Below are 57,671 nucleotides of genomic sequence, written 5' to 3'. Positions count from 1 at the left end.
TGCGGTGCGGATTACCTCCCGCTACCCGTCAGTGCACGGCGCGCCGGTGCACATTGGTAACCCGGAAGCCATTGGAATTACAGATCTTTCACAGCCTGACTTCGGTGAGCCGGTAGAGATTCCCGAAGGCCACATCCCAGTGTTCTGGGCGTGTGGAGTTACCCCACAGGCAGTGGTGATGAATTCACGCCCGCACCTGGCTATCACGCATGAGCCAGGAAAGATGCTGGTAACTGACGCCCGGGACTTGGAATACCAAGTGCCTTAGTTTTAGAGCACGAAGCGAATTGAGTTATACGCCTTGAGGAGGCTGTCACGGGAAACCGTGGCAGCCTCTTCGCGTCGTCCGGCAGCAATGAGCGTGGCCAGGCGAACGTTGTTCTCAATGTGCTCGTTATGAATATTCGGAAGATGCGGCAGCGCAAGCAAGAAGGTCAGGCGCATGCGCGCGAGAAGGCTGGACATCTGTTCATCGAGAGTCTCTGAGCCCAGCGACGCCACCAGCGCGCGGTGGAAGCGCTGATTGATGCTGGATACAGCTTGGTCATCGCGGCTTTCGGAAAATCGACGCGCGGAAGCGGCCAGCTCAATGAGACGGTCGGCGGCGGGGAAATCACCCCACAGCACACCGGCGTGCTCGAGCGCCATGCGCGCGAGGTACAGGTCTTTGACATAGTCCGTGTCCGGGGTGGCGATGAAAACCCCGCGGTTGGGGATGCGCTCCACCAGGCGCTCAGACGTTAGTTCAGTAAATGCTTCCCGCAGGGTATTGCGGGAGCATTCAAAGCGTTCCGCGGCCTTGACTTCACTAAGTTGCTGACCGGGCTGGAACTCACCAGCGGAGATTGCATCCCTGATAGCGGATGCCACGGACTGAGAAAGCATAGGTGCGATTCTAACGCAGCTTCCTTCAGTGTTTCGGCACTACTCGATGGTTGCAATCACCGTGGAGGTTTCAAGGCGGTCGCCTTCTTTGGCCAGCAACGTGATGGTGCCGGTGCGAGGTGCCTTGACGGCGGATTCCATCTTCATTGCTTCTACGGTTGCAATCGCCTCGCCTTCAGCAACGGATTCGCCGTCGGAGACTTTCCAGGCTACGAGGTTGGCCTCGAAAGGTGAGGTGACAGCGCCGTCATCGGAGCTTGCTGCATCGGAATCCTTCGCGGCGGACGTTGGTGCCGCGGAACCGGAGGACGCAGTGGAGTTGAAGAATTCCACCGGCACGCCAACGTTGATGAGCTTGCCGCCGATTTCTACAGCAACGTTGTGGCGCTGGGCGTAGATTGCCTCAACCTTGTCCACCTGATTGGAAGCAGATGGGCGGTAGTTGTGGTCCACCCAGTCGGTGAATACGCCGAGTTTTTCACCGGTCAGGGCGGTTTCTTCCATCATGTCGCGGTGGAATGGCAGCACGGTGCGCACGCCGGCGATGTTGAATTCGCGCAAGGCATACTTCGCACGCGACAGGGCTACGTCGCGGGTTGGGCCCCACACAATGAGTTTGGCGATAAGCGAGTCATAGTATGGCGGGATGATCGAACCAGAATGCACCGCAGTATCCACGCGAATGCCCGGGCCGGTTGGTGGCTCGAAGCTGACGATGGTTCCTGGGCACGGCGCAAAACCATTGAGGATGTCTTCGGCGTTGATACGGAACTCGAAGGCGTGACCGTTGGAGGTTGGGTCTTCGCTAAAGGACATGGGCTCGCCTGCAGCGATACGAATCTGTTCCGCGATGATGTCCACGCCAGTGACAGCTTCGGTCACAGGGTGCTCAACCTGCACGCGGGTGTTGACTTCCAGGAAGGAAATGGTGCCGTCTTCGGACACGATAAACTCGACGGTGCCGGCGCCGGTGTAGTTGACCTTGGAGCAAATAGCGCGAGCACCTTCGATGATGCCGTTGCGCTGCTTTTCAGTCAGGTCTGGTGCGGGCGCTTCCTCGATAAGTTTTTGGAAGCGGCGCTGGGTGGAGCAGTCGCGGGTGCCGAGGACTGCGACGTTGCCGTGGGTATCGGCAAGCACTTGCGCCTCAACATGGCGTGGATGGGTCAGGAACTTTTCCACGTAGCATTCGGCGCGGCCAAAAGCTTCCATGGCTTCACGGCCAGCGGAGTTGAAGGCCTCTTCAATGTCGTCGAGGTTATCAACCACTTTGAGGCCGCGGCCGCCGCCGCCATAAGCAGCCTTAATCGCGATAGGCAGACCGTGTTCTTCGGCGAACTCGCGGGCTTCTTGCCAATCATCGATGGGGTCAGAGGTGCCCGGTGCCAGTGGCGCGCCGACTTCTTCGGCCACGCGGCGCGCAGCAATCTTATCGCCGAGCAGCTCAATTGCCTCAGGCTGCGGACCAACCCAGATCATGCCGGCGTCACTGACCGCGCGGGCGAAATCGGCGTTTTCAGAAAGGAAGCCGTAACCAGGGTGCACGGCATCCGCGCCGGCGCGCGCCGCGATGTCCAGCAGCGCAGGAACGTTCATGTAAGTATCGGAGGCCGAGTTGCCGGTGAGCGCATACGCTTCATCGGCGACCTGGGTGTGCAGCGCGCCAGCGTCTGCTTCGGAGTAAATAGCAACGGACTTGATGCCAAGATCACGCGCTACGCGGGCAATACGGACGGCGATTTCACCGCGGTTAGCAATGAGGATGGTCTTAATGGTCATGAGTGTTTCCCTTAACTTCAAAGCACACGGTAGCTCCTGGTGGGAGCTGGGCTGCGATATCAATATCTTCTTCTAATACGGTGGCCACCACTGGGTAGCCGCCGGTGACGGCGTGGTCGCGCAGAAAGAGCACGGGTTTGCCATTGGGCGGAATCTGAACGGAACCGGCAACCATGCCCTCTGATGGCAATTCGCCGTCGACGACGCGTTCCACGGTGGTGTCGGATTCAAGGCGCAGTCCGACGCGGTTGGAATGTGCGCTCACCGTCCACTCAGTGTCCAGGAAGCTGTGCACACTTTCGCCAAACCAGTCATCGCGCGGGCCAAGCACGCAGCGCAGAGTGGCAACGGTACGGCCATCTTCGGTCTGGCTGACGCGCAGCGGGTTGCTCAGTTGGCCGTCGGTCATTCCGGAGGAGCGCGGTAGCACGCCGAGGATGTCGCCGACGGCAACCGGTGCAGGACCCAGACCGGAAAGCACATCCGTGGAAGAAGAGCCGAGCTCAGAATCCGCGATGAGTCCGCCGCGGATAGCAACGTAGTTGCGCATGCCGTATTCGGCAGCCTCGATGCGCACGGTTTGGCCAGCGGTTACCAGCACTGGGCGCGCTAGTTGTACAGGCATGGTGTCAAGGCTTACCCGGGCAGCGGCACCGGTGACGCACACAACCGTGTCACTAAGTGCGCGCAACTCCATGCCACCGATGTTTTCCAACACGGTTGCCTGGCGCGGATTGCCCACCGCGATGTTGGCGGTCGCTGCCGATGCCCTATCGGCCGCACCCGACGGTGTCACACCCAAGTCGCCGAAACCTGGGCGGCCTAGGTCCTGGAACAAGGTGAGCAAGCCTGCGTCGAGAACTTCCATGCGCGGCAGGCGCGCCGGGGAGCGCTTGGCGGTGGAATCAGCGTCATAGATTTCCGGCAGCTCATTGACTGCGCGATAGCGCACGCGGTCACCTGGTTGAACTAGCGCGGGTGGCTCGGCTGCCGAATCCCACATCGGGGTGTTGGTGGTGCCCAGAAGCTGCCAGCCACCAGGTGACTGCCGTGGGTAGACCGCGGAGAAGTCACCCGCGATGGCCACGGCTCCTGCTGGGACTGCGGTGCGCGGGTTGGCGCGCCGGGGGATTGAGCGCGCATCGGCAGGATCTGCTGGTGCGCAGTAGCTAAAGCCAGGGGCGAAACCGCCGAATGCGGCGGTCCACTCCGTGGAGGTATGCCACTCGATGAGGGCTTCGCGGGAGATTCCTAGGTGTTCAGCGACTTCATCGATGTCTTCGCCGTCATAGAGCACGTCGATTTCTACGGTGCGTGCTTCCGTGGCCTTGGCCGCACCCGGGGTGAAGTCTTGTAGGAACTGCGCAGCATGACGTGCGGAATCTGGGGTTTCGAAGGTGAGCAGCACCGTGGTGGCTGCAGCGATGCAGTCCACCTGGTTCTTCAACGGCTGCGCGGTCAGGGCGGCGTGGTAGTCCATGACCTGGGTGAGCCCATCAAGATCGATGAGCAGCGCGCGGGTTCCAACGGGATGGATCTGCATTAGGCGAAGCTCCGGATCTCGATGTTGCGACGGCCCAGCTCAGCGACAACCTCGCGCAGCAGGTTGACGGACCCTGGGGAGTCACCGTGCGTGCACACCGATTGGGCATCGACTTTCAGGACGCTGCCGTCAGCAGCGGTGACTGAGCCGGACTCGGCGACCTCCAAAACACGCGCGACAACATCTGCCGGATCGTGCAAAACTGCATGCGCTTCACGGCGGCTCACCAACGTGCCGTCCGGGTTGTAATTGCGGTCCGCGAAAGCTTCGCGGATGACTGTCAGACCAGCTTTTTCTGCGACATCGACAGCCACGCCACCTGGCAGCAGCATCACTGGCAAGTCCCCGAAGGCTTTGATGCCAGCGATGACCGCCTCGGCCTGCGCGGTGTGGTGCACGATGGTGTTGTACATCGCGCCGTGCGGTTTGACGTAGGAAATCTTGGTGCCATTTGCACGCGCGAGGGCGTCTAGGGCACCGATTTGGTAGGTGACTTCATCGGCAAGCTCTGCCGGATCATAATCAATGAAGCGACGACCGAAAGCTGCTGGATCGTTGTATCCAGGGTGCGCGCCCACGGTCACACCAGCAGCAGCCGCAGCCTTGAGTGTGCCCGCGATTGAGTGCGGGTCACCCGCGTGAAAGCCAGTGGCCACGTTGGCGGAGGAGACCATCTCCAACATCGCTTTATCATCGGCAACAGGGTTGCCCGCGGTGGTTTCGCCTAAGTCAGCGTTCAGATCAATGTACACCGAAGCCATACAGCACCATCCCTAATGTTGTTGAACAATATATGGAAACAGTGTAGCGCTAGTCACTATGATTTGTGAAGTCCATTACTTTAGATCTTCGAAGTGTCGGGGAGTTTTGCCGTTCTTAGCCCCATCCGAGGCGGTGGAGATCTTCTTCTTCGATGCCGAAGTAGTGGCCGAGTTCGTGGAAGACGGTGACTTCTACTTCGTGGGCAAGCTGTTCTTCGGTGGAGCACATGTTTTGTAGGGCGCCGCGGTAGATGAAGATGGCGTCGGGTAAAAAGCCCGTGTGGTGGTGGGTGCGTTCGGTGAGCGAGACGCCCTCGTAGAGACCTAAGATTCCGGGGCTGTCTTCATTGAAATCGCGCACCAAAATCACCAGGTTGCGCATATTTGCCACAAACTGGTCCGGGATTTTGTCCAAGGCGTCATTGACCATCTCATCGAAGCGTTCTTCAGAAACGTGGACCATGAGATTTCGCCAATGACTTTTTGCCCTAGAGGGCGGGCTCGGAGGCTGGTTCTTCGGCAGTGGCTGCGTCGCCAGAGTCGTTGTTCTCGGAACCGCGAAGTGGGTTGCGCTCTGGCTGCTCGGTTGGGGCAGCGCCGTCAATGGTCAGGCCCTCGCGGCCGTCTTTGGCGGTGCCGGTAATGACGGAGAAGGAAGAATCTTCTTCAGAAGGGTGAATCAGCGAGCAGTTCACTGAACGCGTGCCACCGTTCCAGGATGTTTCAGGAATGGTGCCCCAGTAAGGCTGCAGCGTGGACTGATAGAGGTTTTCTTCCTCGCCCATGTACGCAATTGCATCATCGGCGCAGCGCGAAGCCAGGAACTCATTTTGATCATCAATCGATGGAGTTCCATCGGAGAACTCTTCAGCCAGGTTCACCACGGAGATGGTTTCCATCTGGTGGGGGTCAGCACAGTTGACGGTGCGCAGCACCTGGTCATCGCCGATTTCGCGGCACTCGCCCGGAGAGGCGATATTTGCCTGGTCAACTTCGGAAACACGGCCCTCGGTTTGCTGTGGAATACCCTCTTCATCGGTAGTCTGCAGGCCGCACAACATGGTGCGGTCGCCGTTCGCCCAAGCATCGGCAGGCGGCAAAATCGGCGCGATAGAGTACTTGCCGGCCGGGTCGTACTGGCCGTCCAAGTAATTAAAGGTGGAACCCTGGCACAGCTCCTCGCGCAGCTGCGCCTGGCGTTCCATGCTTGGAATCTCCGCCTCGGGGCCAAACTCGCTGGTGGGGTAGATAGCTAGATTTTCCACCGTGGCAACCTCGAAGCGGTGCTGGTCAGCGCAGTCGGTGACGCTGAAGTTAGCAAAGGTGCCGTCACTAGCAACATCCCAGGTGACGCAATCACCGGCAACGGCTTCCGTAAACGGCGTTTCGGAATCACCAGAAGAAGGCGCGGAAGTAGTGGTATTGATGACATCGGAGTCGGCAGCGATCTGCGCAGCGTTGCCGCTGACATAGTCATACGTGCCCATAAATGCCGCAGCACAAGCAGCAGCGACAAGTGCAATGCGTGAGGCGGCCGCGGATCTCCAAGCCTTCGAGGTGCTTGCATTAGTCATAAGAAACCTTAGTTTAGCCGACCAGCCGAATCAGACTAGAATTCCAGCGCTCGACCAATTCGTGTGGATAGTCGGTACCGGTCAGTGCGATAAACAGATGAACACCACTCTACGGGCTTATCCCCTGAGCTGGAATACCGGATGATGTGCAGTAATGGTGCGCCCACCTGGACACCGAGAAGCGATGCAATTTCCTCGTCTGCCGCAACCGCCGTAACGGTCTGATCTGCTGCCGAAATTGGCAAGTTGAAATCACTTTCCAAAATGGAATAGACCGAGTTATAAACGTCATTTTCCAGCAGCGTGGGCGCAAGCGTGGAGTTGTACCAGCCGTCATCAATGGAATAAGGCTCGCCATCGCCCAAACGCAGACGGCGCAAGTGAATGTGCGGGACAGACTCATCCGTATTGAAAAATTTGTAGACATCCTCAGCCGCCGTGACGCGGCCAGCCAACAAAATACGAGAGCTGGCAGAAACGTCCTGCGCGCCCATCTCATCCGAAAAAGACGCCAAATGCAACCGGGACACCAGTGGATTCGGGGCAACGAAGGTGCCCTTGCCGCGGACTCGACGCAGGCGTCCGGCAGTCACAAGATCACCAATAGCGCGACGAACCGTAATTCGAGAGACCCCATAAACTTCTTCCAACAGGCGCTCGCCGGGGAGAAGATCACCCGGCTTTAATGTGGTGCGGCACAGCTCAGCCAGGATTTCACGCAGCTGGGCATGCTTTGGGGTTGGCCCATCAACAATTTCCCGTTGAGGAAGAATCGGTGCTCTGGACATGTATCCATCCTAGGCTTCTGGTTATGACCACTGCAACCAGTTGGGGTAACTGTTGAAGTTTAAGGTCGTGGGCTGGTGGATGTGACTGTGTACCTGATGTGTGTGCGGTAGGATTAGCGCCGTGATTGATCTTAAATTCCTCCGTGAAAACCCAGACGTCGTCCGAACCTCCCAGGTCACCCGTGGTGAGGATCCTCAGCTGGTAGATCAGCTGCTGGAAGCTGATACCGCACGTCGATCTGCAATCTTGGCTGCTGATGAACTGCGTGCAGAACAAAAGGCATTTGGTAAGAAGATCGGACAGGCTGCTCCGGAGGATCGCCCAGCATTGCTGGAAGGCTCAAATGAGCTTAAGGATAAGGTCAAGCAGGCTGAAGAAGCACAGCGCACAGCTGAAGAGCAGGTCTCAACCCTGCAGTACAAGCTGTCCAACGTGGTGGAAGGCGCCCCAGCAGGCGGCGAAGATGACTTCATTGTCTTGGAGCACTACGGCGAGAAGCCCGAGTTTGATTTTGAACCAAAGGACCACCTAGAACTCGGTGAATCCCTGGGACTTATTGATACCAAGCGTGGCGCGAAGATTGGTGGCGCACGTTTTTACTACCTCACTGGTGATGGTGCATTCTTGCAGCTGAGCATGATGGTGCTGGCTGCGCAGAAGGCACGTGCCGCAGGCTTTAGCCTCATGGTTCCACCAGTACTGGTGCGCCCTGAGATTATGGCTGGCACCGGCTTCTTGGGTGACCACGCTGATGAAATTTACTACCTTGAGCGTGATGACCTGTATCTGGTTGGTACCTCTGAGGTGGCCCTAGCTGGTTATCACAAGGATGAAATCATCGATCTGTCCAAGGGGCCAATCCAGTACGCCGGTTGGTCGTCTTGCTTCCGCCGCGAAGCCGGTTCCCACGGCAAGGACACCCGCGGTATTTTGCGCGTGCACCAGTTCGACAAGGTAGAGATGTTTACCTACTGCAAGCCAGAAGATGCAGAAAAGCAGCACCTGCAGCTGTTGTCCATGGAGCGCGAGATGCTCGACGCCATGAACCTGCACTATCGCGTCATTGATGTCGCTGGTGGCGACCTGGGTGCATCGGCAGCCCGCAAGTTTGATACTGAAGCATGGGTTCCAACTCAGGGCACCTACCGCGAGCTGACCTCGACGTCGAACTGCACCACCTTCCAGGCACGCCGTCTGCAGACCCGTTACCGTGATGAAAACGGTAAGACTCAGACCGCCGCGACCTTAAACGGAACCCTGGCGACTACCCGTTGGCTGGTTGCCATCCTGGAGAACAACCAGCAGGCTGATGGCTCCGTTGTTATCCCAGAGGCACTACGCCCAATGATGGGCAAAGACGTGCTTGAGCCGATCAAGTAGATTTAGATATTTAGTGCTGGGCAGATCAGAAAGTTAAACAGGCAATCTCATGGTTGATACGAACTCCGCGCTGGAACTGCGCGAGCGAATTTTCTGGGTGCCCACCGATTTAGAGCAACTCCCAGCTCACAAAGAGTGGAGCCAACGCCTCTACGCCAACATCATCACCCTGGCGCGTCGCATCATGCAGGCGCAGGGACTACGAATCACCGTACTAGGCGCGGAGAACATCCCAGCCGATGGTGGTGCAGTATTGGCAATGAACCACACCGGGTATTATGACTTCATTTTAGGCGGCGTACCTGCCTATTTACGAGGCAAGCGCATGGTGCGGTTTATGGCGAAGAAAGAAATCTTCGTCAACTCTTTCATCGCCTGGCTGGGCAAGCAGATGCGTCACATTCCGGTAGACCGCTCAGCTGGAGGGGCCTCCATCAACGTCGCAGTAGAAAGCTTGCGCGAAGGAAACCTGGTGGGCATTTTTCCGGAAGCCACCATTTCGCGTTCTTATGAAATCAAGGACATGAAAAGCGGTGCTGCTCGCATTGCGAACGCGGCTGAAGTCCCGCTGATTCCAATGGTGTGCTGGGGTTCGCAGCGAATTTGGCCAAAGGGCGGCAAGAAAGACTTGGGCCGTTCTAAGACTCCCATCATCATGGTGGTGGGGGAGGAAATCCCCACCACGGGTGATGCAGAAAAGGATATTGACGCACTGTGCTTCGCCATGAAGTCCATGATGGAGCAGGTACGCGACCTTTATGATGACCGCTTTGGCCCCTTTGAAGATGGACTTCCATGGCGTCCAGCTTCGATGAATGGCACAGCCCCTTCCTTGGAAGAAGCTAACCGGATGGATACGGCTGACCGCGCCGCACGTGCCGCCCGTAAAGTCAAGGAAGCTGAGCAAGAGGCTGCAAAGTCTGAGCGTAAGGAAGAAAAGAAGCTGGCGAAGCGCGCACAAAAGCAGCTGAAGAAGATGTCCAAGTGGGCGCGAAAGGACCAGAAATAACAGTGGAGGCACCGAAGTTTATTGCCTCAGATATTGATGGAACATTCCTCAATCCTGAGCACCGAGTTGTTTCCCGCAACCGCGACGTAGTCACCCGTGCCGTTCACGCTGGCGCGCAGTTTGCGCTGGCCACGGGACGCCCACATCGTTGGATTCAACCGATCCTAGAACAGATTCCGCTTCGTCCACTGTGCGTGACGTCTAATGGTGCGGTGGTCTATGACTCCGAACAGGACCGTATTTTGCGGGCCGTGGAAATGGACTCCGAAGCCATGGGCGACATTGTCACCACGGTTCAAGAAATTATGACGCGCCACGGTGACGTTTCTTTCGCGGTAGAACGTGCTGGTGTCTCTGCGAATGACCCGTTGGATACTTTGTATGTAGTGGATGAAATCTATGCAGAACAAGCACCTTTCGAAGGATTCGGAGTTGCGCCCGTGCACGGTGTGGTTGGCCAGCCAGCAGTAAAGCTGATCATCCGTAATCCTGACATGCAGTCGCAGGAACTCTTCGACCTTATTAATCCACACGTTGATCCGGATATCGCGCACGTGACCTTCTCTATTCCGGATGGAATGCTAGAAGTAGCCGCACCTGGAATCACCAAGGAAATCGGGGTGGAATTCCTTGCCAGCCACTACGGCATTGCGCAAAAGGACGTTATTGCCTTCGGAGATATGCCCAATGACATTGAGATGCTGCAATGGGCAGGACTTGGCGTGGCCATGGCGAATGCGGACCAGGCTGTGAAAGATGCTGCCGATATAGTGACGGTTTCTAATGCTGAAGCAGGTGTAGCGCACATCCTTGAACGGTGGTTCTGATGGGAAAGCAAAGCTTCGTCGCAGCTATTGACCAAGGCACTACCTCAACCCGGTGCATTATTGTTGACCACGATGGCAAGATTTGTGCCTCCGCGCAGTTTGAACACAAACAAATCATGCCGCGCCAAGGCTGGGTGGAGCATGATGCAACGGAGATTTGGTACAACGCTCGCCGCGCTGTCTCCGCCGCGATGGTGGATGTGGATGGGGCACCTGAAGACTTCGTTGCGCTAGGAATTACCAACCAGCGGGAAACCGCTGTCGTGTGGGACAAGAAGACCGGCAAACCAATCTATAACGCGATTGTGTGGCAGGATACCCGCACCTCACACGCTATTAATCCGGATGATAAATGGCTTGACCGCACGGGGGTCCTCGCTAACTCTTATCCTGCCGGCCCGAAGATTGCGTGGATCCTCGACAACGTTGAGGGCGCTCGCGAACGTGCCAACAATGGTGAGCTTCTCGCCGGCACTATTGATACCTGGCTGCTGTGGAACCTCACTGGTGGTGCACGTGGCGATCAGGGTAAAGACGCCGTGCATCTAACCGATGTCACCAATGCCTCACGCACCTTATTGATGGACATCCGCACCTTGCAGTGGGACGAAGAACTCTGTGAAGAAGTCGGCGTACCAATGTCTGTCCTTCCGGAGATTCGTCCCAGCGTTGGTGAGTTCGGGCAAGTCCGCACCCACGGCACGCTGGCCAAAGTTCCGATCACTGGCGTGCTCGGTGACCAACAAGCCGCGCTGTTTGGCCAGGCCGCTTTTAAAGAAGGCGAAGCCAAGAATACCTACGGCACGGGTTTGTTTATGCTGCTTAACACCGGTGATAAACCACGCTGGTCGGAGAACGGACTGCTGACCACCGTGGCTTTTCAGTGTGAAGGCAAAGATCCTGTCTACGCTTTGGAAGGCTCGGTTGCCGTTGGTGGCTCACTGATTCAGTGGCTGCGTGACCAACTGGGAATCATTCCAAACGCCACCTCAAGTGAGTCAATCGCGGCAAAAGACAACGGTGGCGTCTACATCGTGCCCGCGTTCTCAGGTCTTTTTGCTCCGCGCTGGCGCCCCGATGCTCGTGGCGTGATTGTTGGTCTGACTCGCTTTGTTGACCGCACGCACATTGTTCGTGCTGCGCTGGAAGCAACGTGTTTTCAAACCCGTGAAGTTGTTGAAGCGATGGAGGCTGACTCCGGCATTGAACTCACCGCTCTGCACGTCGATGGCGGCATGGTTGCGAATGAACTTCTCATGCAGCTTCAAGCCGACTTTTTGGACACTGAAGTCATCCGCCCCCGCGAAATTGAAACCACCGCGCTCGGCGCTGCCTTCGCCGCCGGCTTGGGCCAAGAATTCTGGGCCGACCTCGAAGCACTCGAAGGCCTAGTCGCTACCGATAAATCCTGGTCCCCAAACATGGATGCGGTAGAACGCGACCGTCTCTTCGCCGAGTGGAACAAAGCAGTCGAGCGAACCCTGGACTGGGAAGACTAGGCTCTCTCCAGCGGCGAGAACTTCAAATAGAGAATTAAGGCCAGCGGCCCTATCAACGGTAGACACAGCACCACGAAGAACCACAGGATAGAGGTTATTGGCCGCATCTTGGCTTTGAAGATGAGCCATACACTCAGCACGAGCAATAAGAGCGCGGTCAACGCAACCGTGGACGTGAACGCATCGTAGAACGTAATCACGGGAATGCCCCCGATTCTCTGTACTGTTCTGCGGCAACGTTTGCCTTTTTGGTCCCTGTCACCATGGTAATCAGCAGGATAGCCAAGACCGGCAGACTGACGAACGCGATGAGTGATTCATCGATGATCATGAACAGGATTCCGCCGATAGTAAATGAGGCGCCAGCGAACATTAGGTAACCAGCGGCAGCTTTGTGGCCGTGGACCCAGGTGTCTTCATCGGCCATGAGCTTGAGCGTGCGCAGTCCAATCCAGGAGTTCATCGGCAGTTTTGCTTGCCTTGCTCTTAATCCAACATATAGAGTGCCAACGCCCACGATGAGGTAAGTCGCTGACATGATTGTCGCGTACACGGACATCTGTATTCCCTCCGGTTGAAATCCCCCTTGGCGAACTTAACTCTAACATGTTTGAGACTAATTAAATACGGTGAGATCGAAATCAGTCATGACGGGTTCGATGAGTTTGCCGCCGACCTTGGTGGCGTTGTACTCGCTGGTATAGCTATTAACTGCGACGGCGTAGATGTTCTTCTGGCTGGAGTCATTCGGGTCAAAAGCCCAGATGACTCCGCCGGAATCGCCGTGGTCAGTGATATTGGCGAAGGTGACGGTGTATTCGTTCGTAATTTCTTCGTAGGAGCCGCACGACAATCCGGTGCGAAATCCGAGGCGGCACATGTATGGCTGATTCGCGCTGAGCCAGCTGGCATCGGCATAACCGCGAATCTCAACCGGCTCATCGGACATACTCACGCGGGGGTTAGTGACAACGTTGTCGAAATAGCGGGACTCAATCTGAATCAGGCCGTAGTCGGGGCCGGATGAAATCTTTGCGTCGTCAAAATCGCTGTGGACGAATTCTCCCACATAAACAGGGTCCCTTCCGGAAGTATGCACGTAGACGGCGTCGCCAACTTCGCCGCAGTGCCCAGCCGTGAGGTTATAAATCTGGGTGTTTGTTCCCACGAACCAACCGAAGGAACAACTACCCCATGAACCTGATCCTGAACCATCCTCATGCCAGGTTCGGTACCGCGCACCAGGTTCGAGCATTCCGCTGGTTTCCAGATCACGGAACTTGCTGCTGTTTTGATAGATTCTTCGCTCTCCAACAGCGGCGGCATCTTTGCCCTCGATATCGAATTGCTCACCCGATACCGGTGGATCATCTGGTGATGTCGATGGATTAGTACCGTCAGTGGGCAGCGGTGCCGAGTCTTCGGCGCCTGCAGAACCAGAGCCAGCAGAACCGGATCCATGGGAGCCTGAACCTTGAGAGCCGGCACCACTCGCGGAAGTTTCCGGAGCAGCAATATTAAATGTGCACGCAGTTAAAACCCCCAGTGTGCACAGTGCGAGTGCGGTTTTCAGCGCACGCATTGTATTTTCCTTTCGCAAAATGCGGCGGAAGTAGCGCTGGATTCAATGCCCCGAGTCCAGTACTTAGAGATTTATCCCCGATAAATCTTTCCCCCAATGAATTTCAACATATTCAGGATAACTGAGGCACCGGACATCAGGTTCGGGAGCATACAAAAGCGGTGTCTAGCTCGGTAAAGAGCTAGACACCGCTGAAGGGGGAGATGAGTCTTTTAAGTGCCGTTAGCCGGCGTGGTGGCACTTAAAGACTAGTTGGTGTGAACATCCACGGTTGCAGTGTTCGGATCGTAGGTGATGTAGCCGCCCTGGAAGTCAACGCGGACAGAGTTGCCACCGGTTGCTTCATTAATGGCGTTGTTCGCCTGATCCACCGCGTACTGGTCAGAGGTTGGCAGACCCAGCTCGGTTGCGTTGTCGCCCTGCGCCCATGCACGTGCGAACTCGCCAATCAGAGCGTGAGTACCAGTGTCTTCAGAGGAAAGGACAACGCCGTTGTTGAATAGTTGGTAGACCATCTGTGCGTTTTCCGAGTTTGGACCGCCCACTGGTTGACCAAGAACTGGGCCGAAGGCATTGATCAGTGCGTTGAAGGTTGTGCTGGTTTCTTCATCGCCAGCGATGGAAAGAACCTGGGAAATGATGCCCGGCAAGGCATCGGTGGTAACACCTGGTGCTACCTCAGTGCCCTCTTCGGGCACAGTCACTGCGCCAGCCGCAATGGCTAGACCAGCAACAGCTGCAGCCACAGTAGCCAGGGACTGAATCTCTTCAGTGCTCATGTTGGAAGAACCCTGCTCGGTGGTTTCACCTTCAGCAGGTGCTTCGGAACTGTTGGAAGATCCTTCAGCCAATGAAGATAGCGCTGGGAGCAGCGAACCAACGCCGTCACCTTCGCCGCCGCCATTGCCGCCAGTATCGCCTTCGGTTGGTGGCTGGGTGCCAACACCGCTTGCAATCAGCGAGTCATATTTGGTCTTCGTAGCGTTGCGGATTTCATCCCAACGGGCAATCACGTAACCACCAGGGCACTGCGTATTGTGCAGGTCGCCGTGGCCGTGGAAAGTTGGGACAGTTGCGGTAGCACCAGCTGGGAATTTGGAGCCGCCGAAGCCACCGGAGGTCAGGTTCACAGTGCCGGATGGATCGAAGCCCGCGTTAGCAGCCTTCCATGCAGCGATGCTGGTAACTGAGTTGAGCATTTCAGTCGATGGCTGAGCATTTGAGTAGTTACCCATCATCGAAATGCCCCAAGTGTTGCTGTTGAAGCCACCCACGTGAGCGCCCATGACGCCACGCTCGAGTCCGCCGTAGCGGCCTTCGTAGATGGTGCCGTACTTATCAACCAACACGTTGTAGCCCATGTCGCACCAGCCCAGGTTCTGCGCGTGGAACTGGTAGATGCCACGTACCTGAGCAGCAGCTTCAGCCCGGGAGTAGTTGTTGCTACCCGCGGTGTGGTGCAGGGTCAGTGCCTTGGTTGGCTCGGTGTACGTCGGGTTGGAACAACGAATGCCCTCATTAGCACCCCAGTTGGCGCGAGAGACTACCGAAGGCAAGCCTTCGGTGTCAGCCATGTTGGCGATGCCACCTTCTTGTGCCTGGCCATCAATAAATACTGCCTCAAGGTCAGATGCGGAGACAGCGCCGCTATCTGCTGGGAGTTCATCGGTTTCTGCAACAGGTGCAATGTCACCGATATCGGTTGGCATTGGTGCAGTAGCTGGAGAGAAACCATTGGTGACAGCACCGGCGAGCTCACTAGCCTGCTGGACCAGGTCTTCCGCTGGGTTGTCCTCCTCTGTGGCAGGAGCCTCTTCTGCCTGCGCATCTTGCTCAGAAGGAGCGGTGACCTCAGCGTCGTAGTTCTCCACAGAATCGCCTGCATCGGCAGCATCGGCAGCATCGGCAGGATCGCCCGCGCCGGCAGCTGAATCAGCTTCAGCTGGAGCCTCTTCGGCGGGAGCTTCTGGGGCATTCGTAGCTTCATCGCCAAGCTCTTCTGCAACTTCTTCCTCAGACGGAATGCCCAAGTCAACGTTTCCTACAGAAACCTGAACGGCGTTGGTGTTGCCCACGAAGATGAGGTCGGTACCGTTGGTGCCTTCAGTAACAACATCCAACGGCTCAATATCGAACCACTCACCCCAAGAGCCATCCTCCTGCTCCGCGCGAACGAAAGCAGCGACGTCCTTCTGTCCCTGCCAAGTCAGCGCGAACATGGAGAAAGGGTCATCCTGACGGAATTCTTTGACCGCACGTGGGCCGGCGCCTTCGCCCTGGGAGGCGATAGCTGGATCATCAACCACGACGGTGTCACCGTCGCCGAAGTTAGCAGAAGACGAGGTCGCGTCAATGGGACCGGAGCCTGCGTCTTGGGTATTTAGAATCTGGTTGCCTCCGAAACCGGCAGCCGCAGCTACTGCAATGGCCGCGAGCGTCGCGGTCACCGGGGTAGCCCACGTTGACTTCGTGGGAACGAGTCGGCGTCGTTGTTGCACTGGAATCTCCCTATCAGTTACTTCGCCCTCAACAAGTGATGTCTTGCCAGGGTTTCGAGGATGCGGTTGCCGGCGCTTCCTCGATGGCCGTATGGATGCGGCCAAAGTGATGCTAGTAAACAGCTGGAGCCAATGATACAGGTGTGAATAGAGTGAAGCATGTTGAAAATGGCGGCGTGTCGAAGCTTCCTTCTCGCTCATTGCGTGCCATCGCAGCAAAAGAAAGTGAATCTAATAGGCTGTCACCTATGACCAACCTTGATAAGACTTATGATCTCATCGTCGTCGGCTCGGGCTTTTTCGGCCTTACCGTGGCAGAACGCGCCGCTACACAGTTGGGTAAGCGCGTTTTGGTAATTGAGCGACGCAACCACTTGGGCGGCAACGCATACTCTGAACCAGAACCAGAAACCGGTATTGAGGTTCACAAGTACGGTGCACACCTTTTCCACACTTCCAATAAGCGCGTGTGGGACTACGTCACCCAGTTCACCGAATTTACGGACTACCAGCACCGCGTCTTCGCCATGCACGATGGCACCGCGTATCAGTTCCCAATGGGCCTGGGTCTGATCAACCAGTTCTTTGGCAAGTACTACTCCCCAGATGAAGCACGTGAGCTCATCAAGGAACAGTCCGCAGAAATGAACGCGGAAGATGCTCAGAACCTGGAAGAAAAAGCCATCTCTTTGATTGGCCGTCCGTTGTATGAGGCCTTCATCCGTGACTACACGGCAAAGCAGTGGCAGACTGATCCGAAGAACTTGCCCGCGGGCAATATCACCCGTCTGCCAGTGCGTTATACCTTTAATAACCGCTACTTCAACGACACCTATGAAGGTCTGCCGGTCAACGGCTACACCGCGTGGTTGGAGAACATGTGCACGTCGGAGCTTATCGATGTCGTACTCGACACCGATTGGTTTGAGGTTCGTGAGCAGGTGCGCGCCGCGTCCCCTGAGGCACCAGTTGTTTACACCGGTCCACTGGACCGCTACTTCGACTTCTCTGAAGGTGACCTTGGCTGGCGCACCTTGGACTTCGACATGGAAGTTCTCAACACCCGCGACTTCCAGGGCACCTCTGTGATGAACTACAACGATGCAGATGTTCCTTACACCCGCATCCACGAGTTCCGTCACTTCCACCCTGAGCGTGACAAGCAGTATCCATCTGACAAGACCGTCATCATGAAGGAATACTCCCGCGCAGCTGAGAAGGGCGATGAGCCTTATTACCCGATCAACACCCCAGAAGACCGTGAGATGTTGACCAGGTACCGTGAGCTCGCCGCCAAGGAAGCCCGAGAGAACAATGTTTTGTTCGGCGGCCGCCTGGGTACCTACCAGTACCTCGACATGCACATGGCCATCGGTTCAGCCCTGTTTATGTTTGATAACAAGCTTGAGCCTTTCTTCACCGGAGGCAAGGAACTTGAGCAAGAACGTGGTCACTAAAGGTCTGTAGCTATCAATTACAGGCACAGCCGCCTGCCATTACTTCCGTATTAACCTCGGGAAATGGCAGGCGGCTTCGCTATTGAATTAAGCGTCGATGCTTGCGGCGATACCGACATATGGCCAGCGCACGGCGCAGTAGGTGCGAACAACCACTGAGGATAAACGCCCAGCCGAGGGGATATAAGAGCCCAAGGAAAAAGATTGCGCCTTCATCAGGCAAGGACATCATGTACCGAACTACGAATACGCCTATGGCGACGTAGACAATATCAATCCAAAAAGTGCCGACCTTTGTGTAAGCGAGTGGGACAGCAAGCGGCAAAGAGCAGATGCTGACAAGGGCGAACATCAACGCCATCGCGATGATCCCAGAATCATGAATGAATAAAGAAGCAAGGGCGATGAGCGCTCCGATTGCTGCAACGGTCAGCTCTGGAATTGGAAACGCTAGGGCTTTTTGCTCGTGCATCTTTTGATCTTCAAAGCTCATTGGCCCACATCCCATGTTTCGAGTGTTTCGAGTGATGTAAAGCGAGACTAGCGCACTTATCCAATGCGCATGGGGGATTGATTAAGAGGGAAATGTCGCTTTGCGTTCGATGCGGGTGTCGAATTAGGTTTTACCAATGGTTAAGAGTTTTGGTTCGGGGGTGGGCAATATCGAGTGAAGCTCATAAATTATGCACAAACTTCTCTGTTAGTCAAAAGCGTTTTGGAACTATCTATTTTGAAACTTTTACCAGGCATTTTGCTTGAGTTTACCGGCCGAATCTTGAGGGTTCTAAGTGGCGTAGAAGTAATGGGTTTGCGCCAACTATTTGACAGCTCCCACGGGTTTGGTTAAAGTTAACGCTAGGTTAACAAAAGGTTGAATCTAGAAAAGCTAGATTGCCAGTCACCCAATATCAGAAAGTGAGTGGGGGGAAAGAAATGTTTATTGTTAATAATGAGTCCCGATTCGAAACTCTTCGTCAAGATCTGCACGAGGCGTACGGGCACGCTCATGACGCAAAGGTCATCGATGCAAAGCTCGATGAGATCATTGAGAAGCACAAAAGCAAGGCCATTCTGGACGACTACATCGCTGTTCTGGTTGAGCGCGAAGCAACCGAGCTCTTCGGCGCACACCGTGTTCACGTCCGCTTCGCAGCGGGCCTCAACACTGACCTTGTTACCGCAGCAATCGCATTGACCAAGAGGCATGCTGGAGACGCGCTCGTTGTTAATGGCACGGTCTCCCACCCAGAAAATGAGACCGAAAGCCACATGGCTTATGTCCTGGGTGAACGTGGGCTGGACGCACGTGGCCGCCACGTCGAAGACGTCCGCACCGTTTCCATGCCGGACTACATCGTCTACCTGGGTGCAGATGCCCCACGTGATGAAGCTGGCAAGGACATCAAGATTTGGCCAATCGCACACGCTGAATCCATGGAACAGACCCGTGAACTCGCGGATGACCTTGAAGCACGCGTGCTTTACATGCTCAACAAGCTGGGCATCACGCCACAGACTGAGCAGGTAAAACTCACCGCATAAAGCGGCTGAGCGAAACAAGGCAAGAACAAGCACTGCTTAAACAAAGCGACGCCGGTGATGACAATGTCACCGGCGCCGCTTTTTGCATGGTTGGGTACATGGACTCAACTCCGACCGATTTTCACCAGCCTGATGCGCGTTGAGCAAGGTAAACCACAGTGGTAACCAGTACTGTGAATGTTTGAAGACTGTAGTGAAATGGGAGAATTGAAACCATCGTGACAGCAAACAACACTGTTTCTGACAATGCCGCTGATACCAACGCTGCTTCGAGCACCGTTGAAGCAGTACAGCGCATTCTATTGCCAAAGCGTGGCGAGCCCTTTGATGTCCGCATGCTGTACATCATCGAAGCGGAACAAAACCGCGAGCGCCTGCGCTGGTCCGACCGCACTTCGCTGACGGTTCCCGCTGGTGAAGAAGTCTCTTTCCAGACTTACTTCAACGCATTCCCAGCGTCCTACTGGCGCCGCTGGTCCCAGCTTGACTCGATCATCTTGGCCCTCGACATCGAAGGCGAAGCAAATATTTCCATCTACCGCTCCAAGCAGGACGGCCAGCGCATTTCCGTGGCCAACCACCTGGTAGACACTGGACACCACGAATTCGAGTTGCCGCTGAAGAACTTTGAGGACGGCGGCTGGCTGTGGTTCGACGTTACCGCGGAATCTGAAGCGACTATCTCGCAGGCCGCATGGTGCGCACCTTCGGCACCTGGTCAGCAGACCATGCCGGATGGTTCCACCATCGAGCCTTCGGAAAAGCGCGTTTCTGTTGGCATTCCAACCTTCAACCGCCCAACTGATGCTGTTGCAGCATTGCAGGCGCTGGCAGAAGACCCAGTTGTAGACGGCATCATTGACTTTGTTCTCATGCCGGACCAGGGCAACCAGCACCCAGCTGATGAGCCAGGCTATGACGAGGCAGTGGCGCACTTTGGCGAGCGCTTCAGTGAATTCCGCCAGGGCAACCTCGGCGGTTCCGGCGGCTACTCCCGCATCATGTTTGAAGCTTTGGAAAACACCGATTCACCATTCATCTTGTACATGGATGATGACATCGCGATTGAGCCAGACTCCATCCTGCGCGCGGTCCAGGCAGCACGTTATGCAGCCAGCCCAATCATCGTCGGTGGACAGATGCTCAACCTGCAGGAACGCAGCCAGCTGCGCACCACCGGTGAGCAGGTCAACCGCGGTGACTTCATGTGGGGCGCGGCCCCTCACGCGGTCTATGACCACGACTTTGCCAAGTACCCACTGTCCGCCATCGGTGATGCTCAAAGCCATAAGGACCCAGGTTCATATGACTCCCGCGCGCTGCACCGCCGCGTGGATGTTGAGTACAACGGCTGGTGGATGTGCCTGTTCCCACGCGTGGTTGCTGAAACCAACGGCCAGCCATTGCCACTGTTTATCAAGTGGGATGACACTGAATACTCTCTGCGCGCCGCAGCTAACGGCTTCCCGACCGTAACCTGGCCAGGCGCTGCTATTTGGCACATGGCGTGGGCTGACAAGGATGACGCGATTGACTGGCAGGCATACTTCCACCTGCGCAACCGCCTCATTGTTGCCGCGCTGTACCACGAAGGTAACGCCAAGGGGATTACCCGTTCCATCTTCAAGTCCACCTTGAAGCACACCATGTGCATGGAATACTCCACCATGGCTATCCAGATTGAAGCCATGAAGGACTTCCTCGCAGGCCCGGACCAACTCTTCGACATCCTCGAGTCGTCCCTACCGCGCATTGCCAAGCTGCGCTCCAACTACTCGGATGCAGTCATCATCAACTCTGCTGACCAGCTACCAGCACCGACCGGCGCGCCGGGTGTCCCAACCCAAAACATTGGTGGACGTCTGGCCAAGCTGAAGAAGATTCCATGGGCAGTCAAGGGGCTTAAGCACTTGGTTTCCAAGGAAGACCCACGCCACCACGAGGCGCCACAGCTTAACCTCACCCCTGAGGAGGCACGCTGGTTCACCTTGTCCCGCGTAGATTCCGCGACCGTCTCCACCGCAGGTGGCACTGGCGTGGCATTCCGCAAGCGCGACCGTGACCTGGCACGTGACTTGGTTGAGCAGACGCGTGAGCTGCTCAGCGATATTGAGGACAATTTTGATGACATGCGCCGTGTTTACCGCGAAGCACTCCCAGAGCTGACCTCCCGTGAGTCTTGGAGGAAGATCTTTGAGTAACCTCGACAAACTCAGCACCGCAGAATCCCGCATTCTAGAAAACATCCAGAATGTTGCCTTTGACGCACCGGGTGTTTTGCCCACCGCTCGGGGACTCAGCCACATGGGCGAGCACGCCTTGGGCTGGATGGGTTTGTCAGCACTCGGTTGGAGCCTGGACAAGAAGCGTCGTCGGCAGTGGATTGCTGTTGGTGCCTCGGCTTTTACCACACATGCGGCGTCTGTGGTTATCAAGCGAATTGTGAGGCGCAAGCGTCCGGATTATTCTTACGTGCGCGTGGGAGTAGGAACTCCGTCTAAATTGTCATTTCCTTCTTCACACTCCACCTCGACTACCGCCTTCTTGGTTGCCGTCGCACGCCTGTATGGAACACCTGCGCCACTAGTTGGAATCCCGGTTATGATGCTTTCGCGCATGGTGCTCGGCGTGCACTACCCAACAGATACTGCGCTGGGCGCCGCGTTGGGAGCTGCAACCGCTGAGATAATCACTCGTTATGAAAGGAAAACTGCATGACCGAGAAGCCTGAAACCTTTGAAGGTGACGGCCAGCAGAAGTTTTTCCACCCTGAGCCACACACCCAGGGTATTGAGGACTCCCGCAAGCGCCAGCCACCAAAGAATCTTGCCGATGGCATGATTAAGGCACTGCGTCCAAAGCAGTGGGTTAAAAACGTTCTGGTTCTGGCGGCACCCGCTGCTGCCGGTGCTGATGCGTTGTTCCACACCCGCACTTTGCTCGACGTGCTCTTGGCTTTTGTTGTCTTCTGCCTGGGCGCATCTTCGATCTACCTGATCAATGACGCGCGTGACGTGGAAGCTGACCGTGCACACCCAACCAAGCGTTTCCGCCCAATCGCTGCTGGTGTGCTGCCAGTCAACCTGGCATATGTCATGGCGGTTGTCCTTATTGTTGCCGCGGTTGGTCTGTCCTTCCTGGCAACCTCTGGCCTGCAGCTAGCACTGGTCATCGCGGTGTACATCGCGCTGCAGCTGGGCTACTGCTTCGGCTGGAAGCATATGCCGGTGATTGATATCGCCCTAGTTTCCTCCGGCTTCATGCTGCGAACGATGGCCGGCGGTGTCGCTGCTGGCATCGAGCTTTCCCAGTGGTTCCTGCTGGTAGCTGCATTCGGTTCGCTGTTTATGGCATCCGGTAAGCGCTACTCAGAAATCCTTCTGGCGGAGCGCACCGGTGCGCAGATTCGTAAGTCTTTGGCGGGTTACACCCCGACCTACTTGCGTTTCGTATGGACCTTGTCCGCGACCGCAGTGGTGATGAGCTATTCCCTGTGGGGCTTCCAGTTGGCTAATGAGACTGAGGGCTGGGCTGCTATCTGGTACCAGATCTCCATGGTTCCGTTCACCATCGCCATCTTGCGCTACGCAGCTGATGTTGACCGCGGCCGCGGTGGCGCACCTGATGAAATCGCGCTGGAAGACCGCACTCTGCAAATCCTTGCACTGCTGTGGCTGGCATGTATCGCGATGGCTGTCTACATCTTCCCGATCTTGATGTAGTTACTTCGCACAGTAGGTTTAGATTGACGCCTCACCTGGGAAATTTCACCCGGGTGGGGCGTTTTCTATGTGGTGCGGGAAACAAAGATAGCGGGGCTTGTGTGTCAGTTTCCCCGGTTGGGTAGCACCGAGTAATCTTTGGAATCATGCATCATGCCCCATCCCGTACTTTGGTAGAGCGCCATTCCACATGGTGGGCTTTCGGCACAGCTCTCATTGTTGGTGTTGTGGCATTTATTGTGGGCTACCAGCGGCGCTGGATGTCTGACGATGGCCTGATCGTACTGCGTACCGTCCGCAACCTGCTTGCGGGCAACGGTCCAGTCTTTAATGTTGGCGAACGCGTCGAAGCGAATACTTCTACGTTGTGGCAGTACTTGATCACAGCTGGCCATGTGATTACCGGTCAAGAGCTATCCGTCGTGGCACTGTATGGCGCACTGGGATTGTCCGTGTTGGCAGTCATTGTTGGCTGCTGGGCCACCGCGCGGTTGTATAAACCAGCAACGGGGCCGCACGCCGCGCCAGTACATTGGTCGACCTGGACTGTCATTCCCGCAGGTGTGCTGGTCTATATCGCACTTCCACCAGCCCGTGATTTTTTCACCTCCGGCTTGGAGTGGGGTTTGTCCATCTTCTACCTCGCGGTGCTGTGGGCACTGCTGTTGTGGTGGGCGGGCCGCGCTGATGGCACGAAGAACCTGGATGTTTCAGCTTATGTCCTGGCCTTTTGGGCCGGGTTGAGTTGGCTGGTTCGCCCGGAGCTCGCGCTCTACGGCGGCTTCGCTGGCATCGCGTTGTTTATCGCGCACCGCCACTGGAAGAACTGGCTGCTCATCTTGGCCGTTGCACTGCCAATCCCAGGCGGCTACCAAATCTTCCGCATGGGCTACTACGGTCTGCTCACCCCGCACACTGCCGTGGCCAAGTCCGCGAGTGATTCACAGTGGGGCTCAGGCTTTAACTACCTGCAAGACTTCATCAGCCCTTACTGGCTGTGGCTGCCCATCTTGGTTCTGGCCATTGTTGGGTTCTTTGCCCTGGCACGTCCGCTTTCAACGGCAGGCCGCAGCCGGCATTCTCGGGCAGCGGCAGCAGGGGAAAGCACTGCGGACGGTTCTACCCCCAAGACCGGTTTGTTTAATAAACCGTGGATGAACCAGGCGTGGATGGAGCAGGCGCGTTCAGAAAAAGCCGCTGTGATTGTCATGGTTGGCTGCGCGTTGCTGCACTTTTTGTATGTGTTGCGCGTGGGCGGTGACTTCATGCATGGCCGCATGTTCTTGCTGCCACTATTTGCTGTGCTGCTGCCAGTATTCGTGCTGCCGTTGAACCTGTACGGAAGCATCATCATTGGTGCTGTTATTACCGGTGGTATTGCGCTGTGGTCATTGGTTATTGCCTATCGCGGTTTGCCTAATGACTGGTTAGGGTTTGATACCGGTGAGGTTATCGTGGATGAGCGTGAATTCTGGACTTATGCCACCAATCGTGAACAAGGCCATCCACCGTTGAATGAGACAGATTTTTATGGTTCGCCGTTCTTAGAAGGCTGGGATGAAGGCATTGCGGCGCTCGAATCAGGAGATGCCATGATGCTGCGCATTTTGACTGCGCGGGACCCGAATGAGTTTGACTGGTTGCCGTTGGAGCGCGATGAGAACCGGGACGGTGATCCAACGCTGTACCTGGTGAACATGGGTATGTCATCCATGAATGCACCATTGAATGTTCGTGTTCTGGACAATATTGGTTTGGCCACGCCGCTAGCCGCGCGCCAGCCACGCATTGAAGATGGCCGCGTCGGACATGACAAGAATCTGGACCGCATTTGGCAGGTTGCGGATTCTGCCGTGGACCTGAATGAGTTGCCAGAGTGGATTGATAAAGAGGACGCGGAAGCTGCACGCGCGGCGTTGCAGACGGAAGAATTCCAAAAACTTTTGGCCACTTACCGCGACCCGCTGACCGTGGGGCGTTTCTTTAGCAATATCGCATTTGCGCTTGGTGATGGCCGAACGCTGCAGCTATCGTCCGACCCATACGATTATCTTCCGCAGGATTGGTCTCAGCGGTAGTATCTGCCAGCGAATTTTCATAGACTATTAATCTCGCTTAAAGTGCGTTACGCTAGAAACATCGCTGTTATCATTTCGTGATGTTAACGCTTTGAGGTCTTTCGCCGATAGGTAATAAGTAGATAAAAATCGCGACCTGGACGTTGTGTAAAAATTTTAGGAGAAACATGAAGTTCCTTACTGCCACCAGCATGGGCTTGTATCGCCGTGCCATCGCCGTGGTGGCCGCGATCATAATGGTTGCATCTGTCGTCAGCGTCGCTGGCGCCCCAAAGGCAGAAGCTGCGAACCGTGACTGGCTGCGCCCTGACGCAACTGGTCACTGCACCTGGGACTCCGTCGGCTGGTGGGTTCAGCGCTGTGACGTATGGTCTGATTCCATGGGACGTACCATCCCAGTTCAGATCCAGCCCGCAAAGCGTGGCGGTAACGCAGGTTTGTACTTGCTCGACGGTCTGCGTGCAACCAACAAGACCAATGCTTGGGTCAATGACGTTAATGCAGCGCGTTTGTATGAGCCGCACAACATCACCCTCGTTATGCCAGTTGGTGGCGCAGCGTCTTTCTACGCTGACTGGAATGGCCCAGCAACCTATGACTTGGGTCAGTCCGTTAACTACCAGTGGGAAACCTTCCTTACTCAGGAGTTGAAGGGCTACGTCCAGCGTCAGTTCGGTGTCTCTCCGACCAACAATTCCATTGCTGGTTTGTCCATGGGCGGCACCGCGGCTATCACCTTGGCCGGTAAGCACAATGACCAGTTCCGTCAGGCACTGTCTTACTCCGGCTACTTGGCAACCTCCATGCCTGGTGCACAGACCCTGATGCGTCTGGCACTGCTGGATGCGGGTGGATTCAACTTGAACGCAATGTACGGTTCGATGATCAACCCACGCCGCTTTGAAAATGATCCTTTCAACCAGATCGGCAACCTGCGCAACACTGACGTCTATGTCTCCGCAGCATCTGGTATTCCGGGTCCTGCAGATGCAAATTATCCGTGGAATCTGGCAATTTCTGGCGCCATTCTAGAAGCGGTGGCAATGACCAGTACGCGCCTGTGGGACACCAAGGCTCGTGCCATGGGCGTTAATTTTGCCTCGGACTACCCAGCGACTGGCTTGCACAACTGGGCACAGTTTGGCGGGCAGCTGTCCAAGACTAAGGGTCGCGTCCTGGACGTTATGAACGCGTGGTAGAAACCGCGAAGACGGTTTCTACATAACCGGAAATTTTTAAATAGCCGCATCCCTGTCTCTCACTGCAGTGAACGTGAGAAGGCAGGGATGCTGTGGTTTTATTGCCTTGGTGGGGTGTGTCGCCCGCGGCAAAGTCTGAAGTTCAACTTAAACTTGAGCACATAACAGACAGCTCACAATACTTAAATATCGCAGCTGCCGGAGGAGGGGAACCTTCGGGAGATGTGAAGAGCATGATGTAGTGCCAGTACTGGTGCCACCTCGGTGGCACCTGCACTTTTGGCTATGTCATGACGCTTGATTCAAGTGTTGGACCTATTTGTCGTACGTGCGTTAGCCGTTGCCACACACACTTAATTGGGTGACGCATGTGTGCACATAAGTCCACTTTTCGTGCGAGAGAACATAACAAGTACACCTACACACCGACAACGAGGACATGTTCATGCGCTCCAAAGATTCCCGTTCCACCGTGCTCAAGCCAGGCGCCAAGAAGCGCCGGATGGCTCTGGTCGCACTCCCAACCGCAGCCGTGCTGGGCTTGTCGCTGATTCCATTTGCCGGCGCACAGTCCTCCCTGCCTGGCGGTTCCAGCCTGTCGGACTCCTTCGCGCCAGGCACCCCGCCACAGCGCGATCCCATCAACACTGAATACCCAGAAGTTGAGGGACTGCCTGAGGGCGTAGACATCAACCGCGTGGAATACCTCACCCCACGCCACCTGAAGGTCTACATCCAGTCCGCAGCAATGCCAGAGAAAGAGCAGGTCGTGCAGATCCTGCTGGCCCGTGACTGGTACTCCCAACCAGACAAGCAGTTCCCAGAGGTATGGGCACTGGACGGTCTGCGCGCGCGTGATGATGAATCTGGTTGGACCATTGAGACCAACATTGAGCAGTACTACGCCGATAAGAATGTGAACGTGATTATGCCTGTCGGTGGCGAATCCTCGTTCTACGCGGACTGGGAAAAGCCAGACAACGGCAAGCACTACAAGTGGGAAACCTTCCTAACCCAGGAGCTCGTCCCAATTTTGGACAATGAGTACCGTTCCAACAAGCAGCGCGCCCTGGTTGGTATCTCCATGGGCGGTACCGCCGCGATGAACCTGGCCGAGCGTCACCCTTACATGTTTGACTTCGTCGGTTCCTTCTCCGGCTACCTGGACACCACGTCTGCGGGCATGCCACAGGCAATTGCTGCGGCACAGACGGATGCCGGTGGATACACCGCAACCAACATGTGGGGCGAGTACGGTTCCCAGAACTGGTACAACCATGACCCGAAGCTGGGCATTGAAGAACTCAAGGACATGACCGTATACGTCTCCGCTGGCTCCGGCCAGGATGACTACGGCCAGCTGTCTTCCGTTGCGAAGGGCCCAGCTAATGCTGCTGGCGTTGGCCTGGAAGTTATCTCCCGCATGTCCACCGACACCTTCATCAAGCGTGCCAAGGACGCCAACGTAGATGTTGTTTCCAAGCTGCGCCCATCCGGCGTCCACAGCTGGGAATACTGGCAGTTTGAAATGACCCAGGCATGGCCATACATCGCTGATACCTTCGGCCTTGGTGAAGTAGACCGCGGATCTGATTGCCAGCCAGTCGGCGCGATTGCAGAAGCCACCGAATCCGGTGTCATCGGCAACTGCCTGAACGATGAATATGACGTCGAAGACGGCAAGGCACAGGACTTCGCCACCGGTACCGCCTACTGGTCGCCAGAGACCGGTGCGCGCGCACTGTTTGGCCGTATCAACGCTCGCTATGCTGAAATCGGCGGACCTTCCTCCTGGTTGGGCTTCCCAACCACCGGCGAGACCACCGCACCAGATGGCGTTGGCCGCTTCGTGCACTTTGAAAACGGCTCCATCTACTGGACCCCACAGACCGGCGCATTCGCTGTCACCAAGGCAATGATGAAGGCATGGGGCGCTAACGGCTACGAAAGCGGTGACCTGAAGTACCCATCCGGTCCTGTCACCAACGTTGAAGGCGGCGGCCAGTTCCAGAACTTCCAAAATGGTGTTCTGGTACAGACCAAGGACAAGAAGACCCAGATTGTGCACGGCGCTATCGGCAACAAGTACAAGGAAATGGGCGGCGCTAACTCCGAGGCCGGCATGCCACGTGGCGGCGAGAAGAAGATCAAGGGTGGGGCCTTCCAGGAATTTGAGAACGGCAACATCTACTGGTCCGCATCTACCGGCGCACACTTCATCCCTTATGGCGATATCTTCAGCCACTGGGGTCAGAACGGTTATGAGACCGGCAAGTACGGCTACCCAACCTCTGACCTGAATGAAATCCCAGCTGGTGGTCTTAGCCAGGACTTCGAAGGCGGCACCATCCGCCAAATCATGGGCATCGTGAGCTAAGGAGGCATACCGATGAAGCGAATCATGGCCGGTGCAGTAGCACTGATGGCAAGCCTAAGCCTTGCCGCCTGCGGTTCAGCCACGGTGGACTCTGATTCTGAGGTCTCCCCAGACGCCACCGTCGCACCTTTGGAGCGCGGTGACTCAGAAGGCGATTCTGACTCCGAAGACTCCAACAGCACGGAGGAGTCTTCAGAATCGTCTGCTCCTTCCACGTCGAAGAGGGCGGAAAAGGATGACGCGGAGGCATCGACAAGCAAAAGCGAACCTGCACCCGAAGACCGCGGCGCGCAAGAAGTAGACCAAGCCCCAACCCCCCAAGTAGCGGACTCTGATGCTGGCTACTTGGACGCGGTAGCGGGCGGCGGCGTCGACATCGCCGGCGTGGAAAACCAACTAGTTAGTGCTGGTAACACCGCCTGCAACCCGGATGATGAAGTCACGGTGGCTGCTGTGGCAGGACAGCTCATAGAGCAAGGTCGAACTGATAAAAGCATTGAGGAAGTTATCGCATTGATCAACGAACAGGCGCAGTCAGCTTACTGCTAGCTCAAACCTCACACGTTGACAGGTTCAAGGAGTACAACTTCCACCTATGAGAAAACCACTGACTATCATCGCCGTCATCATTGTTATTTTGGTGATCGGCGGCGGTGCGGCGCAGTACTTGATGCGCAACGACTCCGGCCCGCTCGGCGGACTGGGCGATGACAAATCGGACCAGACTGAAGCAACTGAAGCCGCGCCCGAAGTACCTTCGCAGCCCGAGTGGTGTCCTGCCTATGAGTTCATCTCTGCGCCGGGTACCTGGGAATCTGCTCCGGATGATGATCCGCTGAACCCGCAGGCAAACAGTCGTTCTTTCATGCTGTCTATAACTAATCCTTTGAAAGAAACGTTTACTGAGGACCAGGTTCGTGTGTGGACCTTGCCTTATACTGCGCAGTTCAAGAGCGTTCAGTCCCAGCAGGAAATGAGCTATGACGACTCCCGCAATGAGGGTCGCGCCAAGCTGGAAGCTGAGCTTCAGTGGCTGCACGGGGAGTGCCCGCAGACCCAGTTCATTCTGGCTGGTTTCTCCCAGGGTGCGGTGATTGTTGGTGATATCGCGGATGAGATCGGTGGCGGTACTGGCGTTATTCCGGCGGAATCAGTAGCGGGTGTGGTCGCAATTGCTGATGGTCGCCGCGAAAACGGTGTGGGCATCAACCCAGGTGTTGATCTGGGTGGCATTGGCGCGGAGATTGCTCTGCAGCCGGTCACTGGCCTGGTGCAGTTGGTAGTCCCGGGTGCTTCCATGCGCGGTGCGCGTCCGAATGATTTCGGTGCGTTGGCGGATCGGACTTATCAGATTTGTGCGCCATCGGATAGCATTTGCGACGCGCCGCATAACATCGGCAACGCCGCAGAAAGAGCATTAGAGCTTATCGATGCCAATGGTATCCACGCCATTTACGCGTCAAATGACAATGTGATCCCCGGAACCACCACTAATCAGTGGGTTGTTGGTTGGGCTTCTGACATTATTAATCAGGGCTAAGTTACTGTGAGGTAACGTTTTGGGTATCAAGGCTGATAATTTTAGAAGCGAAACTTAAAATTTCTTCAAAGGAGACTCCATGGATTTGCATGCCGCAATGCAGCAGTTCTACAACGACAAGGGCGAAATTACCTTAGCCCCACAGCTGTCCTTGGCTGGTTTGGCAGAGTTGCTGTACCAAGGCGACTTGCACACCGGTGGCGGTGACCGAAAGGCACTGCGCTTTTGGGATTACTCCAACTCCCGCGATGGTGAGCTGGTGGTGTACACCCGCCAGGAAATCAACACTCGCGTTAAGGCTGTCGCCGCGCGTTTGCAGCAGGTGGGCAAACTTAATGACCGCGTAGCTATCTTGGCTGGTAACTCCCCGGAGTACCTGTTCGGTTTCATTGGTGCGCTTTATGCCGGCATGGTTCCGGTTCCTCTTTATGATCCGAATGAGCCTGGCCACGCGGACCACCTGCGCGCGGTATTCGCGGACTGCCAGCCAAAGATTGTGCTGACCAACTCCGTGTCCGCGCAGGCAGTGCGCACGCACTTCTCTGAACTTCCTTCCCGTGAGCGTCCACGTATCTTGTCCGTGGATTCCTTGCCGGATTCTCTGGCGGAGTCTTATGTCACCCCGCAGTCCACGCTGGAAGGCCAGCAGTTGCTGGCAATGTCCACCGTGATGCCAATTGATCAGACTGCGTTCTTGCAGTACACCTCCGGTTCCACCCGCACACCAGCGGGCGTGGAGCTGACCAACCGTTCGATTTTGACCAACGTGCTGCAGATTTACTCCGCAGCCAAGTTGAAGATGCCGTTGCGTCTGGTTACCTGGTTGCCACTGCACCACGACATGGGCATTATCCTGTCCCTGTTCGTGGTCATCATGGGTCTGCCTTTTGAAATGATGGGTCCACGTGACTTCATCCAGCAGCCAAAGCGCTGGGTGGATCAGCTCAAGCGCAAAGACATTGATGAGAAGCTGGCTGCAACCTACACCGTTGTTCCTAACTTCGCATTGGAACTTGCTACCCGTTACGGCAAGCCAGCTGAGGGTGAAGAGCTGGATCTGTCCAACCTGGACGGCATCATCATCGGTTCTGAGCCAGTAACCCAGACCGCCGTGGAAAACTTCTACGAGGTATTCAAGAACAATGGTCTCGACCGCAAGGTTCTGCGTCCGTCCTACGGCCTGGCTGAGGCATCCCTGCTGGTGTCTACTCCGCAAAATGATGAGCGCCCAGTGTTCAACCACTTCGACCGTGAGGCACTGGCCGCCGGTGAAGCAAAGTCGGTTGAGGCATCTGAGAACTCTGTGCCATTCGCATCTAACGGCCAGGTTGTGACCGGTCAGTACCTGACCATCGTGGATCCGGAAACCCGCGCTGAGGTCGCTGACAGTGTCGTCGGTGAGCTGTGGGCACACGGTGAAAACATGGCAGTTGGTTACTTGGGCCGTGAGGATGAAACCAAGGCCACCTTCCGCAACACCCTAGGTGAGCGTCTGGCCGAAGGTAGCCGCGTTGAGGGCGCACCGGATGATGATAAGTGGATGGCAACCGGTGACTTGGGCACCATCATCGATGGCGAGCTCTACATCACCGGCCGCCTCAAGGACCTTATTGTCATTGCTGGCCGCAACCACTACCCACAGGATATTGAAGGCACCATCCAGGAAGCATCTGATCACGTGCGCCCGGACTCCATTGCTGCTTTCTCTGTGGAAGGTGACAACACCGAGCAGTTGATTGTTCTGATTGAGCGCGCCGACTCCGCCGATGAATCTGGTGATGAGGCCGCAACCGAGGCTGTTCGCACCGCGGTGAGCAAGAGCCACGGCATTGTTCCTGATGTCATCGAGTGGAAAGCGCCGCATGAAATCAACCGCACCTCCTCCGGCAAGATTGCCCGCCGCGTAGCGAAGAAGAACTACATGGCCTAGTCCTTGAGATAATGCAGATGCATAGCCCACCACTTCCGAGCATGCATCTGCGAAGGCACCAGCCTGAGGTAGGCAGTAGCCCGCGGGCTATGTCGCTGTATTGCTGTGTTGCTGAGTTTTCGCCCGGTTTTGTCTTAATTTAGGCTTGACCGGGCGTTGTGATTTCCAAAAATTACCCCCAATGATGTGTACTAGGGGTATGTAACGTTCAACCGGGTATACGGCGATATGACTATGTAACCGGTTTTCTGAGTGAATTAGTGAATTTGTAAATTAGTAAGGCATTAACCTTTATGACCGTTGAAGAACTCCAAGGCTGGATCCGAGCTTGGGTAGCCGATGTAACTGGCTTGCCAGAAGAAGAGATCGTAGATACCAAACCCCTGGAGAACTTTGGGCTCTCCTCACGTGACGCGGTGGTGTTGTCGGGTGAGTTAGAAAACCTCCTTGGTCAACAGCTTGACGCGACGGTGGCATATGAATACCCCACTATCGCGCTTTTAGCCGACCGCCTTATTAATGGCCCGAAAGAAACTCCTGCTGCGGCACAGTCCAAGCGCCTGCACGCCAAGAAGTCTTCGGGTACGGGCGCGCATGACATCGCGATTATTGGTGTCTCGGGGCGTTTCCCAGGCGCGAAGAACGTTGAAGAGTTCTGGAACATGCTCAATGAGGGCCGCGCCGGCACCGGTGAGCTGCCTATTGGCCGTTGGTCTGAGTACAGCTCTGATCAGGTGCTGCGCACGAAGATGGAAACTCAGAATCTTCGCGGCGGCTACTTTGAAGATATCTCGAACTTTGACCCAGAGTTCTTCGGTTTGTCCCCGCTGGAAGCTACCAACATGGATCCGCAGCAGCGCATCATGTTAGAAGTGGTGTGGGAAGCACTCGAAGACGCTGGTGTGCCAGCAAATGAGCTGCGTGGCACCGCAACTGGTGTCTACGTTGGCTCCACCAATAATGACTACGGCATGCTCATTGCCGCCGACCCGGCGGAAGCGCACCCTTATGCGTTGACTGGCTCTTCTTCGTCCATCATCCCAAACCGCGTGTCTTATGCTTTGGACCTGCGTGGTCCTTCCATCAACGTGGACACCGCATGCTCATCGTCTTTGGTTGCTATCCACCAGGCTGTGCGCGGTTTGCGCGAAGGCGATGCTGACGTTGCTTTGGCCGGCGGTATTAACGTGCAGGCTTCACCATTTATCACTACCTCTTTTGGTGAGCTTGGCGTGATTTCACCAACCGGCGGTATCCGCGCGTTTTCTGATGACGCGGATGGCTTTGTCCGTGCGGACGCCGCTGGCATGGTGGTTCTCAAGCGCCTGGAAGATGCAGAAGAAGATGGGGATAACATCCTCGGCGTGATCAAGGGTTCTGCTGTGAACTCTGACGGTCACTCCAATGGTTTGACCGCTCCAAACCCTGATGCACAGGTTGACGTTCTGGAACGCGCATACATTGATGCTGAAGTTGACCCACAATCCGTGGACTATGTGGAAGCACACGGCACCGGCACCATTCTGGGTGACCCAATTGAGGCCACCGCGCTGGGCAAGATTGTCGGCGCTGGCCGTGAAGCCGCCAACCCAGTCTTGCTGGGTTCGGCGAAGTCCAACATTGGCCACTCCGAATCCGCGGCCGGTATCGTGGGCCTGATCAAGGTCATCGAGGGCATGCGCCACGGCATTATCCCGCCATCCATCCATTTCACCGAGCCAAACCGCTACATCGATTTCGATGCTGAGCACCTTGAGGTCGTAGAAGATCCACGCGAGTGGCCGGAGTACTCCGGTTCCAAGGTTGCGGGTATCTCGGGCTTCGGCTTCGGCGGCACCAACGCCCACGTCGTGGTTGCTGAATACACCGGCAAGCAGACTCCAGCCGAGCCACAGTTGGCGGTAGACACCTGCGAGGTTCCAGCCAAGGAGGAAGGAGAAGAACCAAGCATCGTTGATGCCACCGTTGCTTTGCCGGTATCTGGTTTGCTGCCATCGCGTCGTCGCACGGCAGCGGCAAATTTGGCTGATTACATTGAAAATGAGAAACTCGATCACGCTGGCATGCTGGAATTGGCGCGCTCTTTGGCCAGCCGCAACCACGGTCGCACCCGCGCGGTTGTCACGGCGAATAACGCAGCAGACGCTGTTAAGCGCCTGCGCCAGGTCGCGGACGGCAAGGTTTCTTTGGGCATTGCTGCGGCAGATTCCCCAGCAACCCGCGGTCCGGTCTTTGTGTACTCGGGCTTTGGTTCCCAGCACCGCAAGATGGCCAAGGACCTCATGGCGGTATCGCCGATGTTCGCGCAGCGCCTGGAAGAGCTCAATGAGACCATTGACTTTGAGGCCGGCTGGTCGTTGCTTGAGCTTATCGATGATGACGCGCAGACCTACAACACCGAAACCGCCCAGGTAGCAATCACCGCTATTCAGATTGCCCTGACTGACCTGTTGGCCCACTTCGGTGTGCGCCCAGCTGGTGTCATGGGTATGTCCATGGGTGAAATTGCTGCGGCATATGCTGCTGGCGGTTTGAATGACAAGGATGCGCTGCTCATTGCCAGCCACCGTGCACGTCTGATGGGTGAGGGCGAAGCTTCCTTGACTCCAGAAAACCAGGGCGCGATGGCAGTGGTGGAAATGACCGCCACTGAAATTGACGCACTCGATAGCGATGTCGAGCCAGCTGTTTACGCAGGCCCTGGCATGACCACAGTCGGTGGACCACGCCAGCAAGTTCTTGACTTGGTGGAAAAGCTGGAAGATGAGGGCAAGTTTGCCCGCGCCATGAACGTGAAGGGCGCGGGCCACACCTCTGCTGTGGAACCATTCTTGGGTGAGCTCGCCGCGGAAATCGCAGGCATTGAGCCACACCCAATCCACACCACGGTGTTTAGCTCCGTTGACCGCGCAACCGTCTACCAGCCGGGTGCCACCATTCACACGGATGAGTACTGGATTCGCATGACCCGCCAGGCCGTGTACTTCCAGGACGCCACCGAGCAGGCTTTGGCGGCCGGCCACAACCAGCTGGTGGAAATCTCACCGAACCCGGTCGCGCTGATGGGCATGATGAACACAGCCTTTGGCGTGGGCAAGGCTGATGCGCAGCTGCTGATTTCGCTCAAGCGCAAGGTGGATCCTTCCGAGTCCCTCCTGGACCTGTTGGCCAAGCTGTACGTCACCGGCACCCCGGTGAACTTCCGCAATGTCTTTGGTGCAAGCACGGCCAAGACGACGGTCAAGGCGCCGTTTACGCAGTTTAAGAAGCAGCGTTACTGGACCTCCGCGCGTCCATCGTCCGGTGTTTCTGGTCTGCCAGGTACCCGCGTTAATCTGCCAGACGGCAAGATTGCGTTTGCAACCAACGCTGACCAGGCGCCTTCGGCACTGGCAATTCTGGAATCCGCTGCGGAGACAGTCAACGCGGGCGCGCAGGTCGTCGCCAGCGAAGAGCATGCCGTCTTGCCAGCAGAAGGTGAAGTCACCACCGTTGTGGATCGCAACCTGGGCGGGTTGTCCATCGCGGTCTACACCGTCGTCGGTGGGCTAACCCAGCTGGTAGCTGAAGGCTTCGCTTCCACGTTGAACCTTGGTGGTGCACCGGCACCACTGCAGGGTGTCAGCGCGTTGCAGGACAATGAAGATCTGCCTTCGGACTTTGCAAATTCTGATATTGAAGCCGTGCGCTGGGATCCGGCAACGGAATCCGTTGAAGACCGCCTGGCCACCATCGTGTCTGAGTCCATGGGCTATGACGTCACTGACCTGCCGCGTGAGCTCCCATTGATTGACTTGGGCCTGGATTCCCTGATGGGCATGCGTATCAAGAACCGCGTGGAAAATGACTTCCAGATTCCACAGTTGCAGGTTCAAGCCTTGCGGGACGCATCGCTTGCCGATGTCATCGTGATGGTTGAAGAAGCCGTCGCCCAAGGTGATTCCGTTACCGCTTCCACCACGGCGCAGGACGTAGCCGCTGAGGAAGAAACCTCTTCGGAGACGGGTGCAGGCTTGGAAGAAGCAGCTGAAGCCATGAGCGAAGTCGACATGGTCGACTTCGCCGGGGGCCAGATGGAAGAAAAACCAGCCACCTCCAACGCATCTGGGGTGGGCGTTGCCCCACGTGATGCATCGGAGCGCATGGTCTTTGCCACCTGGGCAACCTCTACCGGCGCAGCTGCCGGTGGTGTGACCAGTGAGTTGCCATCGATCACTGATGAGCAGGCGGAAAAGATTGCGGAGCGTCTCACCGAGCGTGCCGGCGTGGAGATTTCCACCCAGCAGGTGAAGGACGCGGAGACACTCGAGCCATTGTCTGACCTGGTGCGTGAAGGGCTTGAAACTGAGGTTGAGGGCAACATTCGCGTGCTGCGCGAAGCTGATGGTCCTGCTGTCTTCATGTTCCACCCAGCCGGTGGCACCACCGTGGTCTACCAGCCACTGATGCGCCGTCTCGGCGCTGATGTCGCGGTCTACGGTGTGGAGCGCCTCGAAGGCACTTTGGAAGAGCGCGCTGCAGCGTACCTAGATGACATCGTGAAGTACGCGCGTGGCCGCAAGGTCATCCTCGGCGGCTGGTCCTTCGGCGGCGCACTCGCATTCGAGGTCGCCCTGCAGTTGGAGAAGAAGCACCCAGAAGTAGAGGTCGCGTACATCGCGTTGCTCGATACCACGCAGCCTTCGGATCCAGCACCGGATACTTTGGAAGAAACCAAGGCCCGTTGGGAGCGTTACGCCGCGTTTGCGAAGAAGACTTACGGCCTGGAATTCCCAGTACCGTATGAGCTTCTGGAATCCGCTGGTGAAGCAGCCGTGATGCAGATGCTGGAGCAGCTGCTGGCAACCACCGATGCTTCCGAGCACGGTTTGGCAGCGGGCGTTCTTGAGCACCAGCGCGCATCCTTTGTGGATAACCAGATTCTGTCCAGCATTGACTTCATCCGCTGGGTCGAAGTATCCGCACCGGTTCTGCTGTTCCGTTCCGAGCGCATGCATGATGGTGCCATCGAGCTGGAGCCTCGTTATGAGCACATTGACCCTGACGGTGGTTGGGGCGCTATCGTAGAAGACTTGAAGATTGTGCAGCTGCCAGGTGACCACCTCGCAGTCCCAGATGAGCCAGTTATTGGCATCGTGGCAAAACACATGGATAGCTGGATTGAGGAGAAGATTCGTGGCAACGGCAGCGAATAAGCCGACTACCACTGCGGAAAAGATTGCTGACCTGTCAGCCCGCCTCGAGCAGGCGCAGGATCCCGGCAGCGAGCGCTCCCGCAAGCGCCGCGATGACGCTGGTCATTCCACACCGCGCCAGCGCATCAACGCGCTGCTAGATGAGGGCTCCTTCGTAGAGGTCGGTGCCTTGGGCAAGACCCCGAATGACCCGGACGCTATCTACTCCGATGGTGTTGTCACCGGCTACGGCCGCATCTCCGGCCGCCCGGTGTGTATCTACGCGCATGATAAGACCGTCTACGGTGGTTCCGTCGGTGTGACTTTCGGCCAGAAGGTCTGCCAGGTCATGGACATGGCCATCAAGATTGGTTGCCCCGTCATCGGTATCCAGGACTCGGGCGGCGCCCGTATCCAGGACGCGGTGACATCGTTGGCCATGTACTCTGAGATTTCTCGCCGCCAGCTGCCACTATCGGGCCGCTCCCCACAGATTTCTATCATGTTGGGCAAGTCCGCCGGTGGCGCGGTCTATGCTCCAGTAACCACCGACTTCGTGGTTGCCGTTGATGGCCAGGCTGAAATGTATGTCACCGGCCCCAAGGTTATCCGTGAGGTCACCGGTGAGGACATTTCTTCCGCTGAGCTCGGTGGCGCACGCCAGCAGGAGCTTAACGGTAACGTCTCTGCCGTCCTGGATTCTGAGGATGAGGCTTTCGATTTCGTGCGTGACCTTCTGGATCACTTGCCGTCGACGTGCTTTGATCCTTCACCTGAGTTCACCGCGCCGAGCGATGATGAACTGCGTGAAGACATCGAGCTAGATACCTTCATGCCGGATGACACCAACGCCGGTTATGACATGATTGAGCTGCTTGAGCAGCTTGGTGATGATGATGAGCTGATCGAAATCCAGCCGAACTTTGCACCGAACATGGTCACGGCCTTTGGACGTATCGACGGCAAGACCGTTGGTTTCGTAGCGAATAACCCGATGCACCTGGCGGGCTGTATTGACGCAGATGCTGCCGATAAGGGCGCGCGCTTCATTCAGATTTGTGATGCCTACAATGTCCCGCTGGTCTACGTCGTAGATACTCCTGGCTACATGCCAGGTGTCGATCAGGAGAAGGTCGGTCTGATTCACCGCGGCGCGAAGTTTGCTTTCGCCAGCGTGCAGGCAACCGTGCCGAAGGTTTCGCTCATCGTGCGTAAGGCCTTCGGTGGCGCATATGCGGTGATGGGTTCTAAGAACTTGTCCGGTGACATCAACCTGGCGTGGCCAACTGCGCAGATCGCCGTGATGGGCTCTGCTGCAGCTGTTGTCATGATTGCCGGCAAGCAGCTGGAAGCTGCGGAAACCCCAGCACAGCGTGAGATGACCAAGAAGATGTTCATGGACTTCTACGATGAGAACATGACCTCTCCTTATGTCGCCGCTGAGCGTGGCTTCCTGGATGTTATGGTCCGCCCACGCGAGTCCCGTCTGGCTTTGCGTCAGGCGCTTCGCCAGCTGGCAACCAAAGACGTTTCTGATCTGCCAAAGAAACATCCAATCGCCCCAATGTAGCTGCGATGTAACATAAGCTTATTCCCGGGACGATATGTAAAAGTAGAATCACCGTAAATTATTAAGGAGTATCGCTCATGCTATCGAGTGCTGTAGATATCGCCGGCGAACTGATCAGCTACTTGGTCATGTTCCTCAACGGTATTGCTGCTCAGTTCATGTAAGAACGGCGCAATAATGCGGGCCCCGTGGTATTCCACGGAGCCCGCATTTCTAGTTCAGACAGGGGTGCGTCGATGATTCTTCTACTTGATAATCATGACTCTTATACTTTCAATCTTTACCAGCTCATTGCCGAAGTAGCGGGGCAGTCTCCTTTGGTGGTTCGTGCCGAACACGCCGAGGGCGAAAGCTTGCCGCAGCGAGTAAGCGCTGGCGAATTCAGCCATGTGGTGATTTCCCCTGGGCCGGGAACCCCTGAAGATCCGCAGGACTTTGACGCCGCGCGCGAAGTCATCGAAGCCGCAAGCGATATCCCGGTGCTTGGCATCTGCCTTGGACACCAGGGACTAGCTCTCATTAATGGCTCCGCTATCCATAGAGCGCCTGAGCCGAAACACGGATTCATCAGCACTATCCACCACACTGGAACCGAACTATTCGCCACTATCCCGCAAGATTTCAAGGTGGTGCGCTACCACTCACTGTGCGTGGACGATATTGATACAACGCGCGTCCAGCCGCAGGCGTGGTCCGAAGACGGCGTGGTCATGGCGTTGAAAGTGCTGGATCAGCCACACTGGGGCGTGCAATTTCACCCGGAATCCATCCTGACTGAGCACGGGCGAACCTTGGTGGAAAACTTCCTGGGGCAAAAGCCCACAACAGAAATCCCGAAGGAAAGCGCTCCGGTAGTCCCAGGCCCTAAATCTGTGCCTGAGAAGTGGAAGCTTGAACATCGCGCGATCACCATGGCGATTGACTGCGAGGCAACTTTTGCCAGGCTAAAAGCTCACGCACAAGATGCATTCTGGCTCGACTCCGCAACCGCAGACTTAGGCGCGGATACGGAGTCAGGACGATATTCAATCCTTGGGACTAATGCAGGTTCCAAGGCTGCATCGATTCGCTATGACATCAGCACTGGGATGGTTCAAGTTGCCCGCGGCGATGAGACCTTCAGTGCTGAGACTGATATCTTGTCCTATCTTCGGGAACTACTAGCTGAGTCCGTGGCGACCCATGACCTGCCAGCCCTTCCGTTTCTTGGCGGCTATGTCGGATTTCTAGGCTTTGAGTGCAAAGCCCTCACGGTTGGGCCAGGGCTACACAGTGCAGTTACTCCCGATGCCTATTGGGTGTTTCCGCAGGCTTTTGTGGTCTTTGATCATCGGCAGGCAATTGCACATCTATGCGTTGTCTATGACGCGATCGAGGGCCCAACGGCTGAGACCGCCCAGCTGATGGAATGGCTCGAAGAATCATTAGAAGACACCCCGCTACCTAGTTCTACGAAGCTCGCTGCGCACACAGCCTCTGAGCTCGACGGGCAATGGCGTCTGTCGGCAGACGAATACGTGGAACGAATCGGCGAAGTAGATAAAGCGCTGCGCCGTGGCGACAGCTACGAAGTCTGCTTGACCGATACCTATGAAACCTCGGCCGCAGTTGATGGTTGGGACTTGTACCGGCAGCTGCGGCGAAACAATCCTGCACCTTACGCGGCCTACCTCAAGCTCGGCGCCTTTGGCGACGAGTTGGAGGTTCTATCATCTTCACCGGAGCGCTTCCTCAAAGTTGAACAAGACGGCACCGTCTCGAGCAAGCCGATTAAGGGAACGATTGCGCGCGCAGAAGACCCTGATGAGGACCGCCGACGCAGCTACTACCTGCAAACAGATCCAAAGACGCGCGCCGAAAATTTGATGATCGTGGACCTGCTGCGCAATGACCTGGGCCGTGTCTGCGAAGTCGGCTCTGTGGAGGTTCCGGTGCTCATGGGAGTGGAGTCTTTCCGGACTGTCCATCAGCTGGTCAGCACCGTCATGGGCAAACTAAGGGCCGATGCAGATCTTATCGATCTGCTTGAAGCCACCTTCCCGGGTGGTTCCATGACTGGCGCGCCCAAAGAACGCACGCTGAGCATCATTGATTCTTTAGAAGCCGGACCGCGCGGAGTATATTCGGGCACCATCGGATACATGGGACTCGACGGCACGGCGGACTTAAATATTGTTATCCGCACCATCGTCAAAGCTGGCGACAACCTCAGCGTCGGCGCTGGTGGAGCTATAGTTCTCGATTCTGTCGCTGTGGAAGAAAATGCCGAGAAAGAACTCAAAGCAGCAGCACTTTTGCGCTCTATCGCTCAAGTCTGGGGCGCAAACGTCCCCGATAGGGAGACAATCTAATGGCCCCACTGATATGGAAAGACGGCGCGTTCCGCTCCCTGCCTGTCCCGGGGGATTACCGATTGCTGGTGATCGACTCCTGGCGTCATCGCCACGGAAAGTCTTTCGGCCTCGGGCAACATGCTGCCCGATTCAATACGTCAGTTGCCGCAGTAGGTGCCGCCTTTTCAGAACAACAGGGGCGCGCAGTCTGGCAGTGGATAAATGCTCATCTATCAAACCCCGACAACCGTAGCCTCGAGTTGTTTCCCCGGATATCGCTCCTCGATTTTCACGACGGAACTACGTGTATTGGCTTCGAAGTCCGCCCCGCACCCGAAGTTCGCGAAACTACTACTTTGGCCTATCGCGCAGGCAATGACCGTCGGGTAGCTCCTCTGCTCAAAGGCCCGGACCTAGCATTATTCGCTGAGCTCAAAGCCGGTGTTGAGACCGCAGTTGATGACCTCATTATCAGTGACACCGACGGCGCTTGTCTAGAAACAACCACGGGCGCATTGGCCTTGTGGAAGGACAATGTCCTCGTCCTATCCGACCGGCTGGATAAGCAACTACCCAGCGTGACCTTGTATCAAGTCTTCCAACGTGCCCGCGAGACCGGACAGAAGATAGAATTTGCGTCCATCTTCCCGGACGACCTCGCTGCCGGACCAGTGTGGTTTCTCAATGCTCTTCACGGCATCAGCCCAGTGACCCAGATTCACGTAGTGGACGAGGTCTTAGCCCCACCTCGGCATCCCCGGGAGAGCGAATGGGGCAGCTGGTGGTGGTCACAATTTGGCGCTCACGCAGACGACCATGCACACCCCGGCTTATCGGCGTTTGCTTGAATTAATGCACGTGCTCAGTGCACCTATATGTCTGCGAGAGAGCATCGTGACTGAGGGCGTTCTTGGACAGTCTGCGGTGTTAACCGTATTGGAGTGTAGGTAAGGACATTAGAGATGATGCAGAAAGGACATTGGGGGCTAATTTTTTTGCGGAGCTTTCGGAGGAGCAATATCCCTGATGCAGCCTTGCGCAGTTCATCGGTGGTGCATCTCGGTACATTTAATGCTGCTTCTGTAGAATCAATACGACGTTCCAGCCCTCGGGCCCTGCGATATTGAGGAGAGACCAACGTGACCAAGTGGTGGCTATCGACTTGCTGCGTTGCTACCGCTCACAGCGTAGCGAAGAGCACTATCTTTATAAGTAGCGCTGGTTTCGCGAGGCACAACAATGGGAAAGGCTCATTCTGGAGGTTCCAATCCAGGGAGGTCGTCGAGTGGAGCTACGATAACGGCACCACCAACTCGAACGCAGGCAAGATAGGAGACTGATTCACGTGCGCATGATCGACAATGTCAATGACCGTCTCGGCGATGACCTCAAGACGGTTCTTGCCAACGGGTCGAAAGTTAAGATCGCGGCGTCCACCTTCTCCATCTTCGCTTTTGAGGCACTGAAGAACGAATTGGAGCGTGTGGACGAGCTGGAGTTCATCTTTACCTCCCCGTCGTTCGTCGCCGAGGACGTGACCGACAAGATTCGCAAGGAGCGCCGGCAGTTCTTTATCCCTGCGGGGAACGCCGAGTCAGCGATTGCTGGGTCAGAGTTTGAGATCCGGTTGCGCAACAAGCTCACCCAAAAGGCTATCGCTCGTGAGTGTGCGGACTGGGTGCGCCGTAAGGCTACTTTCCGCTCTAATGCCACTGGCAACCCTATGCAGTCCTTGGCAGTGGTTGACGATCGAGCGGCCTATTTCCCGATTCAAGGATTTACGACCACTGATTTGGGGTATCAGAAGGGGCCGGCTGTCTCCAACGTCGTTCCGAAGTATGAAGGTACCACTGAGACCAAGCAATTATTGGAACTCTTCGATCAGATTTGGAATAACCCTGACCAGCTTGATGACGTTACGCAGGCCGTGTGTGACCACATCGCCACCGTGTATGCCGAGAACTCCCCGGAGCGAATCTACTTCCTCATTCTTTACAACCTGTTCGCCGACTTCCTAGATGATATTAATGACGACGTTCTCCCCAACGACCGCACCGGCTACGAGGAAACCAAGGTCTGGAAAAGCCTGTATAACTTCCAGCATGACGCTGCGACAGGCATAATTAACAAGCTTGAGACCTATAGTGGCTGTATTTTGGCAGACTCGGTTGGTTTGGGTAAGACATTCACAGCGCTTGCCGTCATTAAGTATTACGAGCTGCGCAACAAATCGGTGCTGGTTTTGTGTCCTAAAAAGCTGGCAGAGAATTGGACGAACTATAACTCTAACTACACCACTAACCTTTTCCGTGAGGATCGTTTTTCCTACGATGTCCTTGCTCATACCGACCTGTCGCGGATTAAGGGTGAGTCTCTTGGCATAGATCTAGCCCGCATCAACTGGGGAAACTATGACTTGGTGGTGATTGATGAATCCCACAACTTCCGTAATGCAGATTATGCCGAGGAGAAGGAGTCTCGTTACCAGCGGCTCATGCGCCAAGTCATCAAGGAGGGCGTGAAGACCAAGGTTCTCATGCTGTCTGCCACCCCTGTGAATAATCGATTCAATGACTTGAAGAACCAACTGCAACTTGCTTACGAAGGCGAGTCGGAAAATCTCTCAAAACACCTGAACATCTCTACTAGCGTGGAGAAGGTCTTTTCCGATGCCCAGCGGGTATTTAACGAATGGTCCAAACTCGACGCCGAACAACGCACCACGAAACAGATCTTGAAGATGCTGGACTTCGACTTTTTCGAACTTCTGGACTCGGTGACTATCGCTCGGTCGCGCAAGCACATCCAGGCCTTCTATGACACCGCTGCCATCGGCGCTTTCCCTGAGCGCCGCACGCCCATCTCCGTGCGTGAACCGCTTACTGATCTTCCAGATGTGCCTGGGTTCAACGACATCTTTGAACAGCTCCAGTCCCTCACATTAGCCGTCTACACCCCGTTGGCCTACGTCTTTCCCTCGAGACGAAGCAAATATGAGGACCTATATGACGTCACCGTAGGTAGCGCCAACTCGAACCTGGGGCAAGCAGGCCGCGAGCAGGGCCTGAAAAAACTCATGACGGTCAACTTGCTCAAACGATTGGAGAGTTCGGTTGAGGCCTTCCGGCTTACCCTGGGTAAAGTCCAAGGCTCCGTCACTCAAACGCTATCCAGAATCAGCACTCATGCTGGAAACATGGCCGATCTTAGCCCGGACTTAACGGGGCAAGATTTTGATTTAGACGACGAAGAAGATGCCAACGTCGAGGCTCTGTCCTTTGGCGAAAAGATTCGCATCGACCTGGCTGACCTTGACATTGAGTCCTGGCAACGGGACCTATGGAACGACCACGAGACACTGCGCGAACTCCTCGTCGAGATGAACAAGGTTACTCCAGACCATGATCTTAAACTCCGAAAGCTCAAGGACATCATCCGTTCTAAGGAACAGCATCCGATCAACCCTGGTAACCGCAAGGTTCTGGTATTTTCTGCCTTTGCTGACACCGCAGACTACCTTTACAAGAACCTCGCCCCGGCACTAGCTACCGCAGGGCTAGAGACGGCCGTGATCACCGGTGGTAACCGCGCGCAGACCACGCTGGGCAAAGGCTACGACTTCCAGCAGATCATGTCGATGTTCTCCCCACGCTCTAAGCAGCGTGACGTGACCATGCCTGGTGAGACCCGTGAACTCGATGTGTTGATTGGCACTGATGTCATCAGTGAGGGCCAAAACCTACAGGACTGTGACTACCTCGTAAATTACGATATCCACTGGAACCCGGTTCGCATTATCCAAAGGTTTGGGCGTATCGACCGTATCGGGTCCACTAATCAGGTCATCCAGCTGGTGAACTTCTGGCCGGACATCTCCCTAGACGAGTACATTAACCTCAAGGAACGCGTAGAGAATCGGATGGTTATCGCCGATATCGCAGGCACCGCTGATGACAATGTGCTTACTCAAGAAGGAACAGATGCTGCCTTCCGTAAGGAACAGCTCCGGAAACTCCAAGACGAAGTTATTGAGCTGGAAGACGTTCGGACCGGTGTCTCTATCACTGACCTCGGCCTCAACGACTTTCGTATGGACTTGCTCGGATATATCAAGCAGTACGGCGATCTTTCTACAGTTCCGAAGGGATTACATGCCGTGGTCCCCGCTGATCCGGACAAGGGTCTAGTGCCCGGCGTGATCTTTGCATTGCGAAATGTTAACGCCGACGATTCTCAGTTGACTGCAAAGAACGGGAACCGTGGTAACCGTCTCCACCCGCACTACCTTGTCTACCTGGATGAGGAAGGCCACGTGATCGCCGACCATACAGAAGCCAAGCATCTGCTTGACTTCCTGCGAACTGGATGCCGTCCCTACGACCAGCCAGTGCCCAGTGCAGTTCGCGTATTTAATGAGTCGACACGAGACGGTGCCGACATGAACCAGTACTCTCAGCTGCTGACGGATGCAATCCATTCGATGATTGAAATCTCCGAGGAGCGCGACATTGACAGCTTGTTTTCTCCGGGTCCCACCTCCGCCCTGACTCAGACCATAGCCGGACTGGATGACTTTGAACTTACAGCGTTCATTGCTGTGGTCGCTGCCGCAGAGGAGGCGAATGCTAGTGACTGATCTGTTGTATCAGTGGCCAAGTGCAGCGTACTTTGGGCGACGGGTTCCGAAGGAGAAATTCTACGAACGTGCCAATGTCAATACGGCTCTGCGGGAAAAATTCGTCGCAGAGATCGATCACGTGATCTGGGCATATGACCTGGCACAGACGTCGATTAACTTAGAGGGCACTGATGAGGTTCCCGACATTGCGGTATTCCAAGTGAAAGCTAAGGGCTCGGACGTTTCCGAAAAGGTGCTCAGCGCCGTTGATAGGTCAATGCCGCGTCCGCTCATCTTCGAGATCAACCGCGCTGTCGCAGGTAAGCGTGAGACACGGATGGTCGCAGCCCACAAACAAATCGGTGCAGGTGCCCCAAAGATCAGTCAGTACTTCAGTACCAGTTGGCAGCATGCTGATACCGAGCGTCAACCGTTACCAACGGCGATTACCTTGCCGGCCCTCTATACTGCTCTGCTTGAACCGCTCACTGAGATCGAAGTTCAAACCGGCGAAAGTATGGCAGTGGTTGCTGACAGGCTAAAGACTGTCGGCAAGCTCGAACGCGAAATCAAGGCACTGGAGCGCAAACTCAACAACGAGAAACAGTTTAACCGTAAAGTTGAACTGCGCCGCACTCTCAAAACAAAACAAGCACAGTTGGAACAGCAAAGGTAAGTCCCATGGAAAAACTACGTATGACATCGCCAGATGTAACTGAAGCGAACATCAACAAGCTTGCCGAGCTGTTCCCGTCCGTCATCACTGAAACTGTCGACGCTGATGGTAACCCGCAGCGTGCAGTCGATTTTGACTTGCTTCGCCAGGAACTTTCCGACCACATCGTCGAGGGTCCACAGGAGCGGTACAGGCTTGACTGGCCTGGAAAACGCGCGGCAGCTTTTGCCGCCAACGCGCCCATTGCCAAGACTCTTCGCCCGGTACGTGAAAAGTCGGTCGACTTCGACACGACCAAAAACCTCTTTATTGAGGGCGACAACCTCGACGCACTCAAACTTCTGCAGGGGTCCTACCTCGGCAAAGTCAAACTCATCTACATCGATCCGCCGTACAACACTGGCCGCGATTTCATCTATGATGACGACTTCGCCGAATCAACCGCTTCGTTTCTTCGCCGTTCAGGCCATACAGATGACGAAGGCGTGCGGATGGTGGCGAATAGTGATACCAACGGTCGCTATCACTCTGACTGGTTGAGCATGATGTACCCACGTCTTAAGCTCGCACGAAATCTTCTGAAAGATGATGGAGCAATCTTCATCTCCATTGACGACCACGAAATCGACAACCTTCGCGAGTTGTGCGATGAAGTCTTCGGCGCACAGAACTTCGTCGCCCAGATCATTTGGCAAAAAGTCTTCTCACCCAAGAATTCAGCGAAGTGGTTCTCTGAAGACCACGATTACATCGTTTGCTACGCGCGTGACAAGTCGCAGTGGGAACCGAATCCACTTCCAAGAACTGCGGAAATGGATGCAAGATACAAAAACCCTGACAACGACCCGAGGGGGCCGTGGGCATCGTCAGATCTAGCAGCGAGAAACCGTTACGATGCTGGTTTATACCCAATTGAGACACCGAGCGGACGAATCATTCCTGGACCGCCACGGGGAAGCTACTGGAGGTTTTCGAAGGATCGTTTTCAGGAACTCGTTAACGAAGGCAGAATCTGGTGGGGCAACGGACCGGACAGCACCCCAAGACTTAAGCGCTACTTGTCTGAGGTCTCCGAAGGACGCACTCCACAGACTTTCTGGTCCTACTCAGAAGTCGGTCACACTCAGGACGCCAAGAAGTCTCTCCTGAAATACGTGCCGTTTGAGTACACGGAGAATGTGCTTAACTCGGTCAAGCCAGTTCAGTTAATCCAGCGCATACTACAACTAGCCACTAACCCGGATAGCAGCGACATTGTTCTTGACTTCTTTAGCGGCAGTGGAACGACTCCGCACGCCGTCATGGTCCAAAATTCTATTGATGGCGGTAGCCGTCGATATATCGGTGTACAGATTCAAGAACCACTGGACAAGCCTGAGTCAGCGTTTGACTCAATCCTCGGAATGAGCCTTGAGCGCCTTAAGAACGTGGCGACGGAACTCTCTGGGGAGTTGAACTCGCCTGATCTCGGGTACCGCCTCGTGAAGATTGACTCCACTAACATGACCAACGTGACCCGAGAGCCAGACGCGACTGATCAGCTCGCTCTTGAAGACCTTGAGCGCAGCGTCAAGCACGACAGAACTAGTGAGGACGTCTTATTTCAGGTCCTGCTCGACTGGGGCCTAGAATTTACAATGCCCATTCAAAAGGAAAATGCCAATGGTTTTGATATCTACAATGTTGAGGAGGGCGCTCTAATGCTGTGCGTCAGATCACGCGAGAATAGCTCTCCTCTCTCTTCAGCAGCCAGCGAGATTGCCGATCGCAAGCCGCTTCGCGTCGTGTTCCTCGACGAGGACTTCGCGGACGATGCGGAACGCATCAACGTCGAGCAGATCTTCCGAGAGAAGTCGCCAACGACCGAAGTCAAGGCGCTGTAGATGCTTACTGTGGTAACAGAGCGCCGTCGCGGTTCCAACAGTCGAACGAATCATTCTGCTCATCGTTCGGTGGTGCAGCATGACTGAGAAGCTGCGTATGGCATCGCCTGACCTGGCAGAGGCGAACATCGACAAGCTGGCTGAGCTATTCCCAACCGTCATCACCGAAGTTCACGATGAGGATGGCAACCTACAGCGTGCAGTCGATTTCGACTCGCTACGCCAAGAACTCTCAGGGTGCATCGTGGAAGGGCCACAAGAGCGATACCGATTGGATTGGCCTGGTAAACGTGCGGCGGCCTTTGCCGCTAATGCGCCGATCGCAAAGACTCTCCGCCCGGTCCGTGAAGAGTCGGTGGACTTTGATGCCACAGAGAACATCTTTATCGAAGGCGATAACCTAGACGCCCTCAAGCTACTCCAAGAATCCTACTTGGGCAAGGTCAAGCTCATCTATATCGATCCGCCATATAACACCGGAAACGACTTTGTTTACAACGATACCTTCGCAAATTCGAGCGCCGATGAGTTGCGCAGATCTGGCCAAACAGACAACGAGGGCGTCCCTCTCGTTGCAAACACTGATTCCAATGGCAGGTTTCATACTTCATGGTTGAACATGATGTATCCACGCCTTCGACTAGCACGAAACTTCTTGACCGATGACGGCGTCCTCGTTGTCTCCATTGATGAGAACGAACACGCAAATCTTATTGAATTGGGTAAAACTGTCTTTGGCGACGCATCCTATGTGGGGGAGATCGTCCTTAAAAACAGCAACAAGAATGACCAATCATTCATCTCTATCCAGCACGAATACATCGTGTTTTTCGTCAAGAACAAACAGGCAAACTCTGGCGAATGGGTCGAGAAGAAGGAGGGCCTGGAGAAGATCTATGCCACCTTCAACCGGTTCAGAAAGGAACACGGTGACGACTGGGCGGCAATCAACAGGGCGGCCAAGACATGGTACAAGACATTCCCTCCAAATGATCCTGTGTTCGCGAGTAAGCATTACGACAACATGGATGCTCGTGGCATCTATTTTGGGAGCGATATTTCCGGTCCGAACGACGGCCAATATGTCTATGACGTGTTGCACCCAATTACGGGTAAACCATGTAAGCGTCCATCGCGTGGTTGGGTGTTCCCTGAAGCTTCTATGAAGGAGCAGATCCTCAATAATAGGGTCCATTTCGGGTTGGATCACACTACGGTACCCAAGATCAAGACCTATTTGAAGGACACGGAGTATCAGAGTCTCACAAGCATCCGGTTCGTTGATGGGCGTGCGGCATCGAAGAGGCTTGCGAAGCTGTTTGGCGAAAAGGTGTTTACGAACCCAAAGGACGAGTTTCTGCTGCGTGACATTTTTAGGGCCGTGGGCGTAGGGGGTGAAGACATCGTCCTCGATATGTTTGCGGGTTCTGGATCTGCAATGCATGCAGTCCTTGAACGAAACCGAAGCGAAGCGTCTTCCTCGTGTCGATACATTGGTATCCAGATTGCGGAGGACTTGCACGAGTCGCTCAAAACGGCAAAGGGCGCAGCGCGAAAGATTACTTCCAATGCTATTGATCTCCTCACCGAGCTTGGTCGTCCTGCTACTGTCGCAGAGATCACGAAGCAACGGATGAGGATCGTAAACAAACAGCTCGACGGTGATCTGCTGGTTGACAGTGGCTTTCGTGTCCTAAAAGTTGATACTTCGAACCTAGTAGACGTGTGGACAGCTCCTGACAACATCGCACAAGACATACTCACGGAGTCGATCACAAGCCTGAAAAAAGACCGAACGGCGAAAGACCTTTTGTTCCAAGTCCTCCTAGACTGGGGGCTAGAGCTGTCGTCATCGATCATTCGGGAGACCGTAGACAATCGTGAGGTGTATGCCGTTGACGATGACGCTTTGATTGCATGCTTCGCGGAGTCTGTATCTCCGGAAGTTGTCCGAGCTATCGCCGAACGTAGCCCGCTGCGTGCCGTCTTCCGTGATGACGCATTCGAGACCGACGCGACTCGCATCAATACAGAGCAGATTTTCCGTGAAGTGTCTCCGTCCACCGAAGTACGAACGATCTGAGAAATGCCTTGACCTTGACGAACGATGAACTCACCGAAGTTCTGAACAGGCTACTTGCTGGTTGGGAGAACGAAGTTATCGAGTTTAAGGAGGCCGCGCGTCAGTTCTCCGTGGACAAGACCGGTGAGTACGTCTCGGCACTGAGCAATGAGGCAAACCTTCGTGGCGCCGGCGTAGGGTGGCTTGTATTCGGCGTTTCGAACGATCACAAGATCGTGGGCACAGCCCATCTCATCGATAGTCAGCAGCGGCAACCACTCAAACAGCACATTCATCAATCGATTGATCAGGGAGTCACGATCCGTGAGGCTTATGAGGTCACCATCAACGAAAAACGGGTGGTGCTGCTGGAGGTGCCTGCCGCACCACAAGGGATTCCGATCTCGTGGAAGGGCGACTACCGCGCCCGCGCTGGAGAGAGCCTCGTACCACTCTCGCTCGTTAAGCTGGACGAGATCAGACAGCAGACCATCGGCGCCGATTGGACCGCCGTCGTAGTTCCTGAAGCAACTCTCGCCCATCTCGATTCCGCCGCGATCGCTTGCGCGCGTCAAGGCTTTGCGGAGCGCTACGCGCCGCGTCTCCGCGCCTCCGATATTGCAGCATGGGATGATGCGATGTTTCTTTCTAAAGCGAGGTTAACTCGTGACGGCATGATTACAAGGGCTGCACTTCTACTTCTCGGTGCCGACACTTCCACGCACCTTCTGTCGCCACATCCAGCTCAGTTGACCTGGAAGCTAGTAGGGGAGCAGCAAGCTTATGAGCACTTCCGGCTACCGTTCCTCAGTTGCTCGACGAGAATCAACGGCGTTCGAAGGTGACGAACTTGCTGACGCGTATGCGCAAAGAGGGAACAATCCATAACACTGGGACGCAACAGAAGCCGCGATGGAAACTTGTTTAATGACTCGCCGCAACAACCTCATTAAAGCAAGATTTAAACAAGCAATTTGGCTAAATTCTGCGATAAACTGCAGAATTACTTGTTTACAGCATGTTTTGTGAAGCCGGACATTGCAGAAAGAAAAGAATTCAATGAAGCTCCAGTTCAAAGTACAGCGATACCAGACCGATGCTGTCGAAGCCGTTGTTGAGGCCTTCGCAGGCCAGCCTAAACACGACGGCATTTCCTACCGGATTGATCCAGGGCGCATAAACCCCGTGATGGCACCTTCCTTGTTTGAGGAGGAAGAGCGTCCGGACGCCGGTCTCCGCAACGCAGAGATTGCCTTGTCGGGTTCCCAAATATTGGGCAACGTACGGGCTGTGCAGCGGTCTAAGAACCTGCCGCTGTCGGGAAAGCTTGTTGATAGTAAGGCAGCTCCTGGAGCTCCAAACCTTGACATCGAGATGGAGACTGGTACTGGCAAGACATATGTCTACATTAAAACGATAATGGAGTTGTACAAGCGGTATGGCTGGTCAAAGTACATCGTTGTTGTACCTTCTGTTGCGATTCGTGAGGGTGTGAAGAAGACGTTCGACGTTACTGCTGAACACTTCCAGCAGCTCTACGGCACCAAGCCGCGCTCGTTCATCTATAATTCCTCCCAGCTACACGAGCTGGAGCGCTTTAGTTCTGACTCCGGAGTGCAGGTGATGATAATCAACATTCAGGCATTCAATGCGACGGGCAAAGACAACCGCCGTATCTACGACGAACTCGACGACTTTCAGTCCCGTCGGCCCATCGACGTGATTAGTGCCAACCGGCCGATTGTTATCATCGACGAACCACAGAAGATCGGCGCGCCTAAGTCCTTGGCGGCTTTGGCGCGATTCAACGCGCTGATGATGCTGCGGTACTCCGCAACTCACAAGGTCGAGCACACTAAGGTACATCGTCTTGACGCGCTGGATGCGTACAACCAAAAGCTGGTCAAACAGATTGCCGTCCGGGGCATCACTGTCAAAGGATTGGCGGGGTCCACGGCATACCTCTACCTGGAGGCAGTTGAGATTGCGAAAGGTGCGCTACCATGTGCACGGGTCGAGATCGAGGTCCAGACCAAAACGGCGATCAAACGTCAGGTCAAGCGGGTGGAAAAGGGGACGAATCTCTACGATCTGTCTAACAGGCTAGAAGCCTACCGCCCCGATGGCAAATCTTTGGTTGTGGTCGACATCGATGCGAACCGTGACGTGATTGAGCTGAGCAACGGTGACATCGTGTTTGCCGGCCAGCTTGCAGACCGTGACGTCACGGAGGACACCAAGCGCCGCATTCAGATCCGAGAGGTCATTCGTGCTCATCTGGACAAGGAGCGTGAACTGTTTAGTCAGAGCATTAAGGTGCTTTCCTTGTTCTTCATCGACGAGGTAGCGAAGTACCGCGACTACTCTCGAGAAGACACGCTAGGCGAGTATGCACGAATGTTCGAGGAAGAGTACACGTTAATTCGCGATGAGGTCCTTGGAGAGTTGCCTATTGACGAGTCGACCGCTGCATACCAGACTTACCTGCGTCGTGACGAGATTAGGGAAGTTCATCAGGGTTACTTTTCCATCGACAAGAAGTCCAAACAGCAGGTCGATGGCAAGATTTCTGGGCGTGGGGATGACAAAGGTCAATCCAGGGACGCTGATGCTTACGAGCTGATTCTCAAGGACAAAGAACGACTGCTCTCCTTCAATGAGCCTGTGCGGTTCATCTTCTCCCATTCAGCGCTGCGTGAGGGGTGGGACAACCCGAATGTGTTTGTCATGGGGATGCTAAAGAAGAGTGACAACACTGTGTCTCGGCGACAAGAGATCGGCCGCGGTCTACGCTTAGCTGTTGACCAGCGTGGTGAGCGTATGGATGAGGCAACAATCGGTGCTCGGGTCCATGACATCAACGAACTTACTGTCGTGACCGACGAGTCCTACACTGATTTCGTCGATGGACTCCAGAAGGAACTGTCGGAGTCCCTGGCTGCTCGCCCGCACAAGGCAAGCGTCGATTTTTTCAAGGGCAAGACGATCCAGACGACCGCAGGCGAGTCTATCGTGGAGGAACATTTGGCTCGATCCCTTTATAATTACTTGGCGCGCAATGATTACATCGACGATGACGGCTACGTCACATCAACATACAAGGAAGCTAAAACAGAAGGGAAACTCGCAGTTCCTTCTTCTGAGGTGTTGTTACCGGTGGTGGACTTCATCTGGCCGCTGGTCGACTCGTTGTACATCGATGTGCCCAAGCCGACAGACGACCGTAAGCCCAAGAAGATTACGCTCAACGAGGCTAATTTTGCGCGCAAGGAGTTCCAGAGTCTATGGGGTCGGATCAATCATAAGGCGATTTACCAAGTCGATTTCGACTCTGACGAATTGATCCGCAAAGCTGTTGACCACCTGGATAAGCACCTCAACGTTGCGTCCATGCAGTATGTCATCCGGGCTGGCAAGCAACGCAGTGAGCTCGAGGCTGATCACCTATCGAAGGGGTCGGGGTTTGCAGTGTCTACCACTGAAACCGTAACCGAGACAGTGACATCTGGCTCGCAGGTGAAGTACGATCTATTGGGTGAAATTGCCGGAAAAACGAAGCTGACCCGCCGTACGGTCGCTGCTATTCTCAAGGGCATTCGGCCGGATACATTCGGGAAGTTTAGATTGAATCCTGAGCAGTTCATCACTGAAGCTTCGCGGCTGGTCAATGAGCAAAAGGCGACGGTCATCGTGGAACACCTCGCTTACGACGCTCTGGACGAGACCTTCGACTCTGCGATCTTTACTGCGAACCAGACGAAGCAAGATCTTACCCATGCTGGTGGCAAGCTCACGAAGCACATCTACGACTACGCCGTGACTGATTCCAAAATCGAGCGTGCATTCATCAACGAGCTAGACACCAGTACGGAGGTTGCCGTGTATGCGAAGCTGCCACGCGGGTTCTTCATCCCGACGCCAGTTGGTGACTATAACCCAGATTGGGCGATTGCTTTCAAGGAGGGCAGCGTTAAACATGTGTACTTCGTTGCAGAAACCAAGGGATCCCTTTCAACTCTCCAATTGAAAGGAGTCGAGGAAGCAAAGATCGAATGTGCCCGCAAATTCTTCGCTTCGCTCAACAAGAAGAGCAGTGATGATGTCACGTACGACGTCATCACCGACTACACCGAACTTATGCAACTCGTGGGAGCATGATGGCCAACATCGGGCTCGACCCCAAACTGTCCACTTTTGGGGTCGGGCCCTACCTCCTGCAATGTAATACTTAACGCAGATTCCTCTTCGTTGATCTGCGCAGCTCAGGCTATTTTGAATTGGCCTTCCGGTGGTTGAGGAAATGCGCGACGGCGCGGCGACCGAAGAGCAGCAGCGCTGACATGGTGATGGCGACGATGAGGAAGCTGTAGTGAGGCAGTGATGCGTTTACTAGCGCCCAGAAGATCATGCCGAAGATAATCGCAGACGCCCAAACAACTAAGCCCTGTGCCCAGATGTTGGTGGTCTTAAACAGCCACCTCAAAATTGCCCAGCCGATGACAGCGCCGAGTGCCCAGGGCCAGAAGGCATCAAAGATGCCGCCCAAGGTGACGGGAGGATGTGCGAAGCGTGCCAGGACGGCGAAGACGGCGATGGCAATGATGTCATATATTAGCTGCTTGGTCATTGTGTTTCTTTCTCTTGATTAGGCATGCTCAGCGAGGACAGTGTGAGTCCCTTGCGGGCATAGTGCCAGAAGTAAATTACCCAGCCGATGGCGGTCATCAGGGCAAACGAAATTAGGCGGTAAATAATTGCAGCGCCGGTCGCGTCCACCGCGGTCATGCCGGTAGCCACCAGCGTTGCGATGATCGCTGCTTCCACAGTGCCAAGTCCGGCCGGGGTGATCTGTGCCGAGCCGGCGAGCTTCGCGGTGATGTAGGCGAGTGCCACGCCAGCAAGTGTTGTTCCATTTTCGCCGGCGTTAATCCACGGAATGGATCCGCTGACCGCCCACACGCAGGCCCATAAGGCGGCCATGTCGAAGATGCGGTGGCCAAAGGACAGCGCTGAAACGGATAAGAACTGGTAGCGCGAAAGGTGCACTTCCATGAGGTTGCGCACCTGCTCAACCAGGCCGTCGCGAATCTTTCCTTTGACCAGCTTCTGTCGCTTGAGCCAGCGCTCTACCTTGCGCGGATTGTTGGTAATCCAGAACAATCCCGCCAGCAGCAAGACCATGAGCACGAGCGAGGAAATCAACGCACTTAGTGCGATTGATGCGCGTAGCAGCATCACGCCGGACAGTCCGATGAGTACAAGCCAGATGGTGGAAATCGCAGAGGAGACCACGAAGAACCAGGCACACAGAGCGATGGTTGCGCCCCAGGCGCGCTGCACGTGGAACGTCAACAGCGCGGAGAACGCCGGCCCTGCTGGCAGGGTAGTGGACCACGCATTGGAAGCAAAGGAGATTGCCGTTGCTTCTTTCAGCGACACCGGAACTCCGCCGGCGATGATGAGCTGTTGCATGACACCGCTCATGGTCACCAGCGACGCCACGGATGCAAGTATTACAACGACAACAGCGAATGCATTAGCGTCCTTCAGGCGGCGGAAGCCCTCGCTAAGGAAGTCCAGCTCATCACGAAAGACCCACACCAGCACAAAAAGCACTAGAAGTGAGGCTCCCCAGCGCAGCCAGCGCATGCCTGATTGCATATTCATCTATGCGTTGTCGTCCTCTGCTCGTGGCAATTCGCGATGCTCAGGTCCACGGTTGATAGAACGGCGCTCCCGCGCCAAACGCTCCATCAGCTCATTAAATGGCACCAGTGATTCGTCCTCATCAATCGTACGTCCTGAACGGCCCGGACCGTCTTCGCTTTCTTCACCCATGTGGTCTTCTTCGAAGCGCTCGCTGTTGTCTTCGTACTCTTCCCACTCAGCGGCATCCTCGTAAGAATCGAAGAACTCTTCATCCCTAGATTCTTGCGCCACAGATGGCTGTTGCTCAGCGTGTGGCTCTGGCTGTGCTTGTGGCTTGGGCTGTGCAGCGGTTGCGGTTGCGCCAGCGGCAACAGCACCCTCAGTATCGGGTGCTGGGAAAGAGGATTTAGGTGCAGCAGGCTCGAGCTGTGGCTCAGAGCCGTGGCCGAGTTTCTCGTAGGCCTTGTGGATGAACTTCGGTGCCCACCAGTTATCCTCGCGCAGCAGATGCATGACGGCTGGAACCAGCAGCATGCGCACGATGGTGGCGTCAATGAACAGTGCGAAGATCATGCCGAAGGCGATGTACTTCATCATCACGATGTCGGAGAAGCCGAAGGCAGCGGCAACCACAATCATGATCAGCGCTGCGGCGGTAATGATGCCGCCGGTGTGCGCGGTGCCGTAATTAATGGCCTCATCCGTCGAGGCGCCTTGCTTGCGGGCTTCGACCATGCGCGAGACCAAGAAGACCTCATAGTCGGTCGATAGGCCGTAGATGATCGCGATGATGAGAACCAGAATCGGGCTCATCAGCGGGCCAGGCGAGAAGCTGAGCAAGCCAGCGCCGACACCGGAGACAAACATCGCGGTCAAAATGCCCAAGGTCGCGCCGACGGTCAGGATAGTCATCAAGATGGCCTTCATCGGCAAAACCACCGAGCCGAAGACCAGCGCCATCAAAATGAAGGTGGCAACCAGGATGTAGAGAACCATCCACGGCAGCTTGTCAAAGAGCGCGTCGAGGGATTCGACCTCCATGGCAGGTGTACCGCCGACGTAAAGGTTCACACCCTCTGGTGCGTTGAGGTTTTCCAGTTCATGGACAATATCTGCGTAATCATCGCGGTCTTCAATGCCGGCGGAGAGCACCGTGGTGCCATCGACAGTCGCCGAGGATGGTGCCATCGGAGCAGTTAGGCCGTCGAGTTCGCGGACCTGCATGATGACATCGACAAGCTGCTCATTCGAGGCGTTCTCCACCACCAGCTTGACTGGCTCCGTGCGGAAGCTTGGGAACTCCTCATTGAACTTGTCCTGCGCCACGCGGGTTTCCTGCGTCGGCGGCAGGTAAGTCTCATTGATACCGCCGAAGGAGATGTTCACAATCGGAATGGTCAGCGCGATGAGTAAGCCACAGATAGCAACCGTCATCAGCTTCGCGCGCTTCATCGCCCACTTTGGCAGGCGGTACCACCAGGTATCTTCCAACTGGCGTGCGGTGCGCTTGGTGCGGCGAATAGACCACTTGTCGATGTTGTGCCCCAGCAAACCAAACAGCGCCGGCAGCAGGGTGACAGACAGCAGCGCCGCTAGTCCGACGGCTGAAATGGAACCGTAGGCAACCGATTTGAGGAAGGCCTGCGGGAAGATGAACAACCCGGATAGGGCAACCGCGACCATGGCCGCGGAGAAGACCACTGTCTGCCCGGCGGTGGCGGTGGTGACAGCAACC

The 57,671-nt window shown here is 55.6% G+C and carries 40 protein-coding genes (2 of these 40 cut by a window edge); 26 read left to right on the top strand and 14 right to left on the bottom strand.

Translation table 11 applies throughout. From position 1 onward, the window contains the following. Nucleotides 1–268, top strand: partial view of a putative hydro-lyase gene (locus CCASEI_RS13295; protein WP_006822518.1) — the end only. 515 nt of this gene lie to the left of the window's left edge; only the last 268 of its 783 coding nucleotides appear in the window; its start codon lies off the left edge, out of view; the stop codon is at nt 266–268. 2 nt (nt 269–270) lie between these two features. Here the strand turns inward: CCASEI_RS13295 and CCASEI_RS13290 are convergent, their stop codons facing one another. The 7 genes from CCASEI_RS13290 to CCASEI_RS13260 form a co-directional block, all read right to left on the bottom strand. Continuing rightward, the gene (locus tag CCASEI_RS13290; protein ID WP_025388255.1) at nt 271–885 is read right to left on the bottom strand and encodes a GntR family transcriptional regulator; all 615 of its coding nucleotides are present in this window, start codon (nt 883–885) and stop codon (nt 271–273) included. 39 nt (nt 886–924) lie between these two features. Further along, complete coding sequence (locus tag CCASEI_RS13285; protein ID WP_006822520.1) at nt 925–2,664, bottom strand: acetyl/propionyl/methylcrotonyl-CoA carboxylase subunit alpha; 1,740 nt, start codon at nt 2,662–2,664, stop codon at nt 925–927. Further along, entirely contained in the window at nt 2,654–4,207 is a 1,554-nt protein-coding gene (locus CCASEI_RS13280) for a 5-oxoprolinase subunit B/C family protein (RefSeq protein ID WP_006822521.1), read from the bottom strand. Before CCASEI_RS13280 ends, CCASEI_RS13285 begins: the two co-directional genes overlap by 11 nt. Further along, nucleotides 4,207–4,968, bottom strand: coding sequence for a LamB/YcsF family protein (locus CCASEI_RS13275; RefSeq protein WP_025388254.1), 762 nt, complete (start codon nt 4,966–4,968; stop codon nt 4,207–4,209). Before CCASEI_RS13275 ends, CCASEI_RS13280 begins: the two co-directional genes overlap by 1 nt. A gap of 115 nt (nt 4,969–5,083) precedes the next feature. Further along, nucleotides 5,084–5,431: a metallopeptidase family protein gene (locus tag CCASEI_RS13270; protein ID WP_006822523.1), complete on the bottom strand. Its 348-nt coding sequence runs from the start codon at nt 5,429–5,431 to the stop codon at nt 5,084–5,086. 25 nt (nt 5,432–5,456) lie between these two features. After that, nucleotides 5,457–6,542: a septum formation family protein gene (locus CCASEI_RS13265; protein ID WP_025388253.1), complete on the bottom strand. Its 1,086-nt coding sequence runs from the start codon at nt 6,540–6,542 to the stop codon at nt 5,457–5,459. A gap of 35 nt (nt 6,543–6,577) precedes the next feature. After that, on the bottom strand, nt 6,578–7,330 hold the full coding sequence (locus CCASEI_RS13260) for a GntR family transcriptional regulator (RefSeq protein WP_006822525.1): 753 nt from the start codon (nt 7,328–7,330) through the stop codon (nt 6,578–6,580). A gap of 121 nt (nt 7,331–7,451) precedes the next feature. On the opposite strand from CCASEI_RS13260, the gene serS reads away from it, so the two are divergent. From serS to glpK, 4 genes are read left to right on the top strand one after another with little or no spacing between them, the layout of a single operon-like run. Further along, nucleotides 7,452–8,711 carry a serine--tRNA ligase gene (serS, locus tag CCASEI_RS13255; RefSeq protein ID WP_006822526.1) on the top strand — a complete coding sequence of 420 codons (1,260 nt, stop codon included), beginning with the start codon at nt 7,452–7,454 and terminating at the stop codon, nt 8,709–8,711. Nucleotides 8,712–8,760: 49 nt separating this feature from the next. Beyond that, complete coding sequence (locus CCASEI_RS13250) at nt 8,761–9,720, top strand: lysophospholipid acyltransferase family protein (RefSeq protein WP_006822527.1); 960 nt, start codon at nt 8,761–8,763, stop codon at nt 9,718–9,720. A 2-nt stretch (nt 9,721–9,722) separates the two neighbouring features. Further along, nucleotides 9,723–10,547, top strand: a complete 825-nt coding sequence (locus CCASEI_RS13245) for a Cof-type HAD-IIB family hydrolase (RefSeq protein WP_006822528.1) — start codon at nt 9,723–9,725, stop codon at nt 10,545–10,547. Beyond that, complete coding sequence (gene glpK, locus CCASEI_RS13240; RefSeq protein ID WP_006822529.1) at nt 10,547–12,046, top strand: glycerol kinase GlpK; 1,500 nt, start codon at nt 10,547–10,549, stop codon at nt 12,044–12,046. The genes CCASEI_RS13245 and glpK overlap by 1 nt, the downstream gene beginning before the upstream one ends. 196 nt (nt 12,047–12,242) lie before the next feature. Here the strand turns inward: glpK and CCASEI_RS13230 are convergent, their stop codons facing one another. The 3 genes from CCASEI_RS13230 to CCASEI_RS13220 all read right to left on the bottom strand — a co-directional run bounded on the left by CCASEI_RS13230 (nt 12,243) and on the right by CCASEI_RS13220 (nt 16,126). Continuing rightward, complete coding sequence (locus CCASEI_RS13230; protein ID WP_006822531.1) at nt 12,243–12,599, bottom strand: SdpI family protein; 357 nt, start codon at nt 12,597–12,599, stop codon at nt 12,243–12,245. A gap of 63 nt (nt 12,600–12,662) precedes the next feature. Then, nucleotides 12,663–13,628: a chymotrypsin family serine protease gene (locus tag CCASEI_RS13225; protein WP_025388250.1), complete on the bottom strand. Its 966-nt coding sequence runs from the start codon at nt 13,626–13,628 to the stop codon at nt 12,663–12,665. Nucleotides 13,629–13,876: 248 nt separating this feature from the next. Further along, a complete protein-coding gene (locus CCASEI_RS13220; RefSeq protein WP_025388249.1) occupies nt 13,877–16,126 on the bottom strand; it encodes an N-acetylmuramoyl-L-alanine amidase in 2,250 nt (749 codons plus the stop codon). A gap of 248 nt (nt 16,127–16,374) precedes the next feature. Between CCASEI_RS13220 and glf the strand changes: the two genes are divergently transcribed. Beyond that, complete coding sequence (gene glf / locus CCASEI_RS13215; RefSeq protein ID WP_006822534.1) at nt 16,375–17,583, top strand: UDP-galactopyranose mutase; 1,209 nt, start codon at nt 16,375–16,377, stop codon at nt 17,581–17,583. Nucleotides 17,584–17,662: 79 nt separating this feature from the next. Here glf and CCASEI_RS13210 read toward each other — a convergent pair whose 3' ends face one another. After that, nucleotides 17,663–18,076: a hypothetical protein gene (locus CCASEI_RS13210; protein ID WP_006822535.1), complete on the bottom strand. Its 414-nt coding sequence runs from the start codon at nt 18,074–18,076 to the stop codon at nt 17,663–17,665. A gap of 440 nt (nt 18,077–18,516) precedes the next feature. Here CCASEI_RS13210 and CCASEI_RS13205 point away from each other — a divergent pair, with 440 nt between their 5' ends. The 20 genes from CCASEI_RS13205 (at nt 18,517) to CCASEI_RS13105 (ending at nt 54,445) form a co-directional block, all read left to right on the top strand. Continuing rightward, entirely contained in the window at nt 18,517–19,125 is a 609-nt protein-coding gene (locus tag CCASEI_RS13205; RefSeq protein WP_006822536.1) for a three-helix bundle dimerization domain-containing protein, read from the top strand. A gap of 218 nt (nt 19,126–19,343) precedes the next feature. Beyond that, on the top strand, nt 19,344–21,326 hold the full coding sequence (locus CCASEI_RS13200; protein ID WP_025388248.1) for a glycosyltransferase: 1,983 nt from the start codon (nt 19,344–19,346) through the stop codon (nt 21,324–21,326). After that, nucleotides 21,319–21,843 carry a phosphatase PAP2 family protein gene (locus CCASEI_RS13195; RefSeq protein WP_025388247.1) on the top strand — a complete coding sequence of 175 codons (525 nt, stop codon included), beginning with the start codon at nt 21,319–21,321 and terminating at the stop codon, nt 21,841–21,843. The genes CCASEI_RS13200 and CCASEI_RS13195 overlap by 8 nt, the downstream gene beginning before the upstream one ends. Next, nucleotides 21,840–22,847: a decaprenyl-phosphate phosphoribosyltransferase gene (locus CCASEI_RS13190; RefSeq protein WP_006822539.1), complete on the top strand. Its 1,008-nt coding sequence runs from the start codon at nt 21,840–21,842 to the stop codon at nt 22,845–22,847. The genes CCASEI_RS13195 and CCASEI_RS13190 overlap by 4 nt, the downstream gene beginning before the upstream one ends. Before the next feature lie 146 nt (nt 22,848–22,993). Further along, entirely contained in the window at nt 22,994–24,925 is a 1,932-nt protein-coding gene (gene zomB, locus CCASEI_RS13185; RefSeq protein WP_025388246.1) for a flagellar motor control protein ZomB, read from the top strand. A gap of 167 nt (nt 24,926–25,092) precedes the next feature. Then, the gene (locus CCASEI_RS13180) at nt 25,093–26,124 is read left to right on the top strand and encodes an alpha/beta hydrolase (RefSeq protein ID WP_025388245.1); all 1,032 of its coding nucleotides are present in this window, start codon (nt 25,093–25,095) and stop codon (nt 26,122–26,124) included. Nucleotides 26,125–26,569: 445 nt separating this feature from the next. Then, the gene (locus tag CCASEI_RS13175; protein ID WP_006822542.1) at nt 26,570–28,501 is read left to right on the top strand and encodes an alpha/beta hydrolase-fold protein; all 1,932 of its coding nucleotides are present in this window, start codon (nt 26,570–26,572) and stop codon (nt 28,499–28,501) included. 12 nt (nt 28,502–28,513) lie between these two features. Then, entirely contained in the window at nt 28,514–29,050 is a 537-nt protein-coding gene (locus CCASEI_RS13170) for a hypothetical protein (protein WP_025388244.1), read from the top strand. Between the two features lie 46 nt (nt 29,051–29,096). Next, on the top strand, nt 29,097–30,041 hold the full coding sequence (locus tag CCASEI_RS13165; protein ID WP_025388243.1) for a cutinase family protein: 945 nt from the start codon (nt 29,097–29,099) through the stop codon (nt 30,039–30,041). Between the two features lie 79 nt (nt 30,042–30,120). Beyond that, nucleotides 30,121–31,971: a FadD32-like long-chain-fatty-acid--AMP ligase gene (locus CCASEI_RS13160; protein WP_025388242.1), complete on the top strand. Its 1,851-nt coding sequence runs from the start codon at nt 30,121–30,123 to the stop codon at nt 31,969–31,971. 293 nt (nt 31,972–32,264) lie between these two features. Continuing rightward, a complete protein-coding gene (gene pks13 / locus CCASEI_RS13155; protein ID WP_025388241.1) occupies nt 32,265–37,166 on the top strand; it encodes a polyketide synthase Pks13 in 4,902 nt (1,633 codons plus the stop codon). After that, nucleotides 37,147–38,715, top strand: a complete 1,569-nt coding sequence (locus CCASEI_RS13150) for an acyl-CoA carboxylase subunit beta (protein ID WP_025388240.1) — start codon at nt 37,147–37,149, stop codon at nt 38,713–38,715. Before pks13 ends, CCASEI_RS13150 begins: the two co-directional genes overlap by 20 nt. A gap of 236 nt (nt 38,716–38,951) precedes the next feature. Continuing rightward, entirely contained in the window at nt 38,952–41,066 is a 2,115-nt protein-coding gene (gene pabB, locus CCASEI_RS13145) for an aminodeoxychorismate synthase component I (protein ID WP_025388239.1), read from the top strand. Beyond that, on the top strand, nt 41,066–41,896 hold the full coding sequence (locus tag CCASEI_RS13140) for an aminotransferase class IV (RefSeq protein ID WP_025388238.1): 831 nt from the start codon (nt 41,066–41,068) through the stop codon (nt 41,894–41,896). Before pabB ends, CCASEI_RS13140 begins: the two co-directional genes overlap by 1 nt. Before the next feature lie 497 nt (nt 41,897–42,393). Beyond that, nucleotides 42,394–45,684: a helicase-related protein gene (locus tag CCASEI_RS13130; protein WP_025388236.1), complete on the top strand. Its 3,291-nt coding sequence runs from the start codon at nt 42,394–42,396 to the stop codon at nt 45,682–45,684. Continuing rightward, a complete protein-coding gene (locus CCASEI_RS13125) occupies nt 45,677–46,342 on the top strand; it encodes a DUF4391 domain-containing protein (RefSeq protein WP_025388235.1) in 666 nt (221 codons plus the stop codon). Before CCASEI_RS13130 ends, CCASEI_RS13125 begins: the two co-directional genes overlap by 8 nt. 5 nt (nt 46,343–46,347) lie before the next feature. Continuing rightward, a complete protein-coding gene (locus CCASEI_RS13120) occupies nt 46,348–48,225 on the top strand; it encodes a site-specific DNA-methyltransferase (protein ID WP_025388234.1) in 1,878 nt (625 codons plus the stop codon). A gap of 79 nt (nt 48,226–48,304) precedes the next feature. After that, nucleotides 48,305–50,308: a site-specific DNA-methyltransferase gene (locus CCASEI_RS13115; protein ID WP_025388233.1), complete on the top strand. Its 2,004-nt coding sequence runs from the start codon at nt 48,305–48,307 to the stop codon at nt 50,306–50,308. A gap of 14 nt (nt 50,309–50,322) precedes the next feature. Next, the gene (locus CCASEI_RS13110) at nt 50,323–51,132 is read left to right on the top strand and encodes an AlbA family DNA-binding domain-containing protein (RefSeq protein ID WP_025388232.1); all 810 of its coding nucleotides are present in this window, start codon (nt 50,323–50,325) and stop codon (nt 51,130–51,132) included. A 214-nt stretch (nt 51,133–51,346) separates the two neighbouring features. Continuing rightward, entirely contained in the window at nt 51,347–54,445 is a 3,099-nt protein-coding gene (locus tag CCASEI_RS13105) for a type III restriction-modification system endonuclease (protein ID WP_025388231.1), read from the top strand. Between the two features lie 109 nt (nt 54,446–54,554). Here the strand turns inward: CCASEI_RS13105 and CCASEI_RS13100 are convergent, their stop codons facing one another. The 3 genes in view from CCASEI_RS13100 to CCASEI_RS13090 are tightly spaced (each overlapping or abutting the next) and all read right to left on the bottom strand, a layout consistent with a single transcriptional unit that may run on beyond the window. Next, on the bottom strand, nt 54,555–54,914 hold the full coding sequence (locus tag CCASEI_RS13100; RefSeq protein WP_025388230.1) for a DUF3054 domain-containing protein: 360 nt from the start codon (nt 54,912–54,914) through the stop codon (nt 54,555–54,557). Further along, nucleotides 54,911–55,954 carry a lysylphosphatidylglycerol synthase transmembrane domain-containing protein gene (locus tag CCASEI_RS13095; protein WP_006822551.1) on the bottom strand — a complete coding sequence of 348 codons (1,044 nt, stop codon included), beginning with the start codon at nt 55,952–55,954 and terminating at the stop codon, nt 54,911–54,913. Before CCASEI_RS13095 ends, CCASEI_RS13100 begins: the two co-directional genes overlap by 4 nt. Beyond that, nucleotides 55,955–57,671 carry the 3' portion of an MMPL family transporter gene (locus tag CCASEI_RS13090; protein ID WP_025388228.1) on the bottom strand. It continues 791 nt past the right edge of the window, so only the last 1,717 of its 2,508 coding nucleotides appear in the window; its start codon lies off the right edge, out of view; its stop codon occupies nt 55,955–55,957.

Origin of the sequence: Corynebacterium casei LMG S-19264, from assembly GCF_000550785.1 — a bacterium.
Lineage (GTDB): Bacteria > Actinomycetota > Actinomycetes > Mycobacteriales > Mycobacteriaceae > Corynebacterium > Corynebacterium casei.
The sequence above is the reverse complement of the archived record's forward strand: the minus strand, read 5'-3'. Positions and strand labels throughout refer to the sequence as shown.

Coding starts and splice junctions, on each gene's coding strand:
- CCASEI_RS13290 (WP_025388255.1), bottom strand. CDS start 885: ATGCTTTCTCAGTCCGTGGCATCCGCTATCAGGGATGCAATCTCCGCT.
- CCASEI_RS13285 (WP_006822520.1), bottom strand. CDS start 2,664: ATGACCATTAAGACCATCCTCATTGCTAACCGCGGTGAAATCGCCGTC.
- CCASEI_RS13280 (WP_006822521.1), bottom strand. CDS start 4,207: ATGCAGATCCATCCCGTTGGAACCCGCGCGCTGCTCATCGATCTTGAT.
- CCASEI_RS13275 (WP_025388254.1), bottom strand. CDS start 4,968: ATGGCTTCGGTGTACATTGATCTGAACGCTGACTTAGGCGAAACCACC.
- CCASEI_RS13270 (WP_006822523.1), bottom strand. CDS start 5,431: ATGGTCCACGTTTCTGAAGAACGCTTCGATGAGATGGTCAATGACGCC.
- CCASEI_RS13265 (WP_025388253.1), bottom strand. CDS start 6,542: ATGACTAATGCAAGCACCTCGAAGGCTTGGAGATCCGCGGCCGCCTCA.
- CCASEI_RS13260 (WP_006822525.1), bottom strand. CDS start 7,330: ATGTCCAGAGCACCGATTCTTCCTCAACGGGAAATTGTTGATGGGCCA.
- CCASEI_RS13250 (WP_006822527.1), top strand. CDS start 8,761: ATGGTTGATACGAACTCCGCGCTGGAACTGCGCGAGCGAATTTTCTGG.
- glpK (WP_006822529.1), top strand. CDS start 10,547: ATGGGAAAGCAAAGCTTCGTCGCAGCTATTGACCAAGGCACTACCTCA.
- CCASEI_RS13225 (WP_025388250.1), bottom strand. CDS start 13,628: ATGCGTGCGCTGAAAACCGCACTCGCACTGTGCACACTGGGGGTTTTA.
- glf (WP_006822534.1), top strand. CDS start 16,375: ATGACCAACCTTGATAAGACTTATGATCTCATCGTCGTCGGCTCGGGC.
- CCASEI_RS13210 (WP_006822535.1), bottom strand. CDS start 18,076: ATGAGCTTTGAAGATCAAAAGATGCACGAGCAAAAAGCCCTAGCGTTT.
- CCASEI_RS13205 (WP_006822536.1), top strand. CDS start 18,517: ATGTTTATTGTTAATAATGAGTCCCGATTCGAAACTCTTCGTCAAGAT.
- CCASEI_RS13190 (WP_006822539.1), top strand. CDS start 21,840: ATGACCGAGAAGCCTGAAACCTTTGAAGGTGACGGCCAGCAGAAGTTT.
- zomB (WP_025388246.1), top strand. CDS start 22,994: ATGCATCATGCCCCATCCCGTACTTTGGTAGAGCGCCATTCCACATGG.
- CCASEI_RS13180 (WP_025388245.1), top strand. CDS start 25,093: ATGAAGTTCCTTACTGCCACCAGCATGGGCTTGTATCGCCGTGCCATC.
- CCASEI_RS13175 (WP_006822542.1), top strand. CDS start 26,570: ATGCGCTCCAAAGATTCCCGTTCCACCGTGCTCAAGCCAGGCGCCAAG.
- CCASEI_RS13170 (WP_025388244.1), top strand. CDS start 28,514: ATGAAGCGAATCATGGCCGGTGCAGTAGCACTGATGGCAAGCCTAAGC.
- CCASEI_RS13165 (WP_025388243.1), top strand. CDS start 29,097: ATGAGAAAACCACTGACTATCATCGCCGTCATCATTGTTATTTTGGTG.
- CCASEI_RS13160 (WP_025388242.1), top strand. CDS start 30,121: ATGGATTTGCATGCCGCAATGCAGCAGTTCTACAACGACAAGGGCGAA.
- pks13 (WP_025388241.1), top strand. CDS start 32,265: ATGACCGTTGAAGAACTCCAAGGCTGGATCCGAGCTTGGGTAGCCGAT.
- pabB (WP_025388239.1), top strand. CDS start 38,952: ATGATTCTTCTACTTGATAATCATGACTCTTATACTTTCAATCTTTAC.
- CCASEI_RS13140 (WP_025388238.1), top strand. CDS start 41,066: ATGGCCCCACTGATATGGAAAGACGGCGCGTTCCGCTCCCTGCCTGTC.
- CCASEI_RS13120 (WP_025388234.1), top strand. CDS start 46,348: ATGGAAAAACTACGTATGACATCGCCAGATGTAACTGAAGCGAACATC.
- CCASEI_RS13115 (WP_025388233.1), top strand. CDS start 48,305: ATGACTGAGAAGCTGCGTATGGCATCGCCTGACCTGGCAGAGGCGAAC.
- CCASEI_RS13105 (WP_025388231.1), top strand. CDS start 51,347: ATGAAGCTCCAGTTCAAAGTACAGCGATACCAGACCGATGCTGTCGAA.
- CCASEI_RS13100 (WP_025388230.1), bottom strand. CDS start 54,914: ATGACCAAGCAGCTAATATATGACATCATTGCCATCGCCGTCTTCGCC.
- CCASEI_RS13095 (WP_006822551.1), bottom strand. CDS start 55,954: ATGAATATGCAATCAGGCATGCGCTGGCTGCGCTGGGGAGCCTCACTT.